The organism is Magnetovibrio sp. (genome assembly GCF_036568125.1).
Taxonomy (GTDB): domain Bacteria; phylum Pseudomonadota; class Alphaproteobacteria; order Rhodospirillales; family Magnetovibrionaceae; genus Magnetovibrio.
This window is the reverse complement of record NZ_DATCTF010000010.1, coordinates 228,810-286,300: the sequence shown is the minus strand read 5'-3', so window position 1 is coordinate 286,300 and position 57,491 is coordinate 228,810. Positions and strand designations below refer to the sequence as shown.

Sequence of the window (57,491 nt, the reverse complement as noted above, 5' to 3'; positions counted from 1 at the left end):
CGACCATCTCACCGAACTGGTGGTCAAGGAAGTCCACGGATCGGGCGGCTACGGCATGTTGGTCGGCCCGGCCGCCAGCAAAAAGGAACTGGCCGCCTTCACCAGCAAACTCAAGGCCAAGCCCGGAAACTACATCGCCCAACCGACGCTGTCGCTTTCGACCGTGCCTATTTTGACCAAAAAAGGTCTCTCGCCCCGCCATGTCGACCTCAGGCCGTTTGTCTTGGTGTCGCCCAACAAGATCAACATCACGCCGGGCGGCTTGACGCGGGTTGCGCTGAAAGAAGGTTCGCTGGTGGTCAATTCCAGCCAGGGCGGCGGCACCAAGGACACCTGGGTTTTGGAGGAATAGCGCAGCCATGCTCGGCAAAACCGCAGGCGGTCTCTTTTGGATGTTCCGCTATCTTGAACGCAGCGAAAACACCGCCCGTCTCATCGAAGCGGGTTTTCGCATGGCGTTGACGCGCTCGGCCGCGGCCGAAGACGAATGGGCGTCGGTGGTTTCCGCCGCGGGCTCTCAGCAGCAGTTCACCAACGCCTATGATCGCTACGAAGCCGCCAACGTCATCGACTTCTTGCTGCGCGACCGCACCAATCCGGCCAGCGTGTTGTCGGTGGTCGAAAACGCCCGCAACAATGCCCGCATGGTGCGCACCGCCTTGACCCGCGAAGTGTGGGAAGCCACCAACGAATGCTGGATCACCCTCAAAGACCTTCTCGCCAAGCCGATCAACGAACGGGATCTTCCCGATACCCTCGGCACGGTGCGCCAGCAAAGCTCGCTGGTGCGCGGCGCGCTTCACGGCACCATGCTGCGCAACGACATTTATGACTTCGCGCGCCTCGGCACCTTTTTGGAACGCGCCGACAACACCTCGCGCATCCTCGATGTGAAGTATTACGTCTTGCTGCCGTCGGCGTCGTTCGTCGGCTCGTCGCTCGACAACGTGCAGTGGGAATCGATTTTGCGTTCGGTTTCGGCTCAGCGTGCGTACCGCTGGCTCAATCCCGGCGACATCAATCCGACCTGGATCGCCGACTTTCTCATTCGCGACACCCGGCTGCCACGTTCGTTGGCGTTCTGCTACGCCAAGATCGTCGACAATCTCACGTACCTTAAAGACGATTATGGTCTGCACCTGCCGTCGTACGACCACTCCAACGCCATTTACCGGCGCCTGAAGGACACCCCGATCGACACCATTTTCGACACCGGGCTCCACGAGTTCATCGTCGATTTCATTCGCGACAACACCCAGCTGGGCAATCAGATCGAGCAAGACTACCGTTTTTACGGGTAACGCTCTTTACGGACAGGCTTATGCAGCTCAAGATTTCGCACATCACCAAATATCAATACGACGAGCCGGTGCATTATGCGTTGCAACAGGTCCGCCTCACGCCGCCATCGCGCAACGAGCAACAGGTCGTCAGCTGGCGCACCACCATCGAAGGCGGCGCCAAGGAACTCGAATTCGTCGACCAGCACAACAACAACGTCATGCTGGTCAGCGTCAAGGATGGCCAAACCGAACTGACGATCCATTCCGAAGGGGAAGTGACAACCAGCGACACCCACGGCATCGTCGGCGAACATCGCGGATTTGCGCCGCTGTGGTTTTTCAAAAAACACACGCCGCTGACACAGCCCGGCCCCAAACTCGCCAAGCTGGTCAAGACACTCGGCACCGCCTTCGACGGCGACATCCAGCGCCTACACGCCTTGTCTGGGTTGATTTCAGAAACGGTTACGTACGAAACCGGAAAAACCCATTCCGAAACCACCGCGGAAGAAGCGCTGAGCCATGGTCACGGGGTTTGCCAAGACCACGCCCACATCTTCATTGCCGCCGCGCGCCTGATGGACTATCCGGCCCGCTATGTCAGCGGCTATCTGATGATGGACGATCGCGTCGATCAGGACGCCACCCACGCCTGGGCCGAAGCTTACCTGGCCGGTATCGGATGGGTCGGCTTCGACGTCTCCAACAACATTTCCCCCGACGAACGCTATGTGCGCATCGCCACGGGCCTCGACTACAAAGAGGCCGCGCCGATTTCCGGTTTGCGCTTTGGCGACAGCGATGAATCGATGATTGTGTCGCTCCAGGTTCAGCAGTAACATCGCGCCATAATTAGCCTGGACGGTATAACCATGACTTATTGCGTCGGCATGCGCCTCAATCGGGGCTTGGTTTTTATGTCCGACACGCGCACCAACGCGGGCGTCGACAACATTGCCACCTTTCAAAAAATGTTCACTTGGTCGGTGCCTGGCGAACGCGTCATCACCCTGATGGCGGCGGGCAACCTGGCCACCACCCAAGCCGTCGTCAGTCTGCTTGACGAGCGCAGCAAAGCGCCCGCCGACCGCGCACCTTCGATCCTCGAAGCGCCGTCGATGTTTCAAGTCGCGCAGATCATCGGCGACTTGGTGCGCGAGGTCATTCAAGCCAACGCCCAGTCGGGGCAAACGGCCGACTCGGCCTTCAACGCCACTCTGATTTTGGGCGGTCAGGTTTCCACCGGCGACCCCAGGCTGTTCATGATCTATCCGGAAGGCAACTTTATCGAAGCCTCCGCCGACACGCCCTTTTTTCAGATCGGCGAAACCAAATACGGCCGCCCCATCCTGGTGCGCGCCTACGATCCCGACATGAGCTTCGAAGACGCCATCAAGCTGCTGATGGTGTCGTTCGATTCCACCGTCAAGGCCAACCTGTCGGTGGGCCTCCCGCTTGATCTGCAAATCTATGAAACGAACAGCTTCAACGTCGGCCAAACCAAGCGGATCGAACTGAACGACCCCTATTTCCAGTCCATCTCGGACGGATGGGGCGAGGCCCTGCGCCAAGCGTTCTGCTCCCTGCCCGACTTCAAGTTTTGAGCACACCCCATGCAAAAGCCCCGCAACCTCTTGAGGTTGCGGGGCTTTTTTAATGGTAGCTGGAGACCGTTACAACCAGAACCGACCTTTTATTGAAGTCGTTGATATTTATAAAAAAATACAAAAATCTACTCAGTGATACCAAGTTCAATATTCAACAATCTGTCTGCTTCCTGAAATACTAACACGTGAATGCCAAACAATTTAATTAGACACCGCCTCTTCATCAACCCTAAGCTATCCAACACAACAAATCAAACTCCTATAAGATGCATTGTTGCAAAGAGGCATTCATGGCAAAAGCTGCAAATTCAGATCCAGCACCAGAAGGCAAAATTCGTAAAATCAAAATTTCCAATTTTCGGGGTATTGGCGCCACTCCTGTAGAAATTGAAATTGATGACATCGTGGTGTTAGTCGGTCCCAATAACTCCGGCAAAAGCTCAATTTTGAGAGCCTATGAGACCATCATGCATGGTAGCGGCAAGAATGCACAGTTGAAGCGCGAGGACTTTCCGAACCTCAACGTAAATGATGATCGCTTGCCTACAGTTATTGTTGAGACTCTGGTTGAGAACGATGCGGGCGTAGGAGACCAATGGGTCGATAATTCGGATGGTACTTTTCTAATCCAAGAAAAGTTCACCTGGACCGATGTTAATGTTGATCCCCAAATTTATGGTTTCCTCCCCAAAGAAGGACGATGGGCTACATCTGATGACAAACCTGCTCGCCCATTTGGCCCTGCTAATATTGCAAAATCCCGAAGACCAACACCAATATCAGTACATGCATTCCAGTCTCCTGAAGACCAAGCAAAAGAAGTGAACAAAGTTGCACGGGACATTCTTAAGGCAAAGGCATCTCTTTATAAAAGCGAGGAAGACAATGAAAAGACAGACCTCGAACAACTGATTGAGTTCGTAGAAGTTTTCCACGATAATGTTGCTGAATCAGCAAAGTTTGACATTGCTGTCATTTCGCAACAGTTGTCCGACATAATCGAAAAAGTGTTTCCTGGATACAAAGTCGAGTTTAAGCCAGAAGCTGAGCTCACAAAGGTTAGCCCTGACTTATTCTTCAGTGCCTCAGGTGATCTTTTTATGGGGCCAGAAGATGAGATGCTCCCCATCTCGCGTCAAGGAAGCGGTGCCCAACGCACCCTTCTCTGGGCCGCATTAAAAGTACTTTCACAACATAATGAAACGAAAAGCGCACGCCCAAGACTTCTACTCATTGATGAGCCGGAGCTTTGTCTTCATCCAAAGGCAATCCGCGAGGCACGCGACACGCTGTATAACTTGGCTCACGAATTAAATTGGCAAGTTATGCTTACCACCCACTCTCCGATCTTCATTGATTTCACACAAGACCACACGAAGGTGGCAAGGGTAGAACGTGATGCTTCGGGTGTAGTCAATGGCACGACAATTTTTCGGCCAGACAGTTCGGTCTTTGACAAAGATGACAAGGACAATTTTAAAATTCTTAACTTGTGCGACCCATATGTCGCAGAATTTTTCTTTGGCGGAAATGTAATTTTAGTTGAAGGGGACACCGAGTATTCAGCATTCAAACTCGTTGCAAGTGAACTCGGTGGTGACTATCCAAATGTTCACATTGTTCGCGCTAGAGGCAAAGCAACAATCGCATCACTTTGCAAAGTCCTAAATCAGTTCAAAACTGGTTATTCAATTTTACACGATTCAGATACTCCACTGGCAGCATCTGGCAACAAGAACCCAGCCTGGGCAATCAATTCAAATATTCTAGATGTCGTGAACGCAGCTCATGACAGTTCAAAAATACAGCTAGTAGCTTCGATAACCAATTTTGAAACAGCGTACCTCAAGACAGAAAACCGATCTGACAAACCATACAATGCTGTTCTGGAACTCCGAGAAGGAGGCGAAGCATATGAAAAGGTCGCACAGCTCTTAAAAGCTCTTATTGACCCGGCACAAAACTTACCAGATGGAGCTGTTCGTTGGAACGACATCGACAAGTTAGAAAAATTGGTAAAAACGGCTCGATCGTGAACATTTCTGTTCATGATAAACAACTGAGTGCTGTCGAAAAAGCAAAGCAGCTCTCATCCATACCCGATCCTATTTCACAAATAATCGACTTATTGGCTAGGCAGGTCGTAGAGGAAAGCTCACAGGCAAATGGGCTATCTAGAAAATTGCCAAGCCAAAAGCTCCAAAGAAACGTTGATAACGAACGTTCAGAACTCACAACAACTTCTTCCAATCCCATTTAAATGGTAGCTGGTTAAACTAACCAGCTACCATCGACCATGTATAATTCATTGTTTTTGCTACATTCCTATAAATGACTTAATTCCGACAAATAGAACGAAAACAAAAGAAATGCCCCGTAGTTTCAACAACTTACGGGGCATTCCTATTAAGAAGTGGTAGCTGGAGGCAGACTTGAACTGCCGACCTCGGCATTATGAGTGCCGCGCTCTAACCAGCTGAGCTATCCAGCCATATGGGTTGCGCCGTAATTAAGGCATCGCGAGCGAGGCGTCAAGCCCGCTTTGCGGCAAAATCGGGATTAGGGTTTCGCGGTGGCGAAACCCAGGTTGAGAAGCTCGGTCATCACCGCCTGGACGTCCGCATTGACCTTGTTTTCCGACAAGATTGGAAAGGCGGCATGGACGATTTCGGCCATGTCGGCCATGGTCATCGGTTCGCTGATCAGCCGCCACAAGGCGGCCGCCATGGGATTAAGGTTGTAAATCTGCTCGCCATCGGGGTGAACCAGATAGATTTCGTCGCCCACTTCGCGAAATTGGGTTTCTGCGTGGCGGGCGATGACGGTTGTTCGAAAATCGATATTCACCCCAAAATCCTTCGTGTTGCCTCTTCGATCGGGCGTATTTCGCAGGGTTTTCCTGAACCGAACCTGAACGCGAACTTCAGTGCCCCTTCAGAATACGCATGCCATAATACCGAAAATTCATTCTAAGATGTCGTGCAATCGATAGATTTTGCGAGCGGCGTCTTGTGACACCATGCCCCTTACGGGGCTCTTGATGGAGAACCGAACATGTCCAGCCCCCTTAAAAAGGTAACCCGCGCCAAGGCCCTGGCCATGTTGGGCGTTGCCGCAACCATCGCTTACGCCACCCCGGCCCTGCTGCCGATCGGTGAGGCCAAAGCATCCGGCGCCAGCCCGCGCTTCACCGTTCAAGATCCGGTGACGGCCAAGGAATGCGGCGACTGCCACATGGCCTATCCGGCGACATTCCTGCCGGCAGGATCGTGGAACACCATGATGGGCAACCTATCCAACCATTTCGGTGAAGATGCCACCCTCGACGACGCCACCCGTCAGCACATCACCGCCTATCTCACCGCCAACGCCGGTCGCGGCGACAGCGGCATTCTGCGCATTTCAGAACAGCGCTGGTTTATCGGCGAACATCGCCGTGAAGTGAGCAAACGCGCCATGGATCGCGCCAAAACCTGGGCCAACTGCCAAGCCTGCCACCCCCGCGCCGCCAAGGGCGATTTCGGCGACTGACGACAAGCGACGACATCGAACGACGAAGGGGAGGCCTGAGCCTCCCCTTTTTGCATGTCGAGATCCTAGCTGGCTGACTTAGGCGTTCACGTCGATCACCGCGCGACCGCGCACTTGGCCTTTCAAGATCGCACCGCCCAGATCCAACAGATCGCCAAGCGGATGCACTTCGATCATCGGATCGAGCTTATCCAGCGGCAATTCTTTCGCCAGACGGTTCCACGCGACGATGCGCCGTTCGGTCGGGCAATTGACGCTGTCGATGCCCAAAAGATTCACCCCGCGCAGCAAGAACGGCAGGACCGAGGCTTCGAACGTGAAGCCCGCGACGTTGCCGACCGCGGCACAGCTGGCGTTGGAATTCAACGCGCCCAGCAGGTTGCCGAGAATTTTACCGCCGACGTTGTCGATGGCGCCTGCCCAGCGTGCTTTTGAAAGCGGCCCGCGCGGCGCTTCTTCCAGTTCTTCGCGAGAAATCAGCGTGGTCGCGCCGAGATCCTTGAGGTACTGGTGGGTGCTTTCGCGCCCGGTGCCCGCAGCCACCCGGTAGCCCAGGTTGGACAGCAACGCCACGCACACGCTGCCGACGCCGCCGGCCGCGCCGGTGATCAGCACTTCGCCTTCGGCATCGGGGCTCAGGCCGTGTTCTTCCAGCGCCATCAACGACATCATCGCCGTCAGACCGGCGGTGCCTATGGACATGGTCTGCTGCATCGTGAGACCGTCCGGCACCGGCACCAGCCATTCCGATTTGACCCGCGCACGGGTGGCGAAACCGCCCCACCACACTTCGCCGACCCGCCAGCCGGTGCAGATGACTTCATCGCCGGGCTGGAATTTGCCCGAGGTGCAGTCTTCCACCACACCGACGAAATCGACGCCCGGCACGTGCGGATAGTCGCGCACCAGCTTGCCGATGCCGTTCATGATCATGCCGTCCTTGTAATTGAGGGACGAATATTTCACCGCGATGGTGGTGTCGGCATCGGGCAGGCGGGCATTGTCCAGGGTCTGGAACGAACCGCTCACCTTGCCCTCTTCGTTTTGGTCGAGCACAAGGGCCTTGAACTGGGTCTCGGACGTCATGGGAGGTCTCCGTCAAAAATGTGTATGGTCAAACAGATAAGCGCCAGTTGATGGTTTCGCCAGCCATAAACGGCTTGACCGAACCACCACCTACAACCGCGACGTCGCCCGGCACGGTCCAGGGGTCGCGTGTCAGGGTCACCGTCTCGGCGTTTGGCTTCAGCCCATAGAACGCCGGACCGTTGAGGCTGGCGAACGCCTCGAAGCGGTCCAAGGCTTGTTCTTCATCGAACACCTGGGCGTAAAGTTCCACCGCCGTCGGCGCGGAAAAAATGCCCGCACAGCCGCATGCGGCTTCCTTGGCGCTGATCGCATGCGGTGCGGTGTCGGTGCCCAGAAAGAACTGCGCCTCACCCGATGTCGCCGCTTCGCGCAGCGCCAAGCGATGCTGTTCGCGCTTGGCCACCGGCAAGCAATACAGATGCGGGCGAATGCCGCCGCGAAAGATGTCGGTACGGTTGATCATCAGGTGATGCACGGTGATGGTCGCGCCTACCCGCGGGCCTTGGCTGCGTACGAAGTCCACCGCCACCGAGGTGGTGATGTGTTCGAACACCACCTTCAAACCCTGGAACCGGGCCAGGGTGGGTTCCATCACCCGATGGATGAACACGTGTTCGCGATCGAAGATATCGATGTCCGCATCGGTCACTTCACCGTGAACCAGCAGCGGCATGCCGATTTCTTCCATGCGCTCCAACACCGCGTCGAGGTTGCGGATGTCCGTCACGCCGCTATCGGAATTGGTGGTCGCGCCCGCCGGATAGAGCTTCGCGGCCGCAAATACGCCGTCCTTGAAACCGGCCGCCAGATCGTCCGCATCGGTGTTGTCGGTGAGATACGCCGTCATCAACGGCTCGAACGTCGAGCCTTCGGGCAACGCCGCACGGATGCGTTCGCGATACGCCTGGGCATCGGCGGCGGCGGTCACCGGCGGCACCAAATTCGGCATCACGATGGCGCGCCCGAACTGCTTGGCGGTGTAGGGCAAAACGGCTTTCATCATGTCGCCGTCGCGCAGATGCACATGCCAATCGTCGGGGCGGCGCATGGTCAGGGAATTCACGTGTTCTTACTCCAATTTCCCCAGCTGGGGGTTTCGTGGCGCACCTTTTCGTCGGACATGGCGCGCACGCGCTTGACCATATACAAAACGATCGCCTTCATCACCGGATCGGTGCCGTTGAGACGTTTGAGAAACTCACCGCGCGAAATGCGGATCGCCTCGACCCCGCTGCGTGCGATGGCCTCGGCCATGCGCGGTGAATCGTCGAACATCGCCAATTCGCCGAACACGTCCCCGCGCCCGAGCTTACCGAGGGTCTGGGGCGCGTCCGAATGCACGCCCTTGCGCACCTCGACATGGCCGCGCACGATCAGATAAGCCGCATCGCCGCTGTCGTTTTCGCGAAAAATAATCTCGTTCTCTTTGAAATGCACCCGCTCGAAACCGGGGAAGATAACGCCTGAGGCGGCAGCTTCCTCGCCTGCGTGTTCGGCCCGCAAGCGATCCTCGTTCAAAGGGGCTGTGGTGTCATCCGTCATACGCTCATCTTCTCAAGAACCCGACCGCTTGAAAAGCCCTCAAGCGCTCAAGACATCGAAAACATCGCCATCGGGAGCGACGCCTTCGATATGGATCTTGTGCCACAAGGCGTAAAACAGCAGCGTCCACGCCGCCTTGCCCGGACGCCCGATGGGCACCGCGAACAAGTCGCGCACCGCGTCGGGCTTGCACACCGCCTGAATGGATTCCTGTGCCGCCACCAAATCGCCAACGCGCACGCCTTGCCCCGCGATCCACTCGCCCACCGGGACGGTGAAGCCGCGCTTTTTGGAAAACGGGCGCGCGGCGGGCATCGCCGAGGCCAGCCAATGGCGCAAGGTGGCCTTGCCAAGACCGTGATGAATTTTCAACCGATCAGGCCAAGTGAAAACGAAATCGGCGAGTTTGGCATCGAGGAACGGCACCCGGCCTTCCACCCCGTGGGCCATCAACATGCGGTCCGCCTTGGTCAGCAGGTCGCCGGGCAACCAGGTGGCGATATCTTGGGCCTGGGCAACTTGCAACCGCGTCCGTCCCGGCAACCGCGCCTCGATGCCCGCTTGGGCGACGCCCGCCCGCCACGCGCGGGCCGGATCGGCATCGATCAACACGTCGAGGCCGTCCATGATGCCCTTGCGGTACATTTCCTTGGGAAACAACCAGCGTTTGGCGGCGCGATAACGGCCATAACCGCCGAACAATTCATCCCCGCCCTCGCCCGCCAGCACCACCTTGATGCCTTCCGCGCGCGCCGTTTGCGCCAACTTCCAAGTCGGCAGAACCGCATAGTCCGCCGCCGGATCGTCCATGTGCCGAACGATCCTGGGCAGCTCGGACCAAAAGTCTTGCTCGCCGAATTCGACCTCGATGTGATGGGCCCGCTCCACACGCGCCAATTCGCGCGCGTGTTCGCGCTCGTCGGGCACGGCGGTTCCGGTAAAGCCTGCGGTAAAGGCCGTCACCGGCTGTTCGTTGAGGCGGCTCATCATCGCCAGCAACACCGACGAATCGATGCCGCCCGACAAGAACATGCCATAGGGCACATCGGAACGTTGATGCACGCCGACCACGTCGTTGAGGATACGATCCAGTTCCATCAAAGCCGTGTTGCGCGATATCTGCTGCGGCCCACCTGCAGGCAAAGCCGCGCGGCGGCGGCGTTCGACGACCTCGCCCTTTTCCACCACGATGGTTTCGCCCGGTTCCAAGCGGCGGATACCGGCGAAGGCGGTGTCCGCCCCGGTGGTGAACTGCAGCTGCAACAATTCGTCACGCTTGTCCGCGTTCAACTGGGCCTTGCGCAGTTTGGGGGCGATCAGCGCACGCGGTTCGGATGCGAAGGCGAAGCCGTGGGGCGTGTGGGCGTAATAGAGGTTCTTGATGCCGAACGGGTCGCGGCTCAGCACCAACCGTTCATGGGCTGCATCCCAGATGGCGATGGCGTACATGCCGCGCAGATGATCGACATAATCCAAGCCGTGTTTGAGATACAGATACAGCGGCGGCTCGCAGTCGGACTGACTGGCAAACGGCGTCGACATCATATGCGCGCGCAGTTCGGGATTGTTGTAGATTTCACCGTTGGCGATCAACGCCACTTCGTTGTCGCCGCCACCGTCGCGCCGCGCCACGAACGGCTGATCGCCGCCTTCAACATCGATGATGGCTAAGCGGGTGTGCACCAGCACGCACGGACCATTGCGGTAAGCACCCTGGCCGTCGGGACCGCGGTGCGCCAGGGAATCGACGAAATGTTCGACGACGTCCGCTTTCGTCCCCACCTCGGGGCTGCTGCTCGCTGACAGGCCGACCAGTCCCGCGATTCCGCACATCAGCCCGCGATCTCCTGAAAAAAGTCGAGATAGCGCTGAACCACTTGCTGTTCGGTAAATTCGCGCTCATATCGCGCGCGCCCGGCTTGGGCCAGATCGCCCGCAAAGGTGTCGTCTTGCAGCACCCGTTTGATCGCCGCCGCCATCGCCGGGGCGTCGTCGACGGGGGTGAGCAGACCGTCGAGGCCGTCCTTGATCAGCGCCGTCGGCCCTTGGCTCGCGGCCGCGACCACCGGGCGGTTCTGCGCCCAGCCTTCGATCACCACATTGCCCAGCGGTTCGTGACGCGACGGGCAGACGAACAGGTCGCACGCCGCCATCAATTCCGGCACATCGTCGCGCCACCCCAGCATGCGGATGCGCGGACGCACGCCCAAATCGTGGGCCAGCTCGGTCAAGGCTTCGCGTTCGGGGCCTTCGCCCGCGATCACCAGATAAGCGTCCGGCACCGAGGTCATGGCGCGGATCAGGGTGTCGAAGGCCTTGTTGGTGTGCAGCCGTCCCAAGGTCAAAATCATTTTGGCGCGTTCGGGGATGTGCAGCTCGGACCGTGACGCCGGCGGGCGATGATCGGCGGCGACAAAGTTGGGCAGATAGTGGGTGCGATCCTCCGGCCAGCCTTCCTTGATCAGGTAATCGCAGATGTCTTGGGTATTGCCCACCAGATGGTCGCAATTGCGATAGTATTTGAGATTGTAATAACCACCCAAGCGCGCCGCCAATACATAGTCCAGATCCGACGGGCGGCGAGCGGGCATCTTGGACGTGGCGCGGTTCATCCAGCTCAAGGCCACGTGGGGACGAAATGCGCGCAACTGGCGCTTGATCATCAGCCCGGTTTTCAGGTCGAAACGTCCGCCGAACGGCAGTTCCACCGGATCGATCCCTGCATCGCGCAACGTTTTCGCACGCTGAGGGTTATTGCGGATCAGCACCCGCTGGTCGAGCCCGGCTTTATGCAAGCCGATGACGAGACGGACGAAAAAGGCCTCCGCGCCGCCGAACTCGGCTCCGGCCATGATCTGCATCACCCTCACTTGCCGTCCTCCAGCTTCGCTTTGATGTAAGACAGCAACGGAAACAGCCCCGCCATCAAGGCGATGAGAAAGCCGTACAGACCTTCCTTGTAACCTTTTCGCCCGATGTAGCACTTGAAAAACCGCGAAAACAATCGGCGGATGTTGTCCGGCAAAGAGCCGATTTTGCCCGAGGCGCGTAAATCGTTGGCGCGCGCGGTCGAATAGCGGTCCAAGCGCCGGATCATGTCGGAAATGTCGCGATCAACATAATGGATCATGCGGTTTTCCAACCACATGCGTTCGCCTTTCAATTCCACGCCGGGATGCACGCGTTGCGCCCCCCATAGCTTCGCCCCTCGCGCATACAGACGCACCGTGGCGCTGACGCCCCACGAACCGCCCCAACCGTATCGCACCAAGTGATCGCCGACATAGTTGTCGTAGGGGATCAAAAAATGCCCGAACGGCGCGGCTTGAATTTTGTCCATGATTTCGGCGGCCAGTTCCGGCGAGACCCGTTCGTCGGCATCGACTTCCAAAATCCAGTCGCTGGTGCACACATCGATGCCCGCATGTCGACGCGGGCCTTCGATGTCCCAGCTGCCTTCGATCAATTTGTCGGCGTAGCCCGCCGCGATGGCTTTGGAACCATCGGTGCATTTGTCCAAAACCACCACGATCTCGTCGGCGAACCTCAACGTGTCGAGGCACGCTTTGAGATTGTCTTCTTCGTTGTGCGCCACGACCAGGGCCGTCAGCGTTTTCTTCGGGCTCGCGACTTCGTTCAAGACACTCGGCTCCACAATTCCCGGGCGGCCCGCTCGGCCTGCTCGACGCTCAAATCGCCCATCAAGGACGGGGTGTTGCGGTAATCGTAATCGTCCGGGAACACCGCGTCATAACTTTTATCGCCGCGCACCGCCGCACATCGCTCTCCCCAAGGCGCATAGTGCTCTTCGCGCGACGGACCGAACAGCCCCAAGGTCGGCACGCCCACTGCGGCCGCCATGTGCATCAGCCCCGAATCGTTGCCGACGTAAAACGCAGAACGTTTCAGGCATGCCGCCACGGTGCCCAACGGCGCCTCACCCACCAGATTGAGCGTGCGGTCCTTGGGCAGGGCCGCCAAAACCGGTTTGGCCATGTCGTATTCGGCGCTGTGCGCGATCACCGCGATGCGCGCACCGGGCAAAATGCCGCTTTCGTCCGTCAAGCGCAGCGCCAACTCGACAAAACGTTCCGCCGCCCAGGTCTTTCCGATCCAATTCGCCGTTGGCCCCAACGCCAAAACCGGCGCACCTTCGGGAATCATCTGCACCGCTTCGGCCTCATGTTCGGGCAAGGTCCACAGCTTCGGCGCGGGCGGATTGTCGGCAAGATCCAGCAACGAACCCAGCGCCACCACACGGTGAGTGTGCTTCTTGTTGGCCTTGCCCAGATGGATTTGATGCCGGGAAAACAGCGCATAACTCAACGGCGCATTGCGCAGGTCGACCACCACATCCCAGCATTTGCCGATGCACTTTCGCCACATCTCCCACCAGTGCAGGCTGTACTTGCGCTTGGGCAGTTCGATCACCTGCTCCAACCCCGGTACGCCTGCGAACAAGCCAGCGGGCACCGGGCCGCACACCACCGTGGTGCGCGCATCGGGATATGCGCCAAGCAGGTGCGCCAGCACGCCCGTCGACAGCACAGCGTCGCCCAATCGGTTGGAAGTGATGAATAAGATGCGGCTCACAGTCGATCCCCTGAGTTTGCGCCTTTATAAGGGCCATCTTATCAATTGCCTAGAGCCCTTGCCATTTGACCGCGAATGCCCCACCTTTTGGGAAACCCCATCGAACAAACCAGAGCGGTTCTGCGAACATGAGCGACAAGACTTATTGCCCCCTTCCCGCACGCGGTCTGATCAAGATCGAAGGCCCCGACGCTCGCGATTATCTGCAAGGCCTGATATCTCAAGACATCAAACGCGTCGATGCCGGGCACGCGGTGTATTCGGCCTTTCTCACCCCGCAGGGCAAGTTCATGTACGACTTTTTCGCCTTTGAAATGGCCGGCGCACTGGTGCTCGACTGCGAAGGGGAACGGCGCTCGGACTTTTTCAAGCGCCTGAGCATGTACAAATTGCGCTCCGACGTGCAACTCAGCGACATCAGCGATGACTATCAGGTCTACGGCGTGCTCGACGGTCTCGATTTTAGCGAACGCGGTGCCTGCAAGGTGCTGGGCGATGGCGTCCTTTTCGCAGACCCGCGCCTGCTCGACATGGGATGTCGAGCGGTGTTGCCCAAGAACGACACCTCGGCGCTGGACGCCGCCGGGCTCAGCACCGGCGATTACGCTGCATATGAGCATCGCCGCATGGAACTGGGTCTCGCTGACGGCAGCCGCGACATGAGCGTCGACAAAGCGCTGTTGCTGGAAAACGGTTTTGAAGAACTTGATGGCGTCAGCTTCACCAAGGGCTGCTTCATGGGCCAAGAACTCACCGCCCGCACCCGCTATCGCGGTTTGGTGAAAAAGCGCCTGTTGCCGGTCACCATTGACGGCCCTGCGCCGCAACCGGGCGCCATCCTCGAACTCGATGGCCGCGAGGCCGGTGAAATGAAAACCAGCAGCGGCGACGTCGGTTTGGCGTTGGTGCGTCTGGATGCGTTGAAAGACGACCTCGCCTTGACCTGCGAAGGCGCCACCGTTCGCCCGCACGTACCCGCCTGGGTTCAGTTCCAAGACGCGAAAGACGCCTAGAGACATGCCCGAAGCCCCCCCCGAAGACATCGGCCAACTGCTCAACCTGGTTTCACGCGCCTATTCGTACCGCGTCAACCAATGCGGCCCGGTGGCCAACGGGGTGTTTTGGAAAGACCAAGACGGCCAAATGCTGCGCTACGAACTGCTGTTGCAAGCGGTGGCGGAAGAAGATTTGAACGGTCCCATCACCGTCAACGACTTGGGCTGCGGCTACGGCGCGCTGTTCGACCTGCTGGCCGACCAACCGATGATGCAGGGAGGACATTATTATGGCTACGACATTTCGCCCAAGATGATCGAGGAAGCCCAAGCTCGTCACACCGACCCGCGCGCCACCTTCATCGAAAGCCCCATCGCCACCGAAATGGCGGATTATTCGTTCGTTTCCGGGACCTACAACATGAACTTCGGGGCCCGGCGCGACATTTGGGGCGATTACGTCAAAACCAGCCTGTTACGCCTGTGGGACAAGACCGCCAAGGTGATGGCGTTCAATATGCTGGATGGCGCGTCGCCGGAAAGGTTGCTCGACCTCTATTACGCCAACCGCAACGAATTCGTCGAATTCGCCATGAGCTTGTCGCCGGAAGTCGAAATCGTCGACGACTATCCGCTGACTGAGTTCACCATTTATGTGAAGCGCGTTTAACGCGTCTGATGCGTCTGGGGCGCAATGGCGCGCAATTTGACCGCCAAAGCTTCGCCGCGTAGACCGTCGGCATATATGCCTGCCACCTTCAGCATTTGTTGTTCCATGTCCCCATAACAGCGGCGAAACGCACCGATGCGCACGCTGTCTTCGCCCTCGACCAGTTCTGGATTGGCGAAATCCCAATGCACCAGCACGGGATTGGAATACCAGATCGGCAACTTGGCCGCTTTCATGCTCTCGGCCAACGTGATCACCGCGTCCAGACGCGGCGCGCTGTGGGAAACGAAGACATCCCAGCTTTTGGGGATTTGGCCGGACAGGTCGTACCCGACATGCTTGAGCGTTTCGCGCACGTAGGGATTGATTTGCCCGCTTGGTTTTTGCCCCGCGCTGAAAGCGCGAAAATGCCCCCGCCCGACGCGATTGAGCAGAGCTTCGGCGATGATGCTCCGACATGCATTGTTCGGGCACAAAAACAAAACGTTCAAAGGTTCACCGGCCATCCCGGTTCACGTCCCCTATATGCAAGGTCCGACGCCAGACTTATGCGTTGTTTTCCGCATCGACGTTCAACGCGGCCTGCGCCGCCGCCAAACGGGCGATCGGAACACGGTAAGGGGAACACGACACATAGTCCAGCCCGACGCCATGGCAGAACCGTACAGAAGCCGGATCGCCACCATGCTCGCCGCAAATGCCGACCTTCAAATCGGGGCGCGTGGCGCGGCCGCGTTCGGTGCCGATCTTGATCAACTCGCCGACGCCCGCTTGATCGAGGGTGACGAACGGATCGTAATCCATCACGCCCTTTTCGCGGTAAATCTGCAAGAACGAACCCGCGTCGTCACGCGACAGGCCGTAGGTGGTCTGGGTTAAGTCGTTGGTGCCAAAGCTGAAAAACTCGGCATCTAGAGCAATCTCACCCGCCTGCAAGGCCGCGCGCGGCAGTTCGATCATGGTGCCGACATGATAATCGAGCTTCACGCCCCGCGCCGCCAAAACTTCGTCGGCGACTTCGACCACCAGCGCTTTAAGCCGGGTGAGTTCCGCGCGATCGGCGACCAGCGGGATCATCACTTCGGGGTGCACATCCTTGCCCACCGCCTTCAGATCGGCGGCAGCTTCGAATATGGCGCGGGTCTGCATTTCGTAGATTTCGGGATACGTGATCGCCAAGCGGCAACCGCGATGGCCCAGCATCGGATTGAATTCGTGCAAATCCTTGGCGCGGCGCACCACCGCTTCGGTCGTAACGCCCAAGGCCTTGGCGACCTTTTCGATGTCGGCTTCGCTTTGCGGCAGGAATTCGTGCAGCGGCGGATCGAGCAAGCGAATGGTGACCGGCAGGCCTTCCATGATGCTCAGCAGGTCGGCAAAATCCTGGCGCTGGTACGGCAGCAGCTTGTCCAGCGCGGCGCGGCGCACTTCAACGTCCTTTGCCAAGATCATTTCGCGCATGTGGATGATGCGTTCGGCATCGAAGAACATATGTTCGGTGCGCGCGAGACCGATGCCTTCCGCGCCGAAGCCGCGTGCAACCTTGGCATCCATCGGCGTTTCGGCGTTGGCGCGCACGCCCAGCACACGCACTTCGTCGGCCCAGCCCATCAAGGTGGCGAAATCGCCGCTCAATTCGGGATCAACCGTGGGCACGTGGCCTTTGATCACCTGCCCGGCGGACCCGTCGATCGTCACCAGATCGCCTTCGTGCAGCACCTCACCCAGCGCCGACAAGGTTTTGGCTTTGACATCGACGACGATGTCGCCGACACCCGACACGCACGGCTTACCCATGCCACGCGCGACCACGGCGGCGTGCGAGGTCATGCCGCCCCGGGTGGTGAGGATACCCTTGGCGACGTGCATACCGCCGATGTCTTCGGGCGAAGTTTCAACACGCGCCAAGATGACCGCTTCGCCGCGTTCCGCCCAGGCTTCCGCTTCTTTTGCGGTGAACACCAGTTTGCCGAACGCCGCGCCCGGCGACGCGGGCAGGCCTTGGCCGAGGATGTCGCGCGGTGCGTCCGGATCCAACGTCGGGTGCAGCAATTGATCCAGATGCGCAGGTTCGATGCGGCGGATCGCCTCGGTGTGATCGATCAGGCCTTCTTCGACCATATCGACGGCGATTTTCAACGCCGCCTTGGTGGTGCGCTTACCGCCGCGGGTCTGCAAGATCCACAACTTGCCTTTCTGGATGGTGAATTCCAGATCCTGCATGTCCTTGTAGTGCTGTTCCAGCGTGTGGCGCACGCCGTCCAGTTCCGCATAGAGTTCGGGCATGGTTTCTTCGAGGCTGGGCAGCGCGATCTTCGCCGCCTGCTTTTCCGCCAGCGACAACGGTTGCGGGGTGCGAATGCCCGCGACCACGTCTTCGCCCTGGGCGTTGATCAGGTATTCACCGTAAAACAGGTTTTCGCCGGTGGATGGATTGCGCGTGAAGCACACCCCGGTGGCGCTGTCGTTGCCCATGTTGCCGAACACCATGGTCTGTACGTTGACCGCCGTGCCCCAGCTTTCGGGAATGTCGTGCAGCTTGCGATAGGTTTTCGCGCGCTGATTGGTCCAGCTTTTGAACACCGCCCCGATGGCCGCCCACAATTGTTGACGGGGGTCTTGGGGGAACGGTTCGCCGGTCTGCTTTTCGATCGCTTCGATGTAAGACGGCAGCAAGGCTTTCCAGTCGTCGGCGGTCAGGTCGGTGTCGAGCTTCAAGGCATGGTCGAGCTTGTAGTCTTCCAGCAAGTCTTCGAAGTGATAGTGATCGACGCCCAATACCACGTCGCCGAACATCTGGATGAAGCGGCGGTAACTGTCATAGGCGAAGCGCTCGTCGCCGGTTTCCTGGGCGAGAATTTCCACCGCTTCGTCGTTGAGGCCAAGGTTCAAGACCGTGTCCATCATGCCCGGCATGGACGCACGCGCGCCGGAACGGACCGAAAGCAGCAACACCCGGCCTTCCGCCTTGGTGCCGCCGAACGGCGCGCCCATGGCGGTTTCCAACTTGGCCACGGCGGCGTTGACTTGATCGTTCAGGCCATCGGGATAATCGCCGCCGGTGGCGGTGACGTGGGCGCAAACCTCGGTGGTGATGGTGAAGCCCGGCGGCACGCTCAAGCCAAGCGCGCACATTTCGTGCAGGTTGGCGCCCTTGCCACCCAAAAGGTTGCGCATTTTGGCGCTTCCTTCGGCGTTGCCGCCGCCAAACGAGTAGGTCCACTTTTGAGACATTAACCTAGCCTTCGATTTTTGAGAAATCGGCGATTTCGCCCATAACGCTCTGTATTTGAGATAGGAGCATCAAACGGTTTTTGCGAACATTTTGATCGTCCGCGTTGACCATCACGTCTTCGAAGAACGCATCCAACGGCCCGCGCAGCTTTGCGAGTTCCGCCATAGCGTCTTGGAATTTTTCTTCCCCGACAAACGCACCCGCTTTTGCGCCCGCTTCGCCCAGCGCGGCAAACAAGGTGCGTTCCGCGTCTTCGACGAACACGCTTTCATCCGCCGTGCCCGCGTATGAGCAAGCATCTTTCTTTTCTTCGATGCGCAAAATGTTGGTGGCGCGTTTGTGCGCGGCGAGCAGGTTCGCGCCGTCATCGGTGGACACAAAGGCCGATAGAGCATCGACCCGTGCCAGCAAGCGCACCAAATCGTCTTCACCGCCCAGCGAGAACACCGCGTCGATCAAATCATGACGCACGCCTTCACCTTTCAAGTGAACTTTTAGGCGGTCGGCGAAAAAATTGAGCAGCTCATCTGCTATATAATAACGAGGGTCAGTTTCAACGCCATCACGCAATTCTTTGACTTTTGCAGCACCGAATGCAATGGAATGCTCTTCGCCTTGCAAATTTGGCGGATAAGCCTTTGACGCCAAGTCAAAGGCATCTATCAGCGGCATGCGCAGCTTATTTTCGACAATCAAGCGGATCACGCCCAATGCCGCGCGGCGCAGGGCGAACGGGTCTTTCGATCCGGTGGGTTTTTCGTCGATGGTCCAAAAGCCCACCAGGGTATCGAGCTTGTCGGCCATCGCCACCGACACCGACACCGGCGCGGTGGGGCAGTCGTCGCTGGGACCTTGCGGGGCATAGTGTTCCGCGATGGCATTGGCGACGGCTTCGGATTCACCGTCCAACAGCGCGTAATAGCGCCCCATCACACCTTGGACTTCGGGGAATTCGAACACCATGCCGGTGACCAGATCGGCTTTCGACAGGCGCGCGGCGGAACGAACCTGATCGCGGTTCGCGCCGTCGATGAATTCGCACAGTTCGACGGCCAAGGCCTGCACGCGGTCGACCTTTTCGTCGACCGTGCCGAGCTTGGCGTGGAACACGATGTCCTTGAGCAACGGCGCGCGCGAGGCCAGGGTGCTTTTGCGGTCCTGATCCCAAAAGAACTGCGCATCCGAGAGACGCGCGCGCAGCACCCGTTCGTTGCCCGCGACGATCGCCGCGCCGCCATCCGGCGCCACCTGGTTGGACACCAAGATGAACTTGGGTGCGAGCTTGCCGTCGTGATCGAGCAGCGTGAAATACTTTTGGTTCACCCGCATGGTGGTGGTCAGCACTTCCGGCGGCAGTTCCATAAACCGCGCGTCGATGTCGCCCATCAGCACCACCGGCCATTCGACCAAGCCGGTGACTTCCTGCAGCAAGCCTTCGTCGGGTTTCAGTGTCAGCCCGGCGTCTTCGGCCAGCTTTTCGGCTTGGCTGACGATTTCGGCGCGGCGCTCGGACGGGCACAGCATCACGTGCGCCTCGGCCAGCTTGGCGCGGTAGTCAGCGAAGTCCGTGACCGCGATCGGTCCGGGGTTCAAGAAGCGATGGCCGTAGGTGTGCTGGTTGGCCTCGACCGTTTCGTAAACGACCGGCACCACCGCGCCGCCGAATAGGGCGAGGACATTGTGCAACGGGCGCACCCAGCGTTTTTCGCCCGCACCCCAGCGCATCGATTTCGGCCACGGCAACGCGTTCATCGCCGCATCCAAGATGCCCGGGAGCACGTCGATGGTCGGCTCACCCTTCTTTTCGATCACCGCGAAGTAAAACATCTTGCCCTTCACTTCGCGCTGTTCGCAGTCGTCCAGGCTCAGCCCGCCGAGCGAGCCGAGGAAGCCCTTCAAGGCCTGTTCCGGCGCGCCCACCTGCGGGCCCTTGCGTTCGTCTTTGACGTCGGGCTGCTTTTCCGGCAAGCCGTCGATCACCAGACACAACCGCCGCGGGGTGACGAAGGCTTCGGACTTCGACCAATCGAGGCCGGCCTTTTTCAGGCCGTCTTCGACCAAATTTTTCAGATCCGCCGCCGCGCGCGCTTGCATGCGGGCGGGGATTTCTTCCGAGAACAGTTCGAGGAGCAGCTCAGCCATCAGTTCGTCTCCCCTTCGCCCGCGAGCCACGCTTCGCAGCAACCTTTCGACAAGTTGCGCACGCGCCCGATATAGGCCTGGCGTTCGGTCACGGAAATCACCCCGCGCGCGTCCAGCAGGTTGAACACGTGGCTGGCGCGGATGCATTGCTCGTAAGCCGGCAGCGCCAGGGGCTTGTCCAGGTTCAACAAGGTCTGACAGTTGTCTTCGGCGTCCTTGAACTGCTGAAACAGCTTGTCGGTGTCGGCATGTTCGAAGTTGAACGCGGATTGTTCCTGTTCGTTGCGCAAGAACACGTCGCCGTAGCGCACGCCTTCGCCGTTCCAATCCAGGTCGTAGACGTTTTCGACGCCCTGAATGTACATGGCCAGACGCTCAAGCCCGTAGGTCAATTCGACCGCAACCGGGTTGCATTCGATGCCGCCGACTTGCTGGAAATAGGTGAACTGGCTGACTTCCATGCCGTCGCACCACACTTCCCAGCCGAGCCCCCACGCGCCCAGCGTCGGGCTTTCCCAGTCGTCTTCGACGAAACGGATGTCGTGCTGGGCGGCGTCGATGCCCAACGCCTTGAGGCTATCGAGGTAAAGTTCCTGGCTGTTGGGCGGCGACGGTTTCATGATCGCCTGGAATTGATAATAGTGCTGCAAACGGTTGGGGTTTTCGCCATAGCGCCCGTCGGTGGGGCGGCGCGACGGCTGCACGTAGGCGGCTTTCCACGGTTTCGGGCCCAAAGCGCGCAACGTGGTCGCGGGGTGAAACGTGCCCGCGCCGACCTCTTGGTCGTGGGGTTGCAACAGCACGCAGCCGTGCGAAGCCCAGAAACTTTGCAGTTTGAGAATCAGATTTTGAAAGCACGTCTCGCGATTGGGTGCAGGCACACCGGACATTGGACAAAAACCTTAGAAAACAGCCCCGCAAATATAAAAGCGGAGCCGACATGTTGCAGTGCAGCGAAGATAGCCTTGCGCCGGTAAGCGGTCAAGGCGTCAACGCCGGGTTTTCCTTGTCGGTCAGCCCATGAACGGACAATCGTCGCGGCCGCACGATTTCGCCCCACGGGTGACGTATGCGCCGCAGACTTTGCATTCGATCATGTCCTCGACGCCGTCTGGGGCGGGCGCGGCACTGGGTTTGGATGCCCCAGAGGCTTGCGCTCCACCGCTTTGCCGCTTCACGCGCGAGCGGTCCGCGCGCTGGTCCTGCACGCGGGTGAAGTATTTGAATGCGTTCCACACCAGATAAACGATAACGACGGTGAAGACGATTTTGGTCAGACTGAAACCGAACATGGCACACTTGTAAGGGCGGGCTGGGCCAGGGTCAAACCCTTACTTTCCTTCCCCCCGCAAATGCAGCGCGCCGCCCCTGAGCGCGGCGTCGGCGGCGTCGGTGTAGCTGCCGTCGTCGTTGTGCAGGGTCAGGCCGTTCATCAGTTTCATCGGCGACTTGATGCCCTTGCGCGCGCGCACGATGACGCGGTGGGAATCCTCGTCATCCTTGGGCCACAGGGGAAACACCGTGATCTCCCCGGCGCGCCCTTCCAGGCCGATCAGCAACTCCGCCAAGCGGTCGGCGCGCTGGATAAAGGTGATCGAGCCCTTGCGGCGGCAGAACTTCAACGCCGCGTCGACCCAATCTTCCAGGTCGGCGTCGCCTTCGACGTGGGCGATTTTCTTGGATTCGTTGGGCGGATGGTTACCGCGATCGCCGCTCATATAGGGCGGGTTGGCGAACACGTGGGCGTAGCTTTCAAGCTCCAGTTCGCTCGGCGGGTTGAGGATGTCGCCTTGCAGCACCCGCATGCGGTCCGCGGTCCCGTTGGCTTCGACATTGCGCCGCGCCAATTCGGCCAGATGAGGCTGCAGCTCGAGGCCGTCGATATGCACGTCCGGACAGCGCGCGCCCAGACACAGCATCGCCGCGCCGACGCCGCAGCCAAGATCGAGCGCCCGCTCGCCCGCTTCGGCGCGCACCGCCGCCGCCAGCAGCACCGGGTCGACGGCGGCGCGGTAGCCGTCGCGCGGCTGCAAAAGCGTCACCTGGCCGTCGAGAATCCGGTCTTCGGTGGTTTCGACCTGGGACAATTCGTTCATACCTATTCACCTGTCGCTATGCGGTCGGCCTCGGCCAAAATCGCCTGGGCTTCGCGTTTGTCTTCGTCCGCCACCATAATCCGCCGCGGGATCGCTTGGATAGAGCCATCCAGGATGCTCATGTGCTCATCGAGCACCAGCACCTCGATGCCCGCGTCCGCCATTTGGGCGCGCAGCCACGAAATCAGCACCGGATCGTTGGTGCGCACAAGCTCGAACATACGGTGAAATCCCCCTCAAATGCCCCAAAAATCCCGCCAAATACCCTCAGGATGCTTGACCAAGACCCGCTTGGGCAGTCATATATGCGCCAACAATACTGTAATATGACGGTCGGAACACGCAAATCGGCAGATCTTCGCGCGGCCAGCATACAGCAGAATAAACCTACAACAGCACACAGGCCACCTTGGGAGAAGCATTTTGGGCGTTGTCGTAAACCTGGATGAAGAGCGCCAAAAGAGCTCGCCTTTGGACCGTCTGGCCCTGTTGGTCGACGCCGACCTGAAAGCCGCCAACGCCGCCATCGTGGAACGCATGCACAGCCCCGTGTCGCTGATCCCGCAACTGGCCGGGCACATCATCGCGGCGGGCGGCAAGCGCTTGCGCCCGATGCTGACGCTGGCCTCGGCGCGCATGTGCGGCTACACCGGCGACCGCCACATCTTGCTGTCGGCGTGCATCGAATTCATTCACACCGCGACGCTGCTGCACGACGACGTGGTCGACGAAAGCGACCTGCGCCGCGGCGAAGCGTCCGCCAACGCGCTGTGGGGCAACAAGCCCAGCGTCTTGGTCGGCGATTTCCTGTTCACCCGTTCGTTCGCGTTGATGGTCGAAGACGGCGATTTGGAAGTCCTGCGCATCTTGTCCCAGGGCTCGTCGATTCTCGCCGAGGGCGAGGTCCTGCAATTGGTCACCGCCAACGACACCGAAACCAGCGAAAGCGCGTATATGGAGGTGATCGAGGCCAAGACCGCCGAACTGTTTGCCGCCGCCGCCGAACTCGGCCCTGTGATCGCCGGACGGCCGAAAAAGGAACAAGACGCGTTCCGCGCTTACGGCATGAACCTCGGCATCGCGTTCCAGCTGATCGACGACGTTCTGGATTTCTCCGCCAAGCAAGAAAAGCTCGGCAAGGCGGTCGGCGACGATTTCCGCGAAGGCAAGATCACCCTGCCCATCGTGCTGGCGTTCGCGCGCGGCAACGAAGACGAACGCGCGTTCTGGCGGCGCACCATGGAAGAGCTCGACCAGCGCGACGGCGACATCGAACACGCCATGGAACTGATGCAAAAGCACAACGCCCTCACCGACACCATCGAACGCGCGCGCCACTACGGCGCCATCGCGCGCGACGCGCTGGGCCTGTTCCCCGAAAGCGACATCAAAACCGCGCTTTTGGACGTCATCGATTTCTGCATCGAACGCGCTTACTAAATTCCCGTCCCGGCCCGCGTGATGGCGCTTGCGTTGGGATGATCGGGGCGTTATATAAGCGCCTCCAAATGAGCACCAAAACCATCGGAGTGTAGCTCAGCCTGGTAGAGCACTGTCTTCGGGAGGCAGGGGCCGGAGGTTCGAATCCTCTCACTCCGACCAAATGAAACAACGGGTTGGCCTTGATAGGCTGGCCCGTTGTTTTTTTGCCTTTATGGCGTGCCGATCTTGCTGAGCAGGGCGCGCAATTGTGTGCGTTCCTTGTCGCTGAGCGCCGCGAGCAGGCGTTCTTCCATCGCCACGTGCGACACCACCACCCCGTCGATCAACGCGAAGCCCGTGTCGGTGAGCACGATCTTGAGGCCGCGGCGGTCGTTGGGGTCGGTTTGGCGTTCGATCAGGGCGCGCTTTTCCAAGCGGTCGAGGCAACTGGTCATGGCGGAGGTGGACAGCATCATTTCCTTGGCCAGAACGGAGGGCGACAGCGCGCTGCCCCGGCCCTGGCGGCGCAGCGTCATCAGCACGTCGAAGCCCGCGTAATCGATGCCCGTGTCCGCGATGTTGGCGAGCACGCCCTGGCGGATGCGTTCGCTGGCGCGTTTCACCTCGCCGCACACCGCCATCACCTCCGCTTCGATGTCCGGACGTTCGCGCCGCCACTGCGCCACGATGTGATCGAGCGGCGCGCCTTGCCCTGCCGCATCGCGCGATTTGCGTTTTCCAACTTGACTCATGATCGGCCTCGGATTATTAGTTCGATATCGAATTACTTCATGTCTAGTTATTCGATATAATTCTATCAGCCTTAAGACAGACCCGCAACCGTTCGGAGCCGCACCATGCCAAACCGCACCCCCGCCCACCCCATCGACGACATTTTTGTAGAGCGCTGGTCACCGCGTGCGTTCGACGGCCAGCCGATGCCCCACGCCGATCTGCTGAGCGTGCTGGAAGCCGCGCGCTGGGCCCCGTCGGCGTACAATTACCAGCCCTGGCGGTTCGTCTATGCGCACCGCGACGATCCCCAGTGGCGGGCATTCGTCGATTTGCTGGTGCCGTTCAACGCCGGGTGGGCGCAACACGCCTCGGCTCTGGTTTTCGTGCTGTCGGACACCGTGATGGTCGACGAGACCAGCGGCGGGACCAGCGATGGGGCCACGCCGTCGCGCAGCCACAGCTTCGACGCCGGGGCGGCGTGGGCGCAGCTGGCCTTGCAGGCCACGCGGCTGGGTTACCAAGCCCGCGCCATGGCCGGGGTCGATTTCGACCGGGCGCAAGAGCGCCTGGGCGCGCCGCAGCGTTACCGCATCGAGGTCGCGATCGCATTGGGCCGTTCGACGTCCCCCGATCATCTGGACGATGCGCTGCACAAGCGCGACGACGAGCACCAGCGCCGCCCGGTCGAAGAACTCGCCTTCGCCGGATCGTTCCCCGCTTAAAGGACCCCCGCCATGACAAACGCCCGTTGGAACGCCATCCTCACCACCGTGCTGGCGCCGTGCCTGTGGGGCACCACGTACGTCGTGTTCACCCAGACCCTGCCGGTCGAACACCCGCTGTTGGTGGCGGCGCTGCGCGCCCTTCCGGCCGGGATCTTGCTGATGATCATCGGGCCAGGCTTGCCGCCGCGCGACAAGCTGGTTCCGCTCATCGCCTTGGGATTGGCCAACATCGGCGTGTTCTTCGCCCTGTTGTTCGTCAGCGCCACGCGTCTGCCGGGCGGTGCGGCAGCGACGTTGATGTCGGCCCAGCCGCTGTTGGTCGGTTTGCTGGCGTGGCCTTTGCTGTTGCGCAGACCGCATCCGGGGCAACTGGGCGCGGCCGCTATGGGCATGGTCGGGGTTGGGTTGTTGATCTTTGACCCCACCAGCCAAACCATGGATGGCATTGGCGTCGTCGCGGCGTTGGGCGCGGCCGGATCGATGGCGATGGGCACGGTGTTGATCGAACGGTGGGGACGGGTCGGCACGCCGCTGGCGCTGACCGCCTGGCAACTGGCGCTGGGCGGCATGGTGTTGTTGCCCATCGCCCTCGCCGCCGAAGGCGTGCCGCCCTTGCCCAGCGGGCTCAACGCCATCGGATTGGCCTACCTGATTTTGCCGGGGACGGCGCTGGCGTATTGGCTGTGGTTGCGCGGCATCGCCAAGATCGGCGCGGACGTGACGTTCCTCAGCCTGCTCAGCCCGTTGGTCGCGACCTTGCTGGGGGCGTTGATGTTGGACGAATGGTTCAGCTCGATCCAGTGGCTCGGTGCGATCGTGATCCTGACCTCCGCCGCCTTGGGCATGGCGCTGTCGCACCGGAACCGACGCCCCGCTACCAATCGCTAAGGCGTTACGCGCAACCATTGACGCCACACACTTGAATCATTCAAACTGAGCACTCACCACAGAGGTTGAGGCTTATGCAAACCAACACGAAGTCGGCACCCGGCGCCCCGGCGCCGTTCAAACCGACCGTCCAAGCCCCCGTCACCCAGCCGCGCACCGAAACCCGGCTGGAAATTTCCGCGCTGGATCAGGCGTTGGCCTACTATCGCAACGGCGACAGCCAAAAGGCCTCGGCCAGTTGCTGGCGGGTGATCGGGCCGAGCCTCAGCCAGGGCGCGAAACCGAAGAAAAAGCCCGGCAAGGACGAACAGGCTTACGTCTACTTCATCCTCGCCCAAGCCTTTTTCGCCGAACGCGATTACGAATCCGCCAAAAGCGCGGTGTCGCGTTCGCTGGCGCTGAACAAAAACAATCCCGGCGCGCAGGTGCTGCTGGCGCGCGCGTTGGAACGCCTCGACGCGCTCGACGATGCGTTGACGGCGGCGCGCAAAGCCGTCGCCCTCGCCCCCCGCTTGTTGGACGGTTACGAGGCCCTGGCCGACACGCTGTTGGAAGCGGGTTATCCCGACGATGCGTTGCGCGTGTGCGATGACGCCGTCGCCGCGCTGCCCATGCACCCGCTCGCCCATGCCTTCAAGGGCCGCATCTTGCGCCATGTCTGCGACGACGTCGCGGCGCTGGCGTGCCATGCCCGTGCGTTGGAATTGGGCCCGCCCGACCCGGCGGCCATTCTCGCCGCGATGGGCCACATTCACCACGACCGTGGCGACGTGGACGAGGCCTTGGCCTGTTACACCCGCGCCTTGGCCAGCCGCCCGCACATGCTCGATGCGTGGCACGGGCGCATCAACACCCTGGTCACCGCAGGGCGGCGCGACGAGGCGATCGCCCAATACAAGCACGCGACGCAGACCGTGCCCGGTTACCAAAGTAAGTATTTCGATTTTCTCCACCCGCTGTTTGCCGAACCCTTGGCCCCGCGCGAGACCTTGGCGGAAAACGAGCCCGCGCCCAAGCAAGTCGCGCTGGTCAACGTCATCGCGACGTTCCCGTCGTTGCCGCTGGGTCCGGCGCTGATCAAGGCCAACGTCGAGAAGAAAAGCGATTTCAAGGTCAAGTGTTTCGACCTCAACCCGATGTGGTTTTCCGCCATCGTGGACTCGCAACGCAACAAAACCGCCGCGTTCCATTACGACGACAGCGACCAATGCGTCGCTGCGGCCGACCTGTTCACCCACGGCGGCGACGGTTTTTTCGACGACAGCGTGCACAATCCGCTGGCGGAAACCTTCTCGCGCTATCAAAGCCTGATCAGCGACGCCTACAACGCGCAGTGCCAGTACATCTATGAAACCAACGGCCCGGCGCCGTGGTACGTGGATCAGTTCGCCCGCCACATCCTGGCGAGCAATCCCGCCGTGGTCGCCCTGTCGGTGATGTTCACCCAACAGTTCTGGTTTTCGGCGCTGCTGGCGCGGCGCATCAAAGAGATCAATCCGCGCGTGCTGACGGTGTTCGGCGGCGGCTTTTTCAACGAGGTCAACCTGCAAGGGTTCATCACCCGCGCCTACGTCGATCACGTGATCGTGCACGAGGGCGAACTGGCATTCTTGGAATTTCTCCGCGCCATCGACGCTGGCGATGGCACCGCCAAGGGTTTGGAAATGATCACCGGATTGGCGCGCTTCGATACTGAGAGCGGTCGCACGCTCATCGGCCAGAGCTTGGAAAAGCTCAACCACGAAGACCTGCCGTTCGCCGATTTTTCCGACTTCGATCTCGACGGCTACCTGACACCGTCGCCGGTGGTGCCGCTGATCAGTTCGCGCGGCTGCTATTGGCGGCGCTGCACGTTCTGCGACCACTTCGCCAGTTACGCCGGCAGCTACAAAACCCAATCCATTTCGCGTTGCGTGGCGGAGATCGAGCATCACAACAAAACCATCGGCGCGCGTCATTTCACCTTCGTCGACGAAATGATCTCGGCCAAGCGGTTCCAGAAGATCGGCGACGAGATCTTGGAACGCGGCTTGGACATCCGCTACTTCGCGCTGGCCAAACCGACCGCCGACTTCACCCAGGACATCCTCGATCACATGTACAAGACCGGATGCCGCAGCATCTATTGGGGCATGGAATCGGGATCGGAACGCCTGTTGGCGATGATGGACAAAGGCAACACCGTCGAAAGTTCATCCAACACCTTGAACCGCGCGCATAAGGCAGGCATCCATAATCACCTGTTCATCATCGTCGGTTTTCCGTCCGAAACCCGCGAAGAACTGGAACAGACCGTGGCGTTCTTGGATGAGCACGCCGACGTGATCGACAAAATTCTCGCCAGCGGCTACGTGCTGAAGAAAGGCACGCCGATCCACGATCAGTTGGACCGCTTCGGCATCAAAAAGATCTATACAGAACGTTCGTTGTGCAACAGCAAGATCCTGCGTTACGACAGCGCCAAGGGCCTCGACAGCACGCTGATCCACCCGATGGCGGATTACCTGCAAGCCAAAGTGTTCGACTTGATCAGCCCTCGCGGTCCGTATTTCGGCACCCCGCGCAACCACATCATCATCGTGTACGGCAACGACGATCTGGCGGTGTTGGAAAACAACAAAAACCGTCCGAGTCTGGAAGAAATTTCTCGCGAACTCGACGCCATCACGCCGACGTCGAAGTTCCTGCCAACCCAGAACATGACGCCGATCTGGAACAGCTAAGGGGCGCTATTCGGTATTGCGCGCCAAGCCGCGCAACCGGCGCACCACAGTCTTAAGCAGGAAGTGCAAGACTTGGTCGTTTTCGGCCAACTTGCTCATGCGGTCCGACAGGCTTTTTTCCGAAATGCACATCAGCTTGGTCGCGGTCATCGCCGTCACCGTCGCCATGCGCGGTTGGTGGTCGATCAACGCCATCTCGCCGACGATTTCACCGCGGCTCAGCGTCGCAAGATGGCGGGGTTCGTCGCCCAAGATACGCGACACCTCGACCACGCCGTCGAGAATCAAATACGCGGCCTTGCCCTCCTCGCCCTCTTCGAACAGAACTTGACCGGGTTGCAGGTCCAGTTCTCCCTCGGTCTGTGCGGGTGCCGCCGCGGGCGTGGGTTCCGCCTTTTCCTCAACGACGGGGGGCGATGGTTCGGCCTGCGCCTGCGCCATTTTGCCCAGCGAGGCAGACAACGACGATTTGATGTCTTCTCCCAAAATGCTCATGCCGAGACGTTCACGCAACGCGTCGATGCCGCGCAGACGCTCGTCTTCTTGGACGTCCTCGGGAAATAGATCGTAAATGGAGCGCAGCGCATCGAGCAGGTGCAACAACTGCTGGCGGATCGCGCCTTCGTGCTTTTGACCCAAATCCGAGGAGGTCAAATCCAACAGAACCCCTAAGCGCACCGCTTGGCTGGGCATCAGATACAGGGCCTGCCGAATGGCGGTATCGATGGGCAAGTCGTTGCCGTCTTCGCCCAACAAGGTCTTCGCGCGTAAGATCATCGCCTCGGCCATTTGCGGCCCACCACTGAGCCCCGTCGGCTCGACCAGGCCGCGTAATAATCCGACGAAATCGGTGCGGTCCTTTTCCCGTCCATCTTTGGACAGCGCCTGGGTGCTGCCCAGACCCTTGGAGATACGGCGCAACAAAATTTGCCGTGTCGCGTTCAAAGGATGCCGGTTGAACAGTTCGTTGAGACGCACGACGTCCGGCGACATATAGCCGGGCGTACGGGTCAAGCGACCGCTGATCAGAGCCAGGTAGGTCTTCCACGCCTCGATCGCGGTCGAGAAACCACCAAACAGCTCTTCGATAGCAGCCGCACCATCGAGAATTTCCGCCAGCAGTTCATCGGCAAAGCCCAGGGGGCGTTCGGCCTCTGATTTTTCAGCCAAGGTGATGGCGCGTTTGAATTTCTCGCGCCAGCCACTGCTTTCGAGATGATTGGCCAGCATGCCGTATATGGTGCGTTGAACCTGTTTGGTATCGACCTCGCCTTCAATGAGGGCTACGGCCCGGTCCAAATCGTGGTTTTCGAGGTATTCCGCATAGCCCGTCAAGTCGTCGCCTTTGCGTGCCCGCGCCAACACCTTGTCGAACACGGTTTGCAACTTGTCGAGGCGTTCCATCTTGGTTTGGCCGGTCAGCTTCGCCTGCAGCTGGGCGCCGTGCTGAATGGCGGAGGGGAAAAATTTGTCCATGCGGTCCAACGCCCGCAAATGGCCGGCGTGAAACAAAAGCTCCAACATGGTGATGTTGTTGCGATCGAGATAGGCGCGCAGAATTCGCCCCATGGTCAGACGTGCGGGCAAGGCGTAATAATCGTTAAGAGTGGTGCAAAACTGGGCTTCGGGTTCGGGATAAATCCGCAAGGGCTTTTCCCGGCCGGTGTTGTTTTTTTCAAAGACCACCCGTTCGGTGGACCATCCCTCACGCAGTTCGGTCACCCGAACGCCGTCGCACTTCCCGCCCGTCAACAGCTTTTCAGCATAATCCATGGCATCGCCGCGACTGGACGAAGACATATCGATGACCCAGCGCTTACCGTTCGTGGTGAGCACTTCGTACGTACTTTTCGACCAGCCTTTCTGGGCCATGGCCTTCCCCCTCCAAGAGCACTATGCACGCATTACCGCGAATCTTTTGGTGCCCCATCCTAACATTATCTAAAAAGTGTGGTGTGAATTGCCCTCAATGATGGAATGTTTCTATGCTAGCCACAAAGCAGCCAGAATGGCACGTAAATTGTATTGTGAAGTAGTATCCAAACGATATTTGCAATTTGCAAAAATAACTGTGCGGGGGCCAATGGCTGAAATTCTTTTGATCGATGACGACATCAATATTCACGAGATCGTCACCTTGTTTTTAAACAACGCCGGACACACCGTGACCTGTGCCGACAGCGGCGCGGTCGGACTGGATTATGCCGCTCACAACCAAATTGATTTGATCATCCTCGATCTCGCCATGCCGGTCATGGATGGGCTCCAAACGTATGAGAAACTTCGCAGTCACCCCAATTCCAGAGACGTACCGATCATGATTTTGTCGGTGCATCAGAAATTCGAACTGGATACGGAAATATTGCAACGAAGCGACGTCTGCTTCGTCAGTAAGCCGGTCGATATGGACCATTTGATTTCCGCAGTCGAACAGGCGTTAACGCGCACAGCGTAACACACCGTGCGTGTTAGATTGGGACTCGTCTCACCACTTCGCAGCGAGCATCAACACGAACAAAGTCGACATGCCGCCGAAGGCGAAGATCAACACACCGCCGAGGATCACAAACATCAGCGCACTGTCTTTGCACTTGGGTGCACCCCAAGACTCAACGATGCTGCCGGTGTGTGATTCGTTGCCCGTAAGATCAACCTGAGACGCTGCCAAGTCTTTACGCACATCGTCGAGACGACCACGGATGAGAGCCACCGTTTCGCTTTGCGCACCGTGCTGAGCAATCAACGCATCCAATGCTTCTTGCAACTGCTGTTCGCGCGTCACAAGCGCGCGATCAAGTGGAGCCATGACCATTTCCTTATTCCTTGTTGAAGCTGGGAACGGTGCCAGCTTTCTAAATCAGGCGACAAAATACATCTTATTATTTTACGCAAAAATACAGTAAAACAATGCACAAATCAAATCCGTTAAATTAGAACGACTCTACGCTTTCCCACCTTAGGGCACGCTGCTATCCTCGCCGCGCGTGAAGAGAAAAAACGGCTAACAGCACCGTCTTTTGGCTTGGGGTAAAAGCAAAACATGCGCAACACCATCATCGGCATTGTTATTGGCGTGGTCGTCGGGGTCATGGTCGGCGCGACCGTTGTCGCCCCACGTTTGGAGGCTGCGCGCCATCAAGGCGCGGACGTGACGGCACCAGGAGCGGAAACGCTCGGCTTAAAGACCGACACCCCACCGCAAGCAACGCCAATGGCCACGACCGCCCCTCTGACAGCGCCGCGCAAGCGGCTGCGCATCATCAGCATGTATCCGGCCAAAACCCCCGTTCTCGGCGAATTGCCGTTGCGTTTGCAAAAGGCCTTACCCATCGCCAGCGGCGGACGCCTTGGGATCACCGTGTTCGACCCCGGCACATTGGTCGAATCGGACGATACCTTGAACGCCGTAAAGTCCGGCACCGTGGAGGCCCTGTTCGCCACCCCCGGACGATGGGCCCCCGACGCCGCGGTGATGCAACTGTTCACTGCCGTTCCTTTCGGTCCAGGCGCTGCGGAGCACTTGGCCTGGTATTACCATGGCGGCGGCCGCGAATTGCTTGACGAAGCCATGAAAAAAAGAGGCCTTCATGCGACGTTGTGCGGCGCAGTGCCCCCTGCGGCGTCCGGCTGGTATCGCGCCCCGGTGCGCGGTGTCGAGGGCTTCAAGGGTCTCAACATCCGCGCGGAGGGCCTGGGCGGCGATGTGCTGGCCAAATTAGGAGCAAACATCCAGCGTCTGAACGTCGGCGATATTTTATCCCAATTCGAACAAGGGCAATTGGATGGTGCCGAATATTCCCTGCCCAGCGTGGACGCCCCGTTGGGCTTCCAGAAATTTGCGCGAAATTATTACTTTCCCGGCTGGCGTCAGCCCGTGACCCTGTTCACCTTGGTGATCAACGCCCAGGTGTGGAACGATTTGACCGGCCAGGAACGCACCGCCATCAACACAGTGTGTGGCGACAACGTCCGCCACGCCTTGGTATTGGCGGATGCCCAGCAATTCGAAGCCTTAAAAGATCTGAGCCTGGCAGGTGTCCAAGTCCGCCGTTGGCCGGACGCCGTACTACACGCGCTGGAAGCCGCGTGGAAAGACGTAGCGCGTGAACAATCGCAAAACGATCAGGAATTCGCAAAAGTATGGGGGTCCATGCAAAAATTCCACCGCGATTACGCTATATGGCGTGAAATCAGCAACTTTCAGTGACAATCTAGTCAATCCCCTTTTATTTGATTATAATGCCGACCTTACCGTGCGATGCGCAAGTTTGCGGGAGGTTGCCAAAGAGGGGGCGCATACGCTACAAAATCGCGCACCTGAACAGGGCACGCTTCACATAATTAAGCTCAATTGGAGACGTAAAACATGAACACCACGAAGATTCTGGCGCTTGGCGTCGCTGCCGCCATCGCCGTTTCCAGCGGTTCTGCTATGGCTAAAGGCAAGGGCGAAAAGCTCTTCAACAAAAAATGCGGCACCTGCCACACCATGGAAGCCGGCAAGCACAAAGTCGGCCCGTCCTTGGCTGGCGTAATGGGTCGCAAGGCTGGCTCCACCGACTTCGGCAAGTACAAAGCTCTGGCTGGCGCTGACTTCACATGGGATGAAGACAACATCAGCAAGTGGATCGAAGATCCGAAGAAATTCATCGGCAAGCCGACCGCGATGACCGTTAAAGTGAAAAAAGAAAAAGAACGCGAAGAAATCATCGAGTATCTCAAAGGCGAATAATTCCGCCACTTGCGTTCTAAATGACGTGACAAAGCCCCGCTCGATCGAGCGGGGCTTTTTTTGAATGATCCTAATTGCACAGCTGATTTTTGGATTTTACCCCTTGCCTTCATAAAAATCGAAGCTAACTTATGCGCATTGATTGGATTTAGTCCGCATATCAACCGCTCTCGTACTTGTGATCATCTGGAGAATTCCCCCATGAAATCCATCCACGTCGCTGTCGCCCTCGCTTGCTTCGCCATGATCCCCGCCGCATCCATGGCGGATGAAGGTGAAGACTTGTTCAAGAAGAACTGCAAGAAGTGCCATTCCATGGAACCCGGCAAGCATGCCATCGGTCCGTCCTTGGCTGGCATCGTCGGCAAACAGGCCGGCCAGCAGGACTTTAAAAAATACAAAGCGCTGAAGGATTCGGACATCATGTGGGACGAAGCCAACCTGAGCGCCTGGATCGAAGATCCGAAGAAATTCATCGGCAAAGCCACCACCATGGTCGTAAAGGTCAAAAAAGAAGAAGACCGCGCCGCCATCATCGAATATCTCAAGTCCAACTAAACCGAGATATTCTCACAAGGTTGCCCCTACCGGGTCGAGCAAGGGCCGATGCCACCGCATCGGCCCTTTTGCCATGCCCCGCAATTTGACCATATCCAAGGGCTTTACCCGGGACAGGCCGCCCGCGTATGATCAGGGCGCATATTTATCCCCCATCGCCAACACTCAATCTGCAAGAGGCCTGAGCGCATATGGACATTAAGGAATACATCCGGGGCATTCCCGATTTCCCCAAACCGGGAATTTTGTTTTACGACATTTCAACGTTGCTTTCGCACGCCGACGCCTGGCAAGTCGCCATGGGCCGCATGGCGCGTATGATCGGCGCATACCAGCCCGATGTATTGGTGGGCATCGAATCGCGTGGATTTCTCGTCGCCGCGCCCCTGGCTCTGAAACTGGGATGCGGTTTCGTGATGGCGCGCAAACCCGGTAAACTGCCCGGCGGTTTGGTCTCACACAGCTACGACCTCGAATACGGCAGTGACACCATTCAAATTCAAGACGACGCCATCCATCCCGGACAGCGCGTGGTCATCCTCGATGATTTGCTCGCCACCGGCGGAACGTTGAACGCGGCCATCGAACTGTGCAAGAAAGTCGGCGGCGATGTGGTTGGTACGGCCGCGATCATCGAATTGACGTTCTTGGGTGGCCGCGAAAAGCTTGGTGCACCGTTCGAAGCGCTGATTTCTTACGACGAATAAGTACCCAGGAACATTCCGGGAGTTTTCGCGCCGTGCCCGATCTCGATATCCTTGACCAACTCGCACACGATGTCGGAGCGGACACGGCGCTGAAGCTTTTGGAAATCTTCAAAAACGACGCAGAAACGCGCATCGCGAAAATCGAAGATTATCTGATAAATGGCGGCGATATAGCGGAATTGCGCATCCAGGCGCATTCGCTCAAGGGCTTATGCCTGACCTACGGCGCGGTGGACGGCGGTGAGGCTGCAAGGGCCTTGCAAGATGCTTGTGACGGCGCAAACGAAACCGAAATTCGCGCTCAGGCACTGGCTGCACGAGACATCCTCAAACAAGACATCGCGGCAACGCTCTCGGCCGCGCAGACGCGGAACGCATAAGTCCGTCTACGCGTCCATCATTTCTTCCCAGTTTTGACGCTTGCGGTAAATGGTCGAGGCGCTGATGCCCAGATGCGACGCAGCCTGCGGAACGTTGCCATCGCATAAATCGATGGCATGCTCGATGATGGTCCGCTCCATCTCGTCCAACGGCCGCAGATCCTCTTTGCGTGCGGGCATCAAACCATTGCCCCTGGACGCGTGTTCGGTCACGGGGCCAAAGCTTGTCGGAAAACTTGCCGGACGGGCCGGTGACGTTTCCGGAAGCGGATTAACGTTATCGAGCAATTGATCCAAGGGTGCGGGCAACATGGTGCTGTCGACCAGTTCACCATCGTTCAGCACCACGATGTTGCGCACGACGTTTTGCAGTTGGCGGACGTTGCCTGGCCAGGAATAGGCCTTGAACACGGCCCGCACCTTTGCATCGAAGCCCTTGAACGGCTTGCCCTCTTCCGCCGCGTAATCGGCGAGCAATTTTTCCGCGATCGCCAGCACGTCGTCTTCGCGTTCCTTGAGGGCCGGCATGTGAATGGGAATTACATGCAGCCGGTAGAACAAATCTTCGCGAAAGCGCCCTTCCGCGACTTCGACCATGGGGTCCTTGTTGGTGGCGCACACGAAGCGGATATCGACGTCTTCGAGCTTGCTGCCGCCGACCTTTTGAAAAGTCCCGGTTTGGATGAAGCGCAACAGCTTGGTTTGGAGGTTGAGGTCCATTTCGCAGATCTCATCCAAAAACAACGTGCCGCCCGCGGCCCGCGTCGCCGCGCCGTCACGGTCGGTCACAGCCCCGGTGAACGCACCTTTGACGTGGCCGAAAATTTCACTTTCCATCAAATCCTTGGGAATGGCGCCGCAATTGAGCGCAACGATCGGTTTGCTGGCACGCGGACTTTGGCGATGAATGGCCTCGGCGCAGACCTCTTTACCGGTGCCGCTTTCGCCGGTGATGAACACGGTCGCCTTGGATCCCGCGGCGCTGTCGATGATGCGATAGACCCGCTGCATCGCCAGCGACGAACCGATGAAGCCTTGATATTCGCGCCGGTCGATATCGTTACGGTAGGTTGCAACGATCTGACTGAGTTGCTGGCGTTCCAGGACGTTTTTCAGCGTTACCTTCAAACGAGCGGCATTGAAGGGCTTGACCATGAAGTCGAGTGCGCCAAGACGCATGGCGTCGATCGCCGTGTTGAGAGAGGCGTTGGCCGTAATCACCACCACCGCAGAAGGAATTTGCTCTGTGGAGATATGCTCCAAAATGCTCAAGCCATCCATGTCAGGCAGCATCAGATCCAAGAGCACCACATCGGGCGGCGTTTCCGCCAAAATGGCCAAGGCTTCCTTGCCGGTTTCCACATGGGTAACGTCGTACGGCTCACCCTCAAGGTAGGCCTCGTACGTCCGCGCCAAAGGCACCGTATCCTCTACGAGCAATACTCTAGATTTATCAACCATAGCGCTCCCCTTGCTCATTTCAATATGGGGACATGTATGATTTATGAAAACCCTTTTTTTTGCATTTTGCAAATACTCATAAAAGCAACGCGGATATTTTTTTCATCACGCTGGGCAAGGCGTGCTTTTCGACATCGTGCGGTGCACTCCACAGCCCCTCGCCCGGCACGTCCTGCACGGATACCTTGATCACCCCCAGCTCCAGATGGAAGTGCGTAAAGGTGTGGCGAACGGTTTCCTCCAGCGCCTCCCATCGCCCAGCGAACGGTAAACTAGCGACGGCTTGCGCGGCCGCGATGGCGTCTGTTTGCCAAGGCGTTGACGGAAAGCCCGTCATACCGCCCAGCAGACCCTTGTCGGGGCGGCGTTCCAGCAAGATGCACCCGTCGGCGCGTTCGATCCAAAACGCCCAACCGCGCCGCGTAGGCTTTTCTTTTTTCGCCGCCTTGACCGGAAAATCCGCTACCCGGTCTTCGCGGTGCGCCTGGCAAGCGTCGGTCCACGGACATGCGGCGCAGTTGGGATTTTTCGGCTTGCATAGGGTCGCCCCCAGATCCATCAGCGCTTCGGCGAAATCGCCGCTGCGCCCAGGAGGCAGCATCTTTGCTGCGTAGTCGCCGACCACCCTCTTGTTCGCGGGCATCACGTCTTCGATGGCATATAACCGGCTGAGCACGCGAATGACATTGCCGTCAACCGGCGCGGCGGGGCCTTGAAAGGCGATCGCGGCGATCGCGGCGGCGGTATAAGGACCAATGCCCGGCAAGCTCAGCAGGTCTTGCTCGTTGGTGGGAAAGGCGCCTTGCCGGTGTTCCGCCACTTCCTGGGCGCATTTGACCATGTTGCGCGCCCGTGCGTAGTAGCCCAAACCCGCCCATGCGCGCATCACATCATCCGTGTCGGCGCGCGCCAGCGCCTTGACGTCCGGCCATTGGCTGGTGAAGCGGTTGAAATAGGGAATCACCGCCGCGCAGGTGGTTTGCTGCAACATGATTTCCGCCAGCCACACCCGATACGGATCGCGCGCCCCGCACGGCGCATCGCGCCACGGCAGGTCGCTGCGCCCGGTGCGGCTGAACCAGGCCAACAAGGCGGTGCTGAGGTCGAGGGCGGATGGCGTCTGCGGCATGGGGTTGACCAATGTCTGTGTCGGTTGTTTAGGTGATTGTTTCGCGCTGCGAGGCACCATACCATATGAACATGGCAGCGAAATCCACCACGGACGATTCAAAAAAGAAACCGCGCGGCATCGTCCCCAGCGAGACCCGTACCCGTTGGGCCGCACCGGTCGCGCTATCCGTCGACCGCCTGACCAAACGCCTGCTCGGCAAACATGGCTTCACCCACGGCGCCATCGTCACAAAATGGCCAGAAATTGTCGGCGATACTATGGCTCGTCACACTCAGCCGGAGAAAATCGTCTTCTCCCGCGACGGTGCGACCGGCGGCACGCTGCATTTGAAAACCGACAGCGGCGCGTTCGCCACCCAACTGCAACATCAGGAGCCGCAGATCATTGAGCGCATCAACACGTTTTTCGGCTACAGGGCGGTGGTTCGGATCAAGCTGATCCAAGGCCCCCTGCCCCAGGGCGCACCAGACCAGCCAAACCAGCCGCCGCGACCGTTGAACGAAGCCGAAGCCGCCGACTTGAGCCACACCGTGGCCCTCGTTGACGACCCGGAGATCCAAGAGGCGCTGGCGCGGTTGGGCGCCAACATAAAAGGACGAAATAAGGATACGGATTGAGCCGTTGCAGCCATATGGAGCCCACAATTCGGCCAGTTATCCACAATTAGTTACCTTTTGAGAGGTTCGCCGCGCTTGAGCCGCGCTGGCGAGTGCCATATATTCATCAACATCTAGTGGTGCGGGAGCAGCAAATGTCCACATATACCATCAAAGCCAAAGCCTTGAACATCTTGAGTCACGCCGCGCCGTTTGCGCTGGCGGTCGTGCTTGTGGTGTCCGCTCTCACCGTGAACGGTGGCGCGCGCGCTGAAATGGCGTCCATCAACGACGCGCTCAGCGAAATGAGCATCGGCTCGCCGGACGCGCCGGTCACGTTGCATGAATATTCGTCGCTGACATGCGGCCATTGCGCCAACTTCCACGTCAATACTTTGCCCGAGATCAAAAAGAATTACGTCGACACCGGCAAGGTGCGCATCGTGTTTCACGATTTCCCGCTCGACAATCTGGCGCTCGCCGCCGCGATGATCGCACGTTGCGCCGGGCCGAAGCGTCATTTCGAACTGTTCGACCGCCTCTATCACGCTCAAGACAGCTGGGCGCGTTCCGATAAGCCGCGCGCGGCGTTGGTCAGCATCGCACGGTTCTCCGGCCTCAGCATCGAAGACGTCGATCAATGTCTGCGCAGCGAAGAATTGGCCCAAGGCATCCAAAGCACGTCGCAAAACGCGCAGGATCTCTACGCCATCAGCTCGACGCCGACGTTCATCTTGGAAGGTAAGAAAATCCAAGGCGCGATGGCGTTCGACGATTTCAAAGACGAATTGGACAAGGCTTTGAGCGCCAAAGGGGCCAACTGATCGCATCCGCGAGCGGTTCAACACGAAAAGGTATTTGGGGAACATCACGACGTGCTGCGCTTCACTAAGCTCAGACTTTCAGGGTTTAAGTCCTTCGTCGATCCGACCGAGCTCAAGATTGAGCCCGGTCTGACCGGCGTGGTCGGGCCCAACGGCTGTGGCAAGTCCAACTTGGTCGAAGCGCTCAAGTGGGTGATGGGCGAAACGTCGGCCAAGCAGATGCGCGGCGCGTCCATGGACGACGTGATTTTCGGCGGTTCTTCCAACCGTCCGGCACGCAACGTTGCCGAGGTGGTCTTGCACTTGGACAACAAGGCGCGCATCGCGCCGGCGATGTTCAACGATGCCGAAGATCTGGAAGTTGTGCGCAAGATCGAGCGCGAAAGCGGCTCCAACTATAAGGTCAACGGCAAGGACGTGCGTGCCAAAGACGTGCAGCTGCTGTTCGCCGACGCCGCGTCGGGTTCACGCTCCACCGCGCTGGTCAGCCAAGGCAAGATCGGCCAAGTCATTTCCGCCAAACCCGCCGACCGCCGCGTGCTGTTGGAAGAAGCCGCCGGCATCACCGGCCTGCATTCGCGCCGTCACGAAGCCGAACTGCGCTTGCGCGGCGCGGAAAACAACCTGTCGCGGTTGGACGACATCCTCATCACCTTGGAAGGCCAGCTGCAAAGCCTGAAAAAACAGGCCCGCCAAGCGACCCGCTACCGCAATTTGTCCGACCACATCCGTAAGGCCGAGGCTTTGCTGTTTCACATTCGCTGGATCAACGCCATCGACGGCTTAGAAGTGGACCGTGAAAAGCTCAAGGAAGCCGAAGCCATCGTCGCGCAACTGACCGCCCAGGTCGCGGCGGCGGCGACCGCCCAGGCGGGCGCGGCGGACGTGGTGCCGGGTCTGCGCCAAGTCGAAACCGAGGCGGCAGCGGAATTGCAACGCCTGTCCTTGGCCCGCGACGGCCTCGACGACGAGGTCAAACGCATCGAGGACGCGCGTCTGGACCGGGTTCACCGCTTGGAACAGGTCAGCCACGACATCGCCCGCGAACGCAACTTGGCCGAAGACGCAACCCAGGCATCGGAACGGCTGCTGCACGAAAAGAACGACATCGTCGCCGCCCAGGACGGCGAAGGTGACGCGGTCGAGGAAGCCGCCGAAGCACTCAGCGAAGCGACCGCGCTGGTCAACGAGTTGGAAGAAAACCACACCCAACTGACCGACAAGTTGGCCGCCGACGAAGCCCAGCGCGCCAGCCTGACGCGTTCGGTGCAGGATCTTGAAACGCGCATCGATCAACTGTCGCACCGTCTGCGCGAGCTCAATGACCAACGCAAGCACCTGGAACGGGTGGCGTCGGAAACCAGCGGCCTCAACGCCGCCGAAGCCGCGCTGGCCGCCGCCGAAGACGCCATCACCGGCGCGCGCGAACATTTGGAAACGGCCGAGGCGACCTCCGCCGCCACCCAGGAAACGTCCGAAAACGTCCGCCAGCATTTGCAAGAAGTGCGCGTCGCGCTGTCGCGTCTGGAAGCCGAAGAACAAGCCCTGGCGAAGGTTCTCGAAACCGGCGAGCCGGAAATGTGGCCGCCGATGATCGAAGCCGTGTCGGTCGAAGTGGGTTTCGAGGCCGCTTTGGGCGCGGCGTTGGGCGAAGAGCTGGACGCGTCGTCAGACGAATCCGCGCCGGTGCACTGGACCGCGTTGGATCCCTATCCCGACGCCCCCGCCCTGCCCGCCGGCGCGCGGGCGCTGTCCGATGTCACCCAGGCCCCGCATGCCTTGAAACGCCGCCTGAGCCAAATCGGCGTGGTCGATGATGTGGCCACCGGCGAACGCCTGTCGCGCGAACTGAAACAAGGTCAACGCTTGGTCAGCCGCGAAGGCGCGCTGTGGCGTTGGGACGGCTATACCATCACCGAAGGCGCGCAAACCGCCGCTGCGGTGCGCCTGGAACAACTCAACCGCTTGAAAGACGTGCGCGCCCAGTTGGAGACCGCCGAGGCGCAAGTCGACGAAGCCGACGCCAAAGCGCTCAGCGCCCGCGAAGCCGCCGAAGACGCCCGCGACGCGGAACGCGCCGCCCGCCAAGCGCTGCGCGAACGCGAAGCCGCGCACAGCCAGGCCCGCGATCAGGTCGCCCAGATCCGCACCCAAATCGCCGAACAGAATTCCAAATTGGAAGCTGTGGTCAACGCCGCCGAAACCTTGGAGCGCGATATTTCCGAGGCCAAGGAGCAATGCGTCGAATCACAAGTCGCGCTGGGCGAACTGCCCAACACCGAATTGGCCCGCGAAAACGTCATGCGGGTGCGCGAGGAACTGGCCGACAAACGCACCATCCAGGTCGAACGCCAAGGCATTTTCGCCGGCCTCAAGCGCAACGCCGAAGAACGCGCCCGGCGCTTGGCCGACATCGAACGCGAATTGGCGTCGTGGTCGGAACGCTCGGAAGGCGCGGTGCAGCGCATTGCAGATCTGGAAGAACGCACCGGCCAAATCCGCGCCGAATTGGAAGAACTGGCCCAGCGCCCCGAAGAGATCAAGCAAAAGCGTCTGCAACTGCTCGACTTCATCGACGCGGCGGAAGCCAAACGTCAAGCCGCCGCCGATCAACTGGCCGAAGCCGAACGCAGGCTGGCCGAAAGCGACAAAGGCCTGCGCGAAGCCGAAAGCGGCCTGGCGCTGGCACGCGAAACCCGGGTGCGCATCGAAGGCTCTGTCGAACAAGGCAAACAGGCGTGTGCGTCGATCGCCGAACGGGTCAAGGAAAAGCTCGATTGCGGTCCCGACAACCTTGCCGAAGTGGCCGAGTTGGAAGCCGACGCCGCCCTGCCCGATGAAGAATCGGTGGAACGCAAGGTCGAACGCCTGATGCGCGAACGCGACACCATGGGCCCGGTCAACTTGCGCGCTGAAGACGAATCGCGTGAAATGGAAGAGCAGATCGACACCTTGAAAAACGAGCGTGGCGACCTGATCGAAGCCATCGAAAAGCTGCGCCGGGGCATCAACGAGCTGAACCGCGAGGGCCGCGAACGTCTGTTGGCGTCATTCCGCGAGGTCGACAAACACTTCCAAGAGCTGTTCGTGCGCCTGTTCGGCGGTGGTCAGGCCCATCTGAAACTGATTGAAGCGGACGATCCGCTCGAATCGGGCCTCGAAATTCTCGCCAGCCCGCCGGGCAAACGCATGCAGGTGCTGAGCCTGCTGTCGGGCGGCGAACAGGCCTTGACCGCCACCGCGCTGTTGTTTGCGGTGTTCATGACCAATCCGGCGCCGATTTGCGTGCTCGACGAGGTCGACGCCCCACTCGACGACGCCAACGTCGACCGTTTCTGCACCATGCTGGAAGAAATGGCTGCATCCGGCTCGACGCGTTTCATGATCATCACCCACCACCGCATGACCATGGCCCGCATGGACCGTCTGTTTGGCGTCACCATGTCGGAACGCGGCGTCAGCCAATTGGTCAGCGTAGACCTTGAACAAGCTGAAAAATTCCGCGAGTCGGCCTAGGCCCAAAGAGCGCACTTCAGAACGTTCTAATATACACTGTATTATCAGTCACTTATATTAGAGATTGCTGCGCTTGACAGCACTCAACACATGGCTATGATGCCCCCGCTTCCGGCCCATCGTCCGTTGATGGTTGGGCTGGCAATCGCGAGGGCACATGAGGGTCGAAAATGACGGACCATGATCCTGAGCGATCATTGCAAGCACAAGGCGACGATCTGAGCCAGCGTATCCGCAAGGCACGCCAGGTCGAATTGGGAACGTCCCGAAAAGAGCCGAAGCTTCGCAATGAAAAATCCGGCCTAGGACAGGCCTTTCGCATCAGCACCGAACTCATTTCGGCGCTTTTGGTGGGGGTTGGACTGGGTTGGGGGCTGGACCGGTTGCTCGGCACCAAGCCGTGGATGATGATCATCTGCATCTTCCTGGGCGGGGCGGCCGGCATTTTGAACGTGTATAAGACCGCCATGCGCATGGCGGACGACTTGAACGAAGACTTGAAGGAAGATTTGAAGGAATCCGAGACCTCTGGCGCAACAAATGGGAACGACACCGATCCGAACGGTCGGCCAAGCCCCAAAAAATGACAAAAAACGCCAATTTTCGGGCTTCGGGGGCTTGCTCTCCCCCTTCAAGACGGTTAGGAAAGGTGCGCATTTTTCAGTGTGCACTAAACTGGATGCCGAAAGGCGTTCGGAACTGAAATAAACGATTTGATGCGGACCGGGCCCCAAGCGGAGGCCGGGACTGCGAAACAGAGACAGACACGCAACCTGATCAGGCGGACATACACGTGGCAGATCCCATTGCACAATTTAATATCAAACCTCTGGTCGAGATCAGTCTTGGTGGTGTAGACGCATCCATCACCAACGCCAGCGCCTTCATGGTGCTGACCGTGGTCTCCATCACGGCGTTTTTGGTTATGGGCATGCGCGGGCGCGACTTGGTTCCCGGCCGCTGGCAATCGATGGCCGAACTGAGTTACGAATTCGTCGCCGGACTACTCCGCGACAATGTCGGCTCCGAAGGGCGCAAGTACTTCCCCTTCGTTTTCTCGCTGTTCATGTTCATCCTGTTCGCCAACATGATCGGCCTGCTGCCTTACAGCTTCACCGTCACCAGCCACATCATCGTGACGTTTGCCTTGGCGATGACCGTGTTTGTGATCATCACGGCCGTGGCCATTGCACGCCACGGCTTTAAATTCTTCTCCTACTTCGTACCTTCCGGTGTGCCGATGGCGGTGATGCCGCTGATGGTGCCGATCGAGATCATTTCCTATCTCTCGCGCCCGGTCAGCCTGTCGGTACGTCTGTTCGCCAATATGATGGCCGGTCACACCATGATGAAGGTGTTTGCCGGATTTATCGTGCCGATGAGCGTCGCAGGCATCTTGCCGTTTGGCATTGATGTCTTGATGGTCGGCTTTGAATTTTTGGTCGCATTCTTGCAGGCATACGTGTTTACGGTCTTGACCTGCCTGTACCTGCATGACGCGATCCACCTGCACTAAGTCCGCAGGAACCCTAAAACGCTAAACTCAACCTCAGTTCAAAACGAACGAGCAAAAGGAATTGAACCATGGAACTCGAAGCCGCAAAGATGATTGGTGCTGGTCTGGCCGTTATTGGCCTCGGTGGCGTTGGCGCCGGTATCGGTAGCATCTTCTCGTCCCTGATCAGCGCGATCGCCCGCAACCCCGCTTCCGAAGGCAAAGTCTTCGGCCGCGCCATCCTGGGCTTCGCCCTGGTTGAAGCTGTTGCTCTGTACGCGCTGGTTATCGCAATGCTCATCCTGTTTGTGTTCTAATCTGGTTCCCGGTTTTTTCGGCGGCGGGGCACGCTCCGCCGCCAACCGACCCGAGACCTTGTAGACCAAACCAACAGGCAGGAGCCCGCTCATGCGGATTCTGAATTCAACAATTGCCGTAAGCACCCTGGCGACCTTGGCCGCAACCGTCGTTGCATCGCCTGCGTTCGCCGCCGGTCTTCCGCAATTGGACCCGAAGAACTTTTCGTCGCAGCTGATTTGGCTGACCATCACGTTCGTCGTTTTGTACGCGCTGATGGCCAAGGTTGCTTTGCCGAGGATCGGTGAAGTCCTTGAGGAACGTCAAAACAAGATCGACGATAACCTCGCCAAGGCCGAAGAACTGAAGTCTCAGTCCGACGCCGCCGCCCAGGCATACGAAACGTCCCTCTCTGACGCCCGCGCGAAGGCCCATGACGCCATCCGCGAAGTGAAAGACAAGGCCTATGCCGAAGCTGCTCAGCGTCAGTCCGCACTGAACGCCGATCTGCAGACCAAGATTGCGTCCGCCGAACAGGCCATTTCCAAGGCCCGTGACGCAGCGATGTCCGGCATCACCGACGTAGCGACCGACGTGGCCGCAAGCGCGGTCGAAAAGCTGATTGGCGAGGCGCCCAAAGACGCCGCCGTCACCTCAGCGATCGACGCCGCACTCAAAGACCGGGCGTAAGGAGAGACGCACATGCTGATCAGCCAAGCCCACGCAGCCACCGACGCCGCTCACGCTGTGCCGTGGTACTTCGACACGACCTTCCTCGTCGCATTGGCCTTTGTGACCTTCTTTGTCGTCTTCGGCAAAAAGCTCTTTGGTGCCATGAACGCCGGTCTCGACGAACGTGCACAGAAGATCCAAGACCAGATCGAAGAAGCCACGCGCCTTCGTGAAGAAGCTCAGGAACTTCTCGCCTCTTATGAAAAGAAGCAGCACGAAGCCCTGAAGGAGGCCGAAAGCATCGTCAAGGCCGCCAAGGTCGAGGCCGAGCGCCTGGCCGTGGAAGCCGCCGAGCAACTCGAAGCCAGCCTCAAGCGTTCCGAACAGATGGCCAAAGACCGCATCGCCCAGGCCGAAAGCCAGGCTATCGCCGAGGTTCGCACCCTGGCCGTAAACATCGCCATGGACGCCACCAAGCGCATCCTCACCAGCGAAGTTTCCGCCGCCAAGGCCGACGCCTTAATCGACGACGCCATCAAGAACATGGACGGCAAGCTCCACTAAGCCTGCCCTGCATCTTCACAATTAAAAAGGCTCCCTCTATTTGAGGGGGCCTTTTTTGTGTTGAAACTTGGGATTGGCGCTGCGCGCCGTTTCAATCTCGCACACGTCTTCCAGGTACGACAACATCGTCTGGATGACCTTCAGAAGTTGTTGGGCCGATACGTCGATATGGTCGACGTATTCGTCGCTGTTGACGCCCAAGCCCGGGTACTCTTGTGCAAGTTTCATGGTTTGGGTAAAGCCCAAAATGGCCGTCAACGGGGTGCGCAATTCGTGGCTCATATACGCGAGAAACTCGGCATGGCCAGGATCCTTGGCAGGCGATTGAGAAAGTCGTTTGCGCAGGTCGATGCAGTCGAACTGAGCGCACAGGGGAAAGTGATATTTGTTTTTTTGATCACAACATTGATTCGGGGTCATCATGATCGACATCCTCATTCCAATGGGAATCGTTCCGTTCTGGATACGAAACAAAGGTTAAACGAGAATGCTTGCAGATATGTGACGCAGGGAAGAAAGAACAATGGGCGCTGTCGAACCATTTTATGACGCCGTCATATTGATCCATTGCTGCTCGCTCAGAACCGTCAGGCCAAGTTCGCGGGCCTTCTTTTCCTTTGACCCGGCCCCCGGCCCCGCAACCACGATATCGGTCTTTTTCGACACCGATCCCGACACCTTCGCGCCCAGGGCTTCGGCCTTGGCCTTGGCCTCGCCGCGGCTCATGGTCTCGAGCGTGCCGGTGAACACCACCGTTTTACCCGCCACCGGCGATCCTGCGGTATCGGGGGCGTCGAAATCTTCGACCGTGACGTTGTCCAGTAAATCGTTCAGCACAGCGTTGTTGTGCGGTTCGGCGAAGAACTCGACGATGTCCTTGGCCATGCTCGCGCCGATGCCGTCGATGCTGAGCAGCTCTTCCAGGGCTTCCGAGCCGATCACCCGCGCATCCTCCATCGCCATGCGCAACGCCGTCATCGAACCGTACTGCTTGGCCAACAGGCGCGCCGTGGCTTGGCCGACCTGGCGAATGCCCAGTGCATACACGAACCGCGGCATTTCGATGGTGCGCTTGGCCGCGATGGCCTCCAACAAGTTTTGAATCGACTTGTCTTTCCAGCCTTCTCGCCCCGCCAGCATTTCGGCCGTCAGGCGAAAGATGTCGCCGGGGGTCCTGATCAAGCCGTCGTCGTAAAACGCCACCACGTGCTTGCCGCCCAGTCCTTCGATATCGAAGGCGTTGCGCGACACGAAATGCTTGAGCCGTTCATGCGCCTGGGCCGGGCACACCAGTCCGCCGGTGCAGCGCGTCGCCGCCTCGCCCTCTTCACGCACCGCATGAGAATCGCACACCGGGCATGTGGTGGGAAAGACGAACGGCGGACGGCCCTCATGGCCCCCATCGTCGACCACTTCCAACACCTGCGGGATCACGTCACCGGCGCGCTGGATGCGCACATGATCACCAACACGAATGTCCAGGTCCTTGATGTAATCCGCATTGTGCAAGGTCGCGCGGCCAACCACCACGCCGCCCACCGTAATCGGCTGCAATTCCGCCACCGGGGTCAGCACCCCGGTGCGGCCGACCTGAATGGTGATGGCGTTGACGATGGTCACCGCCTTTTCAGCCGGAAACTTATGTGCGATCGCCCAGCGCGGCGCGCGCGACACGAAGCCCAGACGCTCTTGCCAATCGAGGCGGTTGACCTTGTAGACGACGCCGTCGATATCGTAATCCAGTTCGGCGCGATGCGTTTGAATGGTGTCGTAATGGGCCATGATTTCGTCGATCCCGTCGCACACGCGGGTGAACGGATTGACCGAAAACCCCCACCCCTTGAGCAGGTCGATAAACGCGCCATGCGTTTCCCATGGTGTAGCGCTGACCTCGCCATAGGCATAGGCGAAGAATTTCAACGGCCGCTTGGCGGTGATGGATGCATCCAACTGGCGCAACGATCCGGCGGCGGCGTTGCGCGGATTGGCGAACACCTTGCTGCCCTCGGCCTCCTGGCGCTCATTCAGGGCGAGGAAGTCGGATTTGGACATATAGACCTCGCCGCGCACCTCCAGCACCTCGGGCACGCCCTGGGGCAGCGCCACGGGAATGTCCGCCACGTGGCGCGCGTTGGCGGTCACGTCTTCGCCGACCGTGCCATCGCCCCGGGTCGCTGCCTGCACCAGTTTGCCGTGCTCGTAGCGCAACGAAATGGACAGGCCGTCGATTTTCGGCTCGGCGACCATATCCAGCGGCGTATCGGGATTGTCGCTCAGCTCTTTCAAAAAGCGACGGATGCCGTCGATGAAATCTTGCAGCTCGTCCTCGTCGAACACGTTTCCCAGCGACAGCATGGGTTTGCGGTGCTTGACCTTGCCAAAGCCTGATGCGGGCGCCGCACCGACCCGGTGGGTGGGGCTGTCGGGGCGCACCGAAAGGGGAAAGCGCGCTTCGATGGCGGCGTTGCGCTGGCGCAGCGCATCGTACTCGGCGTCCGAAACGGTGGGCGCGTCTTTCTGATAATAGCGTTCGTCGTGTTCTTTGATTTCGCGCGCCAAGGTCGCCAACTCGGCATCGGCCTCGACCGAGGTCAATTCCTCGACGGCAATCGATCGCAGGTCCGAAGTCATTCGGCTGCCCCGCTCAGCAGGCTCTGTGCCGCCGCGCGGGCCTCAGACGTGATGTTGGCGCCCGCCAGCATGCGGGCGATCTCGTCGGCGCGTTCATGTGCGTCCAAGGTCGTCACCTTGGTGCGCACTGCGCCGTCCTCTTGGGTTTTCGACACATGCCAGTGCGCACGCCCCCGCGCCGCAACCTGCGGGCTGTGCGTGACCACCAGAACCTGCACATCTTCGCCCAGGCGCGCCAAGCGCTGCCCAACCGCGTCCGCCACCGCGCCGCCGATGCCGCTGTCGACTTCGTCAAACACCAACGTCGGCACCGGATCGGACTGCGCCAACACCACCTTCAGCGCCAGCATGAACCGCGACAGTTCGCCGCCCGATGCGATCTTGCCCAACGGCCCCGCCGGTGCGCCGGGGTTGGTCGCGACCTCGAACGCCACCCGGTCCCAACCCGTTTCGCCCCAGCCGTCCTCGTCGTCGCTGGTGGCGATGGTGGTGCGAAAATCGGCTGCACCCAGTTTCAGCGGTTCCAATTCGATACCTACCGCCCGGTCCAGTCCGGTTGCGGCTTCGCGGCGTGCTTGGGACAAAAGCGCGGCAATTTCTGCGTAAGCACCGCGCGCCTGAATTTCCGCGCGGGCCAATTCTTCGAGACGCGTGCCGCCGTCTTCGATGCTTTCCAATTGCTTCGACAGTTGCGCGTAGAGATCGACCAGATTGACCACATCAACATTGTGCTTGCGCGCCAAGGCACGCAGGGCGAACAGGCGCTCTTCGACCTGCTCCAGATGACGGGGGTCCAAGTCGACCCGCCCGGCGGCGATGTCGAGCTCGTTGATCGCCACCGATACCTGTTCCGCCGCGCTGTCCAGAGCCTTCAAGGTGGCGTCCAAAATACCTTCGGCCTTTTCCACCACCGGTTCCAACGCGCGCAGGGCGTCGCGCAGCATGCGCTCCACACCGTGACCGCTGTCGAGCGCCTTGTTGGCGCTGTTCATTGCATCGATGAGCTTTTCGCCATGCATCAACATCTGCCGTTCGTTGGCGAGGCGTTCTTCTTCGCCCGCTTCGGGGCTGAGCGCGCGCAGTTCCTCAACCGCATGGCGCAGATACTCTTCGTCGCGGCGCGCGGCTTCCAGCTCTTCCTCGGCGCGCTGACGTTCAACCGCGACGGCGCGCCAAGTCTTGTAGGCTTTGGCGACATCGCCGCGCAATCGCCCATGTCCCCCGTGGGCGTCGAGCAAGCCTAAGTGAGTTGCGGAATTCAGCAGGCGCTGGTTGTCGAACTGACCGTGCACTTCAACCAGTTCCTCGCCGATTTGGCGCAACAGGCCGACACTGACGCTTTGATCGTTGATAAACGCGCGCGAACGTCCGTCGGTGCCCAAGGTACGGCGCAGCATCAACGGTTCGTCCGCGACGCTCAGCCCGTGTTCGTTCAGCAGCGCGTAGATCGGGTGGCCAGGGTCGAGATCGAATTCGGCGGTGACCACGGACTGATCGGCGCCGTGACGTACCAGCCGGGCCTCGGCGCGCGCGCCCAACGCCAGTCCTAAGCTGTCGAGCAAGATGGACTTGCCCGCACCGGTCTCGCCTGTCAGCACGCACAGCCCCCGACTGAAGTCGAGTTCCAGTCGTTCAATCAACACCACGTCACGGATAGATAGACGGCTCAGCATCGACACTTCGATCCTTTTTAAGCGTGCCGAGGCGCGCTTACCAAACCTTGTACCAGGGCTCTTCCTTAGGCGCTCTGACGCTCGGATCTTCGAGCAGCGCATACGCGTCGACATACCAACTGCTGGATGGGAAATTGTGGCCCAGCACGGCCGCAGTTTTTTCCGCCTCGCCGCGCAGTCCCAAAGCCAGATAGCTTTCGACCAAGCGCAGCAACGCTTCGGGCGTGTGGGTGGTGGTTTGGTATTGCTTGACCACCGCGTCGAAACGGTTGATCGCCGACAAATACTGACCCTTGGCCTGATAATAGCGACCAATGTCCATTTCCTTGCCGGCCAAGTGATCGTAAGTCAGATCGATCTTGATTTTGGCATCGCGGGCATACTGGCTATCGGGAAAACGGGTCGAAAGCTCTTTGAGCGTCTTCAACGCCAATTCCGTCATCATCTGGTCACGGCCTACGTCGGAAATCTGCTCGTAGTAGCACAAGCCCTTGAGATAATAGGCATAGTCCGCGTCTTTGTTGGACGGGTGCAATTGGATGAAACGGTCCAGCGAAACGATGGCTTCGTCGTATTTGTTGGCCATGTAAAGGCTATACGCCGCCATCACCTGCGCTTTGCTGGCCCAGTTCGAATAGGGGTGCTGACGTTCAACCTCGTCGAATTGGGTCGAAGCCTGTTCGTATTTGCCTTGCTCCAAAGAATCCACGGCAATGTTGTAGAGCTTTTCGACCGGCTCTTCTTGATAGTTCGCGTCCGGTGCGGGCGTGCCGGAACATGCCGTCAACGCGAGCGCGCCGACCATCATCGTGGTCATCATCAGCATGCGGACGGTCGAATTCAGCGGTGCGGGCATCTGGACGCTTTCTTTTCAGTACAAAGCCCGGTTCGGGCAGGAATGGGCGGATTATATCATGCCTTCGCGCGGGTCTGTCCAGCGCCCCGGCAGAGCTTTTCCTAGTCCTCAAAATAGGGAGAAAACCGCCAGAAACCCAGGCCTTATTTGCAAAAATTCCATCCACGCTGACGAACGCAAACGCGCCCGGCTTTATGCGCGGGCGCGAATCGGAACATTTCGTGAATGCTGAAGCGAGAAATCAGGCCGTTGCCGGGCTCGCGGCGACAGAATCTTTGGACCACGCCGCACCGACGGCGGCGGGACGCACGGTGACGGCGTCCATGTCGACGATTTCATAATTTTTCGGATCCGAGAACAAGGCCCGCAGCAACTGGTTGTTTAAGGCATGGCTGGAACGCGTGCCGCTGTAACGGCCCATGAGGGGCGCGCCGGCGAGATACAGATCGCCGACCGCGTCGAGGATCTTGTGGCGCACGCATTCGTCGTCGAAGCGCAGGCCGTCTTCATTCATGACCTTGTCGCCGCTGACCACCACCGCGTTGTCCAGCGAGGCACCCTTGGCGAGGCCGGCGGCCCACAGGGCTTCCGCTTCGTGCAGGAAGCCGAAGGTGCGCGCACGGGCGATTTCATTTTTGAACACCCCGTCGGTGAGCTCGACGCTCATCTCCTGGCTGCCGATCACGGCGTTGTCGAATTCGATATTGAAATCAACGGAAAAACCGTCTGCGGGGCTCAGCGTCGCGGACTTATCGCCGTCGACGATGGAAACCTGCTGCAGGACACGAACCGCTTTGCGCGGCGCATCCAGTTCGGCGACGCCGGCGCAATCGATCAAGAACAAAAACGGTGCGGCGCTGCCATCCATAACGGGAACTTCCGGCCCACCGACTTCGATCACGGCGTTGTCGATCCCGGCACCGGCAAGGGCGGCCATAAGGTGTTCGACCGTAGCGATGGTTTTGAGGCCGTCTTGACCGTTGTCCGCGCCGATGGTGGTGCACAAGCGACTGTCGCAAACGTTGTCGTAAGACGCCGGGATATCCGTGCCGCCGCCCGCAATGTCTGTGCGACGGAAGACGATGCCCGTGTCCGCATCAGCCGGATGCAAGGTCATCGAGATCTTCTCACCCGAATGCAGACCGATGCCGGTGCAGCTGATGGCGCTTTTCAACGTTTTTTGCTTGATCACGTTTTGGTACCCCTTGGCCCTATCTTGCCCCTTGTGAGTGGGGTCGTTCGATAAGGCCTTTTGTGTTTTTGATTCCCGCACAGCAACTGCGTGAACCGAGTGGCCAAACACCCTAAAAGGAAAGAGCGCTTCAGTTATGGGTTTACCACCCTCACCTGAAGCGCTCAAATCAAACAGTGTTACCTTTTGTTACAGGTTTTACTGCATGTAACCCATTCATTTTAAATGATTAATTTGCCTGACGCCGCAAGAACGCCGGAATGTCCAAAAGGTCATCTTCGGCGTGACTCGGCTGCAGACGTTCTTCGGGATCGAGGCCGCCCAACGTCGGTTCCGCCATGGCCGATGTCCGCAGCTGCGTCGAGGGTGCTGCGCTCGTGGCTGCCGGGCGCGGCGCTTCGGCTTTTTCCGTCTTGGATTGACCGAACATGGAAACCTTGCTCTTGGCACCACCCGTTACGCGTTCGAACAGGCTTGGCCCCTTCGTCACAGCAGGCTTTTGCGGAGCTTCAATCGCCGCACCATTCACCATCGCGGCTTCGGCCATCGGATCGATATCGACCTCGTCGGCGTGCGCCGACATTGCCGGAGCCGGCGGAATAAAGGCATCGTCGGCACCGACAGAGGGCATACCTGCGGGCATCGCGAAACTGGACGGAATGCGCGCTGGTTCAGGCGCCCCCATGTCTTCATCTTCTTCCACGTCAAGATCGGCGCTGGCCGATTGCTCAGTGTGAGAGAAATCAAGCCGTTCACGCGCGGGCTCGTCGAGATCGAGCGCCAAGTCCTGCGGCGCTTCGACCTCGGCGGTCATCACCGGATCGTCAACCGGATCATGCGCCGGGGCTTCGTCAGAAGGATCGGCCATGGTTTGCGTCAAAATTTCCGCGACACTGGGTTGCGTCTGGGTTTGCGCCACCTCTGCTTGAACGGCAGGCTCGTCGGCTTCCACGTGCGGCATGACCGTGCGCGACACCATATCATCATGCACGTTCAACACCGCCGGTTGAGGACGGGTCATGCTCTCGGCGTCGATGCCGGTAGCGACCACGGACACCCGGATACGGCCTTCGAGGCTGTCGTCGAAGGTGGAACCGAAAATGATGTAGGCGTCTTCTTCGACTTCGGAACGAATGCGGTTTGCGGCTTCATCGACCTCGAACAAGGTCATGTCGGAACCGCCGGTGATGTTGATCAGAACCCCATTAGCGCCGGCCATCGAAGTATCGTCCAGCAACGGATTGGAAATCGCAGCTTCGGCGGCATCGAGTGCACGGCGTTCGCCTTCGGCTTCACCGGTGCCCATCATAGCCTTGCCCATCTCACTCATCACCGAACGCACGTCGGCAAAATCGAGATTGATCAGGCCGGGCATGACCATCAGGTCGGTGACGCCACGCACGCCAGAGTAGAGCACATCGTCGGCCATCTTGAACGCGTCGGAGAATGTGGTTTTTTCGTTCGCGACGCGGAACAGGTTCTGATTGGGAATGATGATCAAGGTGTCGACATACTGTTCGAGCTCTTCGATCCCCTTCTCGGCGATGCGATAGCGATGGCGGCCTTCGAACTGGAACGGCTTGGTCACCACGCCGACGGTCAGCACGCCAAGGTCACGCGCGGCGCGGGCGATCACAGGCGCGGCGCCGGTGCCGGTGCCGCCGCCCATACCCGCGGCGATGAACACCATGTGCGAACCTTTGAGATGTTCGTTGAGATCGGCAATGGACTCTTCCGCGGCGGCGCGGCCGATTTCCGGTTTGGAGCCTGCGCCGAGCCCTTGGGTCAAGCCCGTGCCGAGCTGAATACGCCGATCCGTCGCGGCGGAGGCCAGTGCCTGCGCGTCGGTATTTGCGACGATGAACTCAACCCCTTCGAGCTGGGCATTGATCATGTTGTTGACGGCATTGCCGCCCGCCCCACCGACACCGATTACGGTGATGCGTGGCTTCAGTTCGATCGCCTCGTTTTGGGGTACGCTTAGATTGATGCTCATGGCTCAGCTCCACACTCCGCTCGTTTCTCTATTAGTGGCGAAAAAGCCTTAAAATTTAGTAACTTTTCAGGGCGAATCGGCCGATTCCTTTTAGCGAGTCCTATCCGAGTCCTTAAACGTTTCTGACTCGGTTACTGACTCTGTACTTTTACACCTAGAAATTATCCCTCAACCATTGCCCTATGCGCCCCAAACGGGTGCCCGCCTGCTCTTTGGGCCGATAGGTTCGGCCGGGTAATTCCCTCGAAGATTCAAGGCTATGGGTAATCAATCCCGCGCAAGTGGCAAACTGCGGACCGGATGCCGCCTCGGCCATTCCCTCCAAGTAACGAGGCTTGGCCATACGCACTTGCGCCTTGGACAAGATCTCTCCGGCCATCTCGCGCACACCTGGAAGCAAACTCGCCCCGCCGGTCAAAACGACGCGCGGACCGGATAATTTTTCGAACCCCGCGCCGTGCAGGCGATCGCGCACCAATTCGAACGTCTCTTCGATGCGTGGGCGAATGATCCCCACCAGCATCGAGCGCGGCACCGGATTGGTTTCGCCGCTTTGCTCTTCACCGATCAGCGGCACCTTGATGACTTCGAGATCGTCGCTCGGCGACGGCATGCAGTTGCCGTAAAGCGTTTTCATGCGTTCGGCATGTTGCACCGGGGTGGACAAACCTCGGGCGATGTCGTTGGTGACGTTGGCGCCGCCGACGGCAATGCAATCGGCATGGACAAGTTCGCCGTCGAAAAAGACAGAGATGCTGGTGGTGCCGCCACCCATGTCGATCAGCGTCACGCCCAACTTCATCTCGTCTTCGACCAACGCCGACAGCGCGCTGGCATAAGGGGCGACCACCCGTCCTTCGACTTCCAGATGGCAACGGTGCAAACAGGTATCGACGTTGCGGATCGCGTTGGTGGCGGCCGTCACCACATGCAGGTTAACGCCCAAACGATTGCCGAACATGCCGCGCGGGTCGCGCACGCCCCGGTTGCCGTCGATGGAATATCCGACGGGGATGGAGTGGACGATTTCCTGGTCTTCGGGCAATTCGCTGGCCAAACGGTTGGCGTCGAGAATTTTGCGCAAATCCTGGTCGCCGATTTCATGGCCCGCGATACCAATGTCGTAAGCCACCAAGCGCGATTTGAACACCGGACCGGACAACGCCACGTTGATGGCGCTGATGTTGACCCCGGCCATTTCTTCGGCCGCACCGACGGCTGCGCGCACGGATGTTTCGGCGGCGTCCATATCGACGATCGCGCCGTTCTTTACCCCTTTGGATGCATGATGACCGATCCCGATGACGCGCGGCGGGCGCGTGCCCTCTTGGCGTGCGATCAAACACGAAACTTTCGTCGTTCCGATATCCAATGCGGCGACAAGGCCGTTTCTCGGTTTGGCTTGCGGCTGACCGCGGTGCATATTCCGTTTTCCCCTTCTGGGATCTTCGCTTAGCTTAAGTTTCTTAAATGAACGTTTCGATTGGCTTAAATTTTTAGTCGTCCGTCAGGTTTCTTGTCCGGGTTTGGATTCCGGGCGGCGCAAAGCGTTCGGGTTGCGCCGCACGATCACCCGATCGGGCACGCGCAAATCCAACACCCGCACATCGCGTCCCAGCACGCCACTTTCTTCTTCGAACGCCGCCAGACGCGCCAACGCCTTGGGCGCGTCGGCTTCGGGCAGACGTACGTCGATGCCGCCGTCGAGCGACAGGTCCCAACGGCGACCACCGACGCGCACCGCCGCCTTGACCAAGGATTTCAGTTCGGGCTGGGTTTCCAGAAGCTCCAACAAGCCGCCGATATGATCGGGCGCATCTTCGCCGACCACGTGAATGAGATCGGCGAAGCGGCCGAGTTCGTCGCGGGTGATCACCACGCCATTGTCGTCGATGAGCGAAAATTGACCTTGGTTCTGCCACAACGCCATCGGATGACGTTCTATGATGTGCACCACTAAGGTATCGGGCAACAGCCGCTCGATGCGCGCCTGCAAAACCCAAGGCAGAGATTCCACCCGCGCTTTGGCGGCTTGGAAATCATAAGTCAAAATCGGTGTGCCCCGGGCGATCGCCATGGCTTCGAGCAGATCGTCGCGTTGGGTTTCGCCGCGGCCGGTGACCAACACGTCCTGGACCGTAAAGCCCAAATCGGTCGAAGCCTTGACCGCCATCCACTTGGTCGAATTCAGCACCTCTTGCACATGCCCCGATGTCCACGCCCATGCGCCCGTGCCGCCGACTGTGGCGATAGCGAGGATCGACAGCGCCGCGATCGTCTGCGGCCGACGCCAAAGCGGCACCACGCGTTTGCGCCGAGGCGTCGAAGCGGGTTCAAGCACGTCCGTGTCGTTCTGTTCACCGCCCAATTTGGCAGTCATCAATCGTGTCAGCATTTTCTTCATGCATCACACTCCGCGTTTTCAACCATCCAACTGACCAACTCTTCAAAGCTGATACCCACGTGCTGGGCCTGTTCGGGAACCAGCGACGTCGGCGTCATGCCGGGTTGGGTGTTCACCTCCAAGATGTAAAGCTCTTCGCCGTCATATCGGAAATCGGCTCGACTGACGCCGCGACAACCGAGCGTGTCGTGCGCCAACTTGGCCAGACGCAACGCTTCGTCGTACACCGCCGGCTCGACATCGGCGGGAATTTGATGGCGCGAGCCACCATGTGCATATTTGGCGTCGTAGTCGTAGAAATCGTGTTCGGTCATGATTTCGGTCACCGCCAAGGGCTTGTCGCCCATTACAGCGACGGTCAACTCACGCCCGGGGATGAACCGTTCGACCATCACCGTCGCGCCGTAGGGCCAGCTTTCATGAGCGAACGGCAAGTCGTTTTCGCCTTCGCGCACGATGTGAATGCCGACGCTCGAGCCTTCGTTGGCGGGCTTGACCACATAAGGCGGCTTCATCACTCCGCCGGCCA

At 59.3% G+C, this 57,491-nt stretch carries 55 protein-coding genes and 2 tRNA genes (2 of these 57 cut by a window edge); 27 read left to right on the top strand and 30 right to left on the bottom strand.

The annotated features are described in order from the left end of the window. The 5 genes from VIN96_RS06085 to VIN96_RS06065 all read left to right on the top strand — a co-directional run. Positions 1–352 carry the final stretch of a circularly permuted type 2 ATP-grasp protein gene (locus tag VIN96_RS06085; RefSeq protein ID WP_414675594.1) on the top strand. 1,079 nt of this gene lie to the left of the window's left edge, so only the last 352 of its 1,431 coding nucleotides appear in the window; its start codon lies beyond the left edge, outside the window; it ends in the stop codon at positions 350–352. Between the two features lie 7 nt (positions 353–359). Beyond that, a complete protein-coding gene (locus VIN96_RS06080; protein WP_331894674.1) occupies positions 360–1,301 on the top strand; it encodes an alpha-E domain-containing protein in 942 nt (313 codons plus the stop codon). Between the two features lie 20 nt (positions 1,302–1,321). Then, entirely contained in the window at positions 1,322–2,122 is an 801-nt protein-coding gene (locus VIN96_RS06075) for a transglutaminase family protein (RefSeq protein WP_331894672.1), read from the top strand. A 33-nt stretch (positions 2,123–2,155) separates the two neighbouring features. Next, entirely contained in the window at positions 2,156–2,887 is a 732-nt protein-coding gene (locus VIN96_RS06070; protein ID WP_331894670.1) for a proteasome-type protease, read from the top strand. Between the two features lie 293 nt (positions 2,888–3,180). Further along, the gene (locus VIN96_RS06065) at positions 3,181–4,926 is read left to right on the top strand and encodes an ATP-dependent nuclease (RefSeq protein WP_331894668.1); all 1,746 of its coding nucleotides are present in this window, start codon (positions 3,181–3,183) and stop codon (positions 4,924–4,926) included. 378 nt (positions 4,927–5,304) lie between these two features. On the opposite strand, the gene VIN96_RS06060 is transcribed toward VIN96_RS06065, so the two are convergent. After that, positions 5,305–5,381 (bottom strand) — tRNA-Met (locus VIN96_RS06060). 68 nt (positions 5,382–5,449) lie between these two features. Further along, the gene (locus tag VIN96_RS06055; RefSeq protein WP_331894666.1) at positions 5,450–5,737 is read right to left on the bottom strand and encodes a PqqD family peptide modification chaperone; all 288 of its coding nucleotides are present in this window, start codon (positions 5,735–5,737) and stop codon (positions 5,450–5,452) included. A gap of 207 nt (positions 5,738–5,944) precedes the next feature. On the opposite strand from VIN96_RS06055, the gene VIN96_RS06050 reads away from it, so the two are divergent. Then, positions 5,945–6,421, top strand: coding sequence for a cytochrome C (locus tag VIN96_RS06050; RefSeq protein WP_331894665.1), 477 nt, complete (start codon positions 5,945–5,947; stop codon positions 6,419–6,421). A 78-nt stretch (positions 6,422–6,499) separates the two neighbouring features. On the opposite strand, the gene VIN96_RS06045 is transcribed toward VIN96_RS06050, so the two are convergent. The 7 genes from VIN96_RS06045 to VIN96_RS06015 are packed head-to-tail and all read right to left on the bottom strand — an operon-like array spanning position 6,500 to position 13,645. Beyond that, on the bottom strand, positions 6,500–7,507 hold the full coding sequence (locus VIN96_RS06045; RefSeq protein ID WP_331894664.1) for an MDR family oxidoreductase: 1,008 nt from the start codon (positions 7,505–7,507) through the stop codon (positions 6,500–6,502). Positions 7,508–7,535: 28 nt separating this feature from the next. Further along, entirely contained in the window at positions 7,536–8,573 is a 1,038-nt protein-coding gene (gene pyrC / locus VIN96_RS06040; RefSeq protein WP_331894662.1) for a dihydroorotase, read from the bottom strand. Further along, positions 8,570–9,052: a cyclic nucleotide-binding domain-containing protein gene (locus VIN96_RS06035; RefSeq protein ID WP_331894660.1), complete on the bottom strand. Its 483-nt coding sequence runs from the start codon at positions 9,050–9,052 to the stop codon at positions 8,570–8,572. Before VIN96_RS06035 ends, pyrC begins: the two co-directional genes overlap by 4 nt. Before the next feature lie 39 nt (positions 9,053–9,091). Next, a complete protein-coding gene (gene asnB, locus VIN96_RS06030; RefSeq protein ID WP_331894658.1) occupies positions 9,092–10,885 on the bottom strand; it encodes an asparagine synthase (glutamine-hydrolyzing) in 1,794 nt (597 codons plus the stop codon). Then, positions 10,885–11,904 (bottom strand): glycosyltransferase, encoded by a 1,020-nt coding sequence (locus tag VIN96_RS06025; RefSeq protein ID WP_331894656.1) that lies wholly within the window; start codon positions 11,902–11,904, stop codon positions 10,885–10,887. The genes asnB and VIN96_RS06025 overlap by 1 nt, the downstream gene beginning before the upstream one ends. A gap of 14 nt (positions 11,905–11,918) precedes the next feature. Beyond that, the gene (locus tag VIN96_RS06020) at positions 11,919–12,692 is read right to left on the bottom strand and encodes a glycosyltransferase family 2 protein (protein WP_331894655.1); all 774 of its coding nucleotides are present in this window, start codon (positions 12,690–12,692) and stop codon (positions 11,919–11,921) included. Beyond that, entirely contained in the window at positions 12,689–13,645 is a 957-nt protein-coding gene (locus tag VIN96_RS06015) for a glycosyltransferase family 9 protein (protein ID WP_331894653.1), read from the bottom strand. The genes VIN96_RS06020 and VIN96_RS06015 overlap by 4 nt, the downstream gene beginning before the upstream one ends. Before the next feature lie 128 nt (positions 13,646–13,773). On the opposite strand from VIN96_RS06015, the gene VIN96_RS06010 reads away from it, so the two are divergent. Then, positions 13,774–14,658 carry a folate-binding protein gene (locus VIN96_RS06010; protein WP_331894651.1) on the top strand — a complete coding sequence of 295 codons (885 nt, stop codon included), beginning with the start codon at positions 13,774–13,776 and terminating at the stop codon, positions 14,656–14,658. Positions 14,659–14,662: 4 nt separating this feature from the next. Beyond that, positions 14,663–15,310, top strand: coding sequence for a class I SAM-dependent methyltransferase (locus tag VIN96_RS06005; RefSeq protein WP_331894650.1), 648 nt, complete (start codon positions 14,663–14,665; stop codon positions 15,308–15,310). Here VIN96_RS06005 and VIN96_RS06000 read toward each other — a convergent pair. The 7 genes from VIN96_RS06000 to VIN96_RS05970 form a co-directional block, all read right to left on the bottom strand. Next, entirely contained in the window at positions 15,307–15,816 is a 510-nt protein-coding gene (locus VIN96_RS06000) for an arsenate reductase ArsC (protein WP_331894648.1), read from the bottom strand. The two genes, VIN96_RS06005 and VIN96_RS06000, sit on opposite strands and share 4 nt — an antisense overlap. A 40-nt stretch (positions 15,817–15,856) precedes the next feature. Further along, a complete protein-coding gene (gene ppdK, locus VIN96_RS05995) occupies positions 15,857–18,544 on the bottom strand; it encodes a pyruvate, phosphate dikinase (RefSeq protein WP_331894647.1) in 2,688 nt (895 codons plus the stop codon). A 4-nt stretch (positions 18,545–18,548) separates the two neighbouring features. Then, positions 18,549–20,687 carry a glycine--tRNA ligase subunit beta gene (gene glyS / locus VIN96_RS05990; RefSeq protein ID WP_331894646.1) on the bottom strand — a complete coding sequence of 713 codons (2,139 nt, stop codon included), beginning with the start codon at positions 20,685–20,687 and terminating at the stop codon, positions 18,549–18,551. Continuing rightward, a complete protein-coding gene (locus tag VIN96_RS05985; RefSeq protein ID WP_331894645.1) occupies positions 20,687–21,577 on the bottom strand; it encodes a glycine--tRNA ligase subunit alpha in 891 nt (296 codons plus the stop codon). Before VIN96_RS05985 ends, glyS begins: the two co-directional genes overlap by 1 nt. Positions 21,578–21,700: 123 nt before the next feature. Beyond that, entirely contained in the window at positions 21,701–21,979 is a 279-nt protein-coding gene (locus VIN96_RS05980; protein ID WP_331894644.1) for a hypothetical protein, read from the bottom strand. 39 nt (positions 21,980–22,018) lie between these two features. Continuing rightward, complete coding sequence (locus VIN96_RS05975; RefSeq protein WP_331894643.1) at positions 22,019–22,783, bottom strand: tRNA1(Val) (adenine(37)-N6)-methyltransferase; 765 nt, start codon at positions 22,781–22,783, stop codon at positions 22,019–22,021. Between the two features lie 2 nt (positions 22,784–22,785). After that, complete coding sequence (locus VIN96_RS05970; protein ID WP_331894642.1) at positions 22,786–23,004, bottom strand: DUF2007 domain-containing protein; 219 nt, start codon at positions 23,002–23,004, stop codon at positions 22,786–22,788. 202 nt (positions 23,005–23,206) lie between these two features. Between VIN96_RS05970 and VIN96_RS05965 the strand changes: the two genes are divergently transcribed. Then, positions 23,207–24,223, top strand: coding sequence for a polyprenyl synthetase family protein (locus tag VIN96_RS05965; RefSeq protein ID WP_331894641.1), 1,017 nt, complete (start codon positions 23,207–23,209; stop codon positions 24,221–24,223). 85 nt (positions 24,224–24,308) lie between these two features. Beyond that, a tRNA-Pro gene (locus VIN96_RS05960) sits at positions 24,309–24,385 on the top strand. A 50-nt stretch (positions 24,386–24,435) separates the two neighbouring features. On the opposite strand, the gene VIN96_RS05955 is transcribed toward VIN96_RS05960, so the two are convergent. Then, the gene (locus VIN96_RS05955; RefSeq protein WP_331894640.1) at positions 24,436–24,957 is read right to left on the bottom strand and encodes a MarR family transcriptional regulator; all 522 of its coding nucleotides are present in this window, start codon (positions 24,955–24,957) and stop codon (positions 24,436–24,438) included. 105 nt (positions 24,958–25,062) lie between these two features. Here VIN96_RS05955 and VIN96_RS05950 point away from each other — a divergent pair, with 105 nt between their 5' ends. The 3 genes from VIN96_RS05950 (at position 25,063) to VIN96_RS05940 (ending at position 29,276) form a co-directional block, all read left to right on the top strand. After that, positions 25,063–25,662 (top strand): nitroreductase family protein, encoded by a 600-nt coding sequence (locus tag VIN96_RS05950; protein ID WP_331894639.1) that lies wholly within the window; start codon positions 25,063–25,065, stop codon positions 25,660–25,662. A 12-nt stretch (positions 25,663–25,674) separates the two neighbouring features. Then, on the top strand, positions 25,675–26,553 hold the full coding sequence (locus VIN96_RS05945; RefSeq protein ID WP_331894638.1) for a DMT family transporter: 879 nt from the start codon (positions 25,675–25,677) through the stop codon (positions 26,551–26,553). A 74-nt stretch (positions 26,554–26,627) separates the two neighbouring features. Continuing rightward, positions 26,628–29,276 carry a B12-binding domain-containing radical SAM protein gene (locus VIN96_RS05940; protein WP_331894637.1) on the top strand — a complete coding sequence of 883 codons (2,649 nt, stop codon included), beginning with the start codon at positions 26,628–26,630 and terminating at the stop codon, positions 29,274–29,276. 6 nt (positions 29,277–29,282) lie between these two features. On the opposite strand, the gene VIN96_RS05935 is transcribed toward VIN96_RS05940, so the two are convergent. Then, on the bottom strand, positions 29,283–31,148 hold the full coding sequence (locus tag VIN96_RS05935) for a cyclic nucleotide-binding domain-containing protein (protein ID WP_331894636.1): 1,866 nt from the start codon (positions 31,146–31,148) through the stop codon (positions 29,283–29,285). Positions 31,149–31,359: 211 nt separating this feature from the next. On the opposite strand from VIN96_RS05935, the gene VIN96_RS05930 reads away from it, so the two are divergent. After that, the gene (locus VIN96_RS05930; RefSeq protein ID WP_331894634.1) at positions 31,360–31,731 is read left to right on the top strand and encodes a response regulator; all 372 of its coding nucleotides are present in this window, start codon (positions 31,360–31,362) and stop codon (positions 31,729–31,731) included. Between the two features lie 30 nt (positions 31,732–31,761). Here VIN96_RS05930 and VIN96_RS05925 read toward each other — a convergent pair whose 3' ends face one another. Next, on the bottom strand, positions 31,762–32,082 hold the full coding sequence (locus VIN96_RS05925) for a hypothetical protein (RefSeq protein ID WP_331894632.1): 321 nt from the start codon (positions 32,080–32,082) through the stop codon (positions 31,762–31,764). A gap of 234 nt (positions 32,083–32,316) precedes the next feature. On the opposite strand from VIN96_RS05925, the gene VIN96_RS05920 reads away from it, so the two are divergent. The 5 genes from VIN96_RS05920 to VIN96_RS05900 all read left to right on the top strand — a co-directional run bounded on the left by VIN96_RS05920 (position 32,317) and on the right by VIN96_RS05900 (position 35,653). After that, positions 32,317–33,483: a C4-dicarboxylate ABC transporter gene (locus VIN96_RS05920; protein ID WP_331894630.1), complete on the top strand. Its 1,167-nt coding sequence runs from the start codon at positions 32,317–32,319 to the stop codon at positions 33,481–33,483. 159 nt (positions 33,484–33,642) lie between these two features. Further along, positions 33,643–34,008, top strand: coding sequence for a c-type cytochrome (locus VIN96_RS05915; RefSeq protein ID WP_331894629.1), 366 nt, complete (start codon positions 33,643–33,645; stop codon positions 34,006–34,008). Between the two features lie 201 nt (positions 34,009–34,209). Then, a complete protein-coding gene (locus VIN96_RS05910; protein ID WP_331894628.1) occupies positions 34,210–34,566 on the top strand; it encodes a c-type cytochrome in 357 nt (118 codons plus the stop codon). A 191-nt stretch (positions 34,567–34,757) separates the two neighbouring features. Beyond that, on the top strand, positions 34,758–35,273 hold the full coding sequence (locus VIN96_RS05905; RefSeq protein ID WP_331894627.1) for an adenine phosphoribosyltransferase: 516 nt from the start codon (positions 34,758–34,760) through the stop codon (positions 35,271–35,273). A 32-nt stretch (positions 35,274–35,305) separates the two neighbouring features. Continuing rightward, positions 35,306–35,653 carry an Hpt domain-containing protein gene (locus tag VIN96_RS05900; protein WP_331894625.1) on the top strand — a complete coding sequence of 116 codons (348 nt, stop codon included), beginning with the start codon at positions 35,306–35,308 and terminating at the stop codon, positions 35,651–35,653. 6 nt (positions 35,654–35,659) lie between these two features. Here the strand turns inward: VIN96_RS05900 and VIN96_RS05895 are convergent, their stop codons facing one another. Together VIN96_RS05895 and mutY are read right to left on the bottom strand one after the other, a co-directional pair. Next, positions 35,660–37,114, bottom strand: coding sequence for a sigma-54 dependent transcriptional regulator (locus VIN96_RS05895; RefSeq protein WP_331894624.1), 1,455 nt, complete (start codon positions 37,112–37,114; stop codon positions 35,660–35,662). A gap of 76 nt (positions 37,115–37,190) precedes the next feature. After that, positions 37,191–38,243 carry an A/G-specific adenine glycosylase gene (mutY, locus tag VIN96_RS05890; RefSeq protein ID WP_331894623.1) on the bottom strand — a complete coding sequence of 351 codons (1,053 nt, stop codon included), beginning with the start codon at positions 38,241–38,243 and terminating at the stop codon, positions 37,191–37,193. A 65-nt stretch (positions 38,244–38,308) separates the two neighbouring features. On the opposite strand from mutY, the gene VIN96_RS05885 reads away from it, so the two are divergent. The 8 genes from VIN96_RS05885 (at position 38,309) to VIN96_RS05850 (ending at position 46,210) form a co-directional block, all read left to right on the top strand. After that, the gene (locus tag VIN96_RS05885) at positions 38,309–38,863 is read left to right on the top strand and encodes a DUF721 domain-containing protein (RefSeq protein ID WP_331894622.1); all 555 of its coding nucleotides are present in this window, start codon (positions 38,309–38,311) and stop codon (positions 38,861–38,863) included. A gap of 134 nt (positions 38,864–38,997) precedes the next feature. Beyond that, on the top strand, positions 38,998–39,666 hold the full coding sequence (locus tag VIN96_RS05880) for a DsbA family protein (protein WP_331894620.1): 669 nt from the start codon (positions 38,998–39,000) through the stop codon (positions 39,664–39,666). 51 nt (positions 39,667–39,717) lie between these two features. Further along, a complete protein-coding gene (smc, locus tag VIN96_RS05875; protein WP_331894618.1) occupies positions 39,718–43,182 on the top strand; it encodes a chromosome segregation protein SMC in 3,465 nt (1,154 codons plus the stop codon). A 170-nt stretch (positions 43,183–43,352) separates the two neighbouring features. Further along, a complete protein-coding gene (locus tag VIN96_RS05870) occupies positions 43,353–43,769 on the top strand; it encodes an AtpZ/AtpI family protein (protein WP_331894617.1) in 417 nt (138 codons plus the stop codon). Positions 43,770–43,975: 206 nt separating this feature from the next. Continuing rightward, positions 43,976–44,698: a F0F1 ATP synthase subunit A gene (locus VIN96_RS05865; protein ID WP_331894615.1), complete on the top strand. Its 723-nt coding sequence runs from the start codon at positions 43,976–43,978 to the stop codon at positions 44,696–44,698. Between the two features lie 68 nt (positions 44,699–44,766). Next, positions 44,767–44,994: a F0F1 ATP synthase subunit C gene (locus tag VIN96_RS05860; RefSeq protein ID WP_331894613.1), complete on the top strand. Its 228-nt coding sequence runs from the start codon at positions 44,767–44,769 to the stop codon at positions 44,992–44,994. Between the two features lie 91 nt (positions 44,995–45,085). Continuing rightward, positions 45,086–45,664: a F0F1 ATP synthase subunit B' gene (locus VIN96_RS05855; RefSeq protein ID WP_331894612.1), complete on the top strand. Its 579-nt coding sequence runs from the start codon at positions 45,086–45,088 to the stop codon at positions 45,662–45,664. 12 nt (positions 45,665–45,676) lie between these two features. Further along, entirely contained in the window at positions 45,677–46,210 is a 534-nt protein-coding gene (locus VIN96_RS05850) for a F0F1 ATP synthase subunit B (protein ID WP_331894610.1), read from the top strand. Positions 46,211–46,246: 36 nt separating this feature from the next. Here VIN96_RS05850 and VIN96_RS05845 read toward each other — a convergent pair whose 3' ends face one another. From VIN96_RS05845 to VIN96_RS05805, 9 genes are all read right to left on the bottom strand, one after another. Next, positions 46,247–46,633 carry a histidine kinase dimerization/phospho-acceptor domain-containing protein gene (locus VIN96_RS05845; RefSeq protein WP_331894608.1) on the bottom strand — a complete coding sequence of 129 codons (387 nt, stop codon included), beginning with the start codon at positions 46,631–46,633 and terminating at the stop codon, positions 46,247–46,249. A 120-nt stretch (positions 46,634–46,753) separates the two neighbouring features. Further along, entirely contained in the window at positions 46,754–48,841 is a 2,088-nt protein-coding gene (gene ligA / locus VIN96_RS05840; protein WP_331894607.1) for an NAD-dependent DNA ligase LigA, read from the bottom strand. Further along, entirely contained in the window at positions 48,838–50,514 is a 1,677-nt protein-coding gene (gene recN / locus VIN96_RS05835) for a DNA repair protein RecN (RefSeq protein WP_331894605.1), read from the bottom strand. Before recN ends, ligA begins: the two co-directional genes overlap by 4 nt. Positions 50,515–50,551: 37 nt before the next feature. Then, entirely contained in the window at positions 50,552–51,370 is an 819-nt protein-coding gene (locus VIN96_RS05830; protein ID WP_331894604.1) for an outer membrane protein assembly factor BamD, read from the bottom strand. 241 nt (positions 51,371–51,611) lie between these two features. Then, entirely contained in the window at positions 51,612–52,562 is a 951-nt protein-coding gene (lpxC, locus tag VIN96_RS05825; protein WP_331894603.1) for a UDP-3-O-acyl-N-acetylglucosamine deacetylase, read from the bottom strand. 229 nt (positions 52,563–52,791) lie between these two features. Then, positions 52,792–54,558, bottom strand: coding sequence for a cell division protein FtsZ (gene ftsZ, locus VIN96_RS05820; protein WP_331894601.1), 1,767 nt, complete (start codon positions 54,556–54,558; stop codon positions 52,792–52,794). Positions 54,559–54,712: 154 nt separating this feature from the next. Next, positions 54,713–55,981 carry a cell division protein FtsA gene (ftsA, locus tag VIN96_RS05815; protein WP_331894599.1) on the bottom strand — a complete coding sequence of 423 codons (1,269 nt, stop codon included), beginning with the start codon at positions 55,979–55,981 and terminating at the stop codon, positions 54,713–54,715. An 84-nt stretch (positions 55,982–56,065) separates the two neighbouring features. Then, positions 56,066–56,962 (bottom strand): cell division protein FtsQ/DivIB, encoded by an 897-nt coding sequence (locus VIN96_RS05810; RefSeq protein WP_331894597.1) that lies wholly within the window; start codon positions 56,960–56,962, stop codon positions 56,066–56,068. Further along, positions 56,959–57,491 carry the 3' portion of a D-alanine--D-alanine ligase gene (locus tag VIN96_RS05805; protein WP_331894596.1) on the bottom strand. The gene runs 373 nt beyond the window's last position, so 533 of the gene's 906 nt are visible here — the last part of the coding sequence; its start codon lies beyond the right edge, outside the window; it ends in the stop codon at positions 56,959–56,961. Before VIN96_RS05805 ends, VIN96_RS05810 begins: the two co-directional genes overlap by 4 nt.

Excerpts from the sequence above, each read along its gene's own strand:
- glyS (WP_331894646.1), bottom strand. The coding sequence starts at position 20,687 with ATGGCTGAGCTGCTCCTCGAACTGTTCTCGGAAGAAATCCCCGCCCGC.
- VIN96_RS05850 (WP_331894610.1), top strand. The coding sequence starts at position 45,677 with ATGCTGATCAGCCAAGCCCACGCAGCCACCGACGCCGCTCACGCTGTG.
- ligA (WP_331894607.1), bottom strand. The coding sequence starts at position 48,841 with ATGACTTCGGACCTGCGATCGATTGCCGTCGAGGAATTGACCTCGGTC.
- VIN96_RS06065 (WP_331894668.1), top strand. The coding sequence starts at position 3,181 with ATGGCAAAAGCTGCAAATTCAGATCCAGCACCAGAAGGCAAAATTCGT.
- VIN96_RS05845 (WP_331894608.1), bottom strand. The coding sequence starts at position 46,633 with ATGATGACCCCGAATCAATGTTGTGATCAAAAAAACAAATATCACTTT.
- mutY (WP_331894623.1), bottom strand. The coding sequence starts at position 38,243 with ATGCCGCAGACGCCATCCGCCCTCGACCTCAGCACCGCCTTGTTGGCC.
- VIN96_RS05925 (WP_331894632.1), bottom strand. The coding sequence starts at position 32,082 with ATGGCTCCACTTGATCGCGCGCTTGTGACGCGCGAACAGCAGTTGCAA.
- VIN96_RS05985 (WP_331894645.1), bottom strand. The coding sequence starts at position 21,577 with ATGTCCGGTGTGCCTGCACCCAATCGCGAGACGTGCTTTCAAAATCTG.
- VIN96_RS05935 (WP_331894636.1), bottom strand. The coding sequence starts at position 31,148 with ATGGCCCAGAAAGGCTGGTCGAAAAGTACGTACGAAGTGCTCACCACG.
- asnB (WP_331894658.1), bottom strand. The coding sequence starts at position 10,885 with ATGTGCGGAATCGCGGGACTGGTCGGCCTGTCAGCGAGCAGCAGCCCC.
- VIN96_RS06080 (WP_331894674.1), top strand. The coding sequence starts at position 360 with ATGCTCGGCAAAACCGCAGGCGGTCTCTTTTGGATGTTCCGCTATCTT.
- VIN96_RS06075 (WP_331894672.1), top strand. The coding sequence starts at position 1,322 with ATGCAGCTCAAGATTTCGCACATCACCAAATATCAATACGACGAGCCG.
- VIN96_RS05915 (WP_331894629.1), top strand. The coding sequence starts at position 33,643 with ATGAACACCACGAAGATTCTGGCGCTTGGCGTCGCTGCCGCCATCGCC.
- VIN96_RS05880 (WP_331894620.1), top strand. The coding sequence starts at position 38,998 with ATGTCCACATATACCATCAAAGCCAAAGCCTTGAACATCTTGAGTCAC.
- VIN96_RS06010 (WP_331894651.1), top strand. The coding sequence starts at position 13,774 with ATGAGCGACAAGACTTATTGCCCCCTTCCCGCACGCGGTCTGATCAAG.
- ftsA (WP_331894599.1), bottom strand. The coding sequence starts at position 55,981 with ATGCACCGCGGTCAGCCGCAAGCCAAACCGAGAAACGGCCTTGTCGCC.
- VIN96_RS05930 (WP_331894634.1), top strand. The coding sequence starts at position 31,360 with ATGGCTGAAATTCTTTTGATCGATGACGACATCAATATTCACGAGATC.
- VIN96_RS05950 (WP_331894639.1), top strand. The coding sequence starts at position 25,063 with ATGCCAAACCGCACCCCCGCCCACCCCATCGACGACATTTTTGTAGAG.
- VIN96_RS05980 (WP_331894644.1), bottom strand. The coding sequence starts at position 21,979 with ATGTTCGGTTTCAGTCTGACCAAAATCGTCTTCACCGTCGTTATCGTT.
- VIN96_RS05920 (WP_331894630.1), top strand. The coding sequence starts at position 32,317 with ATGCGCAACACCATCATCGGCATTGTTATTGGCGTGGTCGTCGGGGTC.
- VIN96_RS05940 (WP_331894637.1), top strand. The coding sequence starts at position 26,628 with ATGCAAACCAACACGAAGTCGGCACCCGGCGCCCCGGCGCCGTTCAAA.
- VIN96_RS06070 (WP_331894670.1), top strand. The coding sequence starts at position 2,156 with ATGACTTATTGCGTCGGCATGCGCCTCAATCGGGGCTTGGTTTTTATG.
- VIN96_RS05855 (WP_331894612.1), top strand. The coding sequence starts at position 45,086 with ATGCGGATTCTGAATTCAACAATTGCCGTAAGCACCCTGGCGACCTTG.
- VIN96_RS05905 (WP_331894627.1), top strand. The coding sequence starts at position 34,758 with ATGGACATTAAGGAATACATCCGGGGCATTCCCGATTTCCCCAAACCG.
- VIN96_RS06050 (WP_331894665.1), top strand. The coding sequence starts at position 5,945 with ATGTCCAGCCCCCTTAAAAAGGTAACCCGCGCCAAGGCCCTGGCCATG.
- VIN96_RS06025 (WP_331894656.1), bottom strand. The coding sequence starts at position 11,904 with ATGGCCGGAGCCGAGTTCGGCGGCGCGGAGGCCTTTTTCGTCCGTCTC.
- VIN96_RS05860 (WP_331894613.1), top strand. The coding sequence starts at position 44,767 with ATGGAACTCGAAGCCGCAAAGATGATTGGTGCTGGTCTGGCCGTTATT.
- VIN96_RS05885 (WP_331894622.1), top strand. The coding sequence starts at position 38,309 with ATGAACATGGCAGCGAAATCCACCACGGACGATTCAAAAAAGAAACCG.
- VIN96_RS05955 (WP_331894640.1), bottom strand. The coding sequence starts at position 24,957 with ATGAGTCAAGTTGGAAAACGCAAATCGCGCGATGCGGCAGGGCAAGGC.
- VIN96_RS05870 (WP_331894617.1), top strand. The coding sequence starts at position 43,353 with ATGACGGACCATGATCCTGAGCGATCATTGCAAGCACAAGGCGACGAT.
- recN (WP_331894605.1), bottom strand. The coding sequence starts at position 50,514 with ATGCTGAGCCGTCTATCTATCCGTGACGTGGTGTTGATTGAACGACTG.
- VIN96_RS05970 (WP_331894642.1), bottom strand. The coding sequence starts at position 23,004 with ATGTTCGAGCTTGTGCGCACCAACGATCCGGTGCTGATTTCGTGGCTG.
- VIN96_RS06035 (WP_331894660.1), bottom strand. The coding sequence starts at position 9,052 with ATGACGGATGACACCACAGCCCCTTTGAACGAGGATCGCTTGCGGGCC.
- VIN96_RS05810 (WP_331894597.1), bottom strand. The coding sequence starts at position 56,962 with ATGAAGAAAATGCTGACACGATTGATGACTGCCAAATTGGGCGGTGAA.
- ppdK (WP_331894647.1), bottom strand. The coding sequence starts at position 18,544 with ATGTCTCAAAAGTGGACCTACTCGTTTGGCGGCGGCAACGCCGAAGGA.
- VIN96_RS06000 (WP_331894648.1), bottom strand. The coding sequence starts at position 15,816 with ATGGCCGGTGAACCTTTGAACGTTTTGTTTTTGTGCCCGAACAATGCA.
- VIN96_RS05910 (WP_331894628.1), top strand. The coding sequence starts at position 34,210 with ATGAAATCCATCCACGTCGCTGTCGCCCTCGCTTGCTTCGCCATGATC.
- VIN96_RS05945 (WP_331894638.1), top strand. The coding sequence starts at position 25,675 with ATGACAAACGCCCGTTGGAACGCCATCCTCACCACCGTGCTGGCGCCG.
- VIN96_RS05830 (WP_331894604.1), bottom strand. The coding sequence starts at position 51,370 with ATGCCCGCACCGCTGAATTCGACCGTCCGCATGCTGATGATGACCACG.
- VIN96_RS05975 (WP_331894643.1), bottom strand. The coding sequence starts at position 22,783 with ATGAACGAATTGTCCCAGGTCGAAACCACCGAAGACCGGATTCTCGAC.
- VIN96_RS06045 (WP_331894664.1), bottom strand. The coding sequence starts at position 7,507 with ATGACGTCCGAGACCCAGTTCAAGGCCCTTGTGCTCGACCAAAACGAA.
- VIN96_RS06005 (WP_331894650.1), top strand. The coding sequence starts at position 14,663 with ATGCCCGAAGCCCCCCCCGAAGACATCGGCCAACTGCTCAACCTGGTT.
- VIN96_RS05895 (WP_331894624.1), bottom strand. The coding sequence starts at position 37,114 with ATGGTTGATAAATCTAGAGTATTGCTCGTAGAGGATACGGTGCCTTTG.
- ftsZ (WP_331894601.1), bottom strand. The coding sequence starts at position 54,558 with ATGAGCATCAATCTAAGCGTACCCCAAAACGAGGCGATCGAACTGAAG.